This window comes from Microcoleus sp. AT8-B5 (assembly GCF_036705565.1).
Classification (GTDB): Bacteria; Cyanobacteriota; Cyanobacteriia; order Cyanobacteriales; family Microcoleaceae; genus Microcoleus.
This window is the reverse complement of sequence record NZ_JAUBUY010000036.1, coordinates 1-57,671: the sequence shown is the minus strand read 5'-3', so window position 1 is coordinate 57,671 and position 57,671 is coordinate 1. Positions and strand designations below refer to the sequence as shown.

The following is a 57,671-nucleotide window of genomic DNA, read 5'->3' as shown; positions in this document are numbered from 1 at the left end:
CTTGGACTTCTACGAAATCTTCCAAAATTAACCCATTGTCTCGCAGCGTGGCTGCGGGCTCGTTGAGTAGCCGATTATATAAAGCTTCGTCCAACCATGCTTGACCAATCAGTCGGGCTATTTGTGTTTCCCAACTTCTCCAATCCTGGGGAAAAGCCATAATTTTCTCCTAGCTCCCTTTTGCGGGAAATATAGATTTTGCTGTTATTGTATAGCAGATGCGTTCTCTACAGTTTCGATTGGCAACTATTGACCGCGCCCTGGCTTACTGTCGGCAAAGCCCAAGGCTTCAGAGTCGAGAAAACTGGCGATCGCCCTTTTTTGAGAAAGAGAAATAATATCATTTCCCTTTGACTGGGAATTGTATCATCCTAAAAGCTGTAGGGGCGGGTTCGCCAACCATAATCGCCAAAAACAAACAATCTCGAAAACCCGCCCCAGCCAACGAACAATCATCATCCACATTGTAATATTCGATGCAAATTTATGGTTAATGTCGGCGATTGGTGGGGTTGGGCGGGTTTATTTAGATTGTTGGTTATCGTTATATATTGTTGGCGAACCAGCCCCTACAGCTTTTTTATCGTGGTGCAAAATGTGAATTTTTACGGATTTTCTTGATGATACAGTGGTTTTCACTCCCGATAGGTTAATATCACTAACAAGTACAATACCAACTAGCGCACGGACTATGCTCGGACTTAACGGATATCGCATTGTACAAGAACTTCACAGCGGCGTAAAAAGTTTGGTTTATCGAGGCTACCGCGAAGCAGACCAGCAACCCGTTATCGTCAAACTCCTTAAATCCGAGTACCCCACTCTGGAAGAAGTCACCCGCCTCAGAAATGAATACAAAATTGCCCAACCCCTAGACAGTTCTAGTATCACCAAAGTCTATAGCCTAGAAAACTATCGCAATAGCTTTGCCCTAATCTTAGAAGATTTTGGCGGCTCCTCTCTCGACCAGTTACTTACTAACCAAACCTTACCTGTAACAGAAGTTCTGAGAATTGCCATTGTCTTAATAGATGCCTTAGATTATTTGCACCGCCATTCGATTATTCACAAAGATATTAAACCGGCTAATATTATTATTAACTCTACCACAGGCGAAGTCAAACTCACTGACTTTAGCATATCCTCCCGCCTGCAACAAGAAAATCAATCTGTTAGCAACCCCTCGGAACTAGCGGGTACTCTCGCCTATCTCTCCCCAGAACAAACGGGGCGAATGAACCGCTCCGTAGATTACCGAACCGACTATTATTCTTTAGGAGTGACTTTATACGAACTGCTGGCGGGTCAGTTACCTTTTGCCACGGTCGAGCCGATGGAATTAATACATTGTCACTTAGCTAAACAGCCTTTACCACTTTGTGAAATTAGAGAAATTCCCCAAGTTATTTCTGATATCGTCATGAAACTCTTAGCCAAAACCGCAGAAGAGAGATATCAAAGCGCAGCGGGATTAAAATTTGACTTAGAAAGTTGTTTAAATCAGTTGCTTGCTACGGGAACAATCGCACCTTTTGCCATTGCCACCCGCGACAAAGGTAGCCAACTCCTGATTCCACAAAAACTTTACGGCCGCGAACAGGAAGTAATAGAATTACTAGCCGCCTTTGAAAGAATTAGCCACTCGACTCTTACCCCGACATCTCTAACCCCCAACCCCCTTACTAAGGGGGCTTTAGAACCAGCAGAATCCCCTCTTACCCCAACACCTCTTACCCCCCCCTTAGCAAGGGGGGCCGGGGGGGTTCAAAACCATGCTTCAGAAGCAGAATCCTCCTCCACTCTTACTCCCCCCTTATCAAGGGGGGCCGGGGGGGATCAAACCGAGGAATCAACTCTTACCCCTTCCCCTTCCCCTTCCCCTTCCCCTTCCAGCAGCGAAATGATCCTAGTTTCCGGCTATTCCGGCATAGGCAAAACCGCCATTGTCAACGAAGTCCACAAACCCATAGTCCGCCAACGCGGTTACTTCATTTCCGGCAAATTCGACCAATTTAACCGCAACATTCCCTACTCAGCCATCATCACCGCTTTTCAAGCCTTAATTAACCAATTACTCACAGAAAATGCCGGACAAATTGCCAGTTGGAAACATCAACTCTTAGATGCCCTCACCCCCAACGCCCAAGTCATTATTGATGTCATCCCCGAAGTAGAATTTATTATCGGTTCGCAGCCAGAAGTGCCACAATTAGGGCCAACAGAATCACAAAACCGCTTCAATCGAGTTTTTCAACAATTCCTCAAAGTCTTTTGTCAGCCCCAACACCCCGTTGTCCTGTTTTTAGATGACTTACAGTGGGCAGATGCAGCCTCCCTGAAACTGATGCAACTGCTGATGAGTGACTCTGACAGCCAATTTTTGTTAATTATTGGAGCATATCGCGATAACGAAGTCAGCCCCACTCACCCCTTAGTTCAAACCTTAGAAAAAATCCGCGAATCCGGGGCAAATCTCAACAACATCACCGTTCAACCTTTAGCCATAAATCATGTTAGCCAACTGATTGCCGATACTCTCAATGAATCCGCAGCCACCAAACGCATTCAATCCTTTTCCCAACTCCTGTTTAGCAAAACCCAAGGCAACCCTTTCTTTTTAACCCAACTGCTGAAAACCCTCGCCTTGGAAAGCCTGCTGCATTATGAAGCCAGCAGCGACAGATGGCAATGGGATATCGAGGCAATCCAAGCCATTGGCATTACCGATTTAAACGTTGTCGAACTGATTGCCAGAAACATTCAAAAGCTACCAGAGGTTACTCAAAAAGCCTTAAAACTAGCCGCTTGCATTGGCAATACTTTTAACTTAGATATTTTAGCCATTGTCAACGAAGCATCAGAATTAGTGACGGGGGCGCAGTTGTGGCCGGCGCTTCAGGCGGGTTTGATTTTGCCCCTCTCCGAAGCCTACAAAATTCCCCTGGTATTTGTCGAGTCGGAATCTGCATCAGTGAGGCTGCAAGATGTGAAAGTAGATTACAAATTCTTGCACGACAGAGTGCAGCAATCTGCCTATTCTTTGATTCCCGAAACCGAAAAGAAATCAACTCACTTCCAAATCGGTCAGTTGCTGCTCCAAAATACCACAGCAGAAGAACGCAAAAACAATATTTTTGCCCTGGTTAATCAATTGAATTTTGGCATAGAGACAACCCCAGAGGAATTACCGCTACTGGCCGCACAGTCAGACAAAAACTTGTTAGCAGAACTTAACTTGATTGCCGGTCAAAAAGCTAAAGCATCCGCAGCCTTTGAAGCGGCTGTTAATTATTTTAATCTCGGTTTGGGACTGCTTGCTGCTGATAGTTGGCAAAGCGATTATGATTTGACGCTGCCTATCTATGTGGAAACCGTAGAAGCTGAATATTTAAACGGTAATTTTGAACAGGCGGAACAGCTTTTAGAAGTTGTGTTGCAAGAGGCGAAAACGCTTTTAGATATGGTGAAAGTTTATGAGGTTAAAATTCAGTCTTATATTTCTCAAGATAGGTTTTCAGAAGCAATAGAAACAGGACTGGAAGTGCTGGAAAAATTAGGTATATCGCTGTCTCAAATGTCGGAAGACCCCGGAATTTTGATTCATGCAATTGCTATAAAACTGGCAGAAGAAAACAAACAAATTGAGGATTTAGCAGCCATTTCCGAAATGACCGATCCTTATCAATTGGCCACAATTCGGATTATGTTAACAGTTTATTCTGCTGCTTATATTACGAATCCTGCATTAGGATCTCGACTTTTATTTGCAATGGTCGATCTCTGCTTAACTTACGGCAATCCTCCCTTAGTTGCTGCCATTTATGTTAATTATGGTATCTTTTTGACTACTGGGGGAAATATTGATTCAGGATATAGAGTTGGTCAGTTATCTTTAAGATTGCTCGAGCAATTTAATGCCAAAAAGATAAAAGTAATTGTTCTACACGCCTTTAACTCATATATTAGACACTGGAAAGACCATGTTAGGGAAACCATAGATTCTTTGCAAGAGGGCTTTAATAGTGGGCTAGAAACAGGAAACTTAGAGTATGCCTGCTATGCAATTCTAACCAATCATCTTCATGTATTCTTTGCGGGTAAAGACTTAGAGTTGCTTGAGGTTAAAACCAGAGAGTATGTATTTTTGATTGGCAAACTAAAGCAATCTTATTCTTTTGAATGTATTAAGCTCTATCGACAACTTTTCTTGAGTCTATTAGGTCAGTCAAACCGACCAACTGAGTTAACTGGCGCTCAATATAATGAAAAAGAGTCTCTTGAAGCTGCATTACAAATAAATAACTATTTTAACTTGTTTTTTATATATACTTTTAAAACCCTCCTTTCATATTTATTTAAAGAACGGGAAGCTGCCATTGAAAATGCTCGACAAGCAGATAAATATAAAGCCCCTGTTGGCGGCTTGATAGCTACAGCACAACTCAACTTTTACTATTCCCTCAGCCTCCTCGCTCAATATCCCCACGTCAGCGAAACCGAACAGAGAGAATATCTCGAACAAGTAGCCACCAATCAACAAACAATGAGACATTGGGCGAACAATTGCCCCGCCAACTACCAACACAAATACGACCTAATAGAAGCCGAAAAAGCCCGAATTTTAGGAAACTACCCCGCAGCCATCACCCTCTACGATGGTGCCATCACCGGGGCCAGAGAACAGCAATACACCCAAGAAGAAGCCCTCGCCAACGAACTCACCGGCGAATTTCACCTCACTCGCGGCCAAGAAAACATGGCCCGCTTCTTCCTACTAGAAGCATACTACTGCTACATCCGCTGGGGAGCCAAAGCCAAAGTCAAAGACTTAGAAACCCGATATCCGCAATTCTTCGCCAAAATCAACGCTCAAAAACCCGCAGAAACCAGTCTCACCTTAGCCACCATCATCACCAGTACCGGCAATTCAGAAGGATTTGACTTAGCCTCCGTCTTCAAAGCCGCCCAAGCCATCTCCAGTGAAATAGTCCTCAGTGAATTGCTAGCAAAACTAATCAAAATCGCCATAGAAAATGCCGGCGCACAAACCGGATATTTGCTGCTCAAACACTCAAACACATTCACCGTAGAAGCCGTCGGACAAGTCGAAGGCGACAACATCACCCTCTCACAAATCCCCCATCTGCCCCTCCCCGAAATCCTCCCCATGAGCGTCATCAACTATGTTGAAAGAACCAAAAAACCTGCCGTCTTAAACAATGCTACCACCGAGGCAATGTTTGCCGCAGACCCCTATATTGTTGCCCATCAAACCAAATCCATACTCTGTACTCCCATCATCAATCAAGGTCGCTTCATGGGCGTAGTTTACTTAGAAAACAACCTAGCAGAAAAAGTATTTACCCCAGCGCGAATAGAAGTTTTAAAACTCCTATCTTCCCAGGCATCTATCGCCTTAGAAAATGCCCAACTTTATCAAACCCTAGAACAAAAAGTAGAAGAACGCACCGCACAATTAGCCCAAGCTAATAAAGAAATATTGGTTTTGAACCAACGGCTAAAAGTAGAAAACCTTCGCATGAGTGCCGAACTAGACGTAACCCGCCGCCTGCAACAAATGATTTTGCCTCAACAGCAGGAATTAGAGTCAATTGCAGGGCTAGAAATTGCTGCATTCATGGAACCGGCTGATGAAGTTGGTGGCGACTACTACGACGTACTAAATCACGGCGGTAAAGCCACCATTGGGATCGGCGACGTGACAGGACACGGTTTAGAAAGCGGCGTGTTAATGATTATGGCGCAAACAGCAATTCGCACTTTGCTGGTTCACAAGGAAACCGACCCCGTTAAATTATTACAGACAGTCAACCAAACGCTTTTTGATAACGTAGAGCGCATGGATTCCGGTAAAAATATGAGCCTTTCTTTGCTAGAATATCGGGACAACACCCTGCATTTGAGCGGACAGCACGAAGAGGTGATTGTCGTTCGTGACGGCGGCGAAGTAGAGCGGATTGATACCATCGAGTTAGGGTTTCCCATCGCCTTGGAAGCAGATATTGCCGATTTCATTGCTTCTACTGAAATACAGTTGAATTCGGGGGATGTTGTCATACTCTACACAGATGGAATTACCGAAGCTTTTGATATGAAGAAAAATCAATACGGTATCGAGCCATTGATTGAAGTTGTTGTCCTTAACAGGGAACTGTCAGCAGCAGAAATCAAGCAAGCGGTTATTGACGACGTGCGACGATACATCGGGGAGCAAAAAGTATTTGATGACATTACTTTGGTAGTAATCAAACAGAAGTAATACTAATTCTCTAAAATCGTGCAACACTCTTCGACCCCCCCTAGCCCCCCGCTGCATTGCGGGGGGAAGAAGAATACTGTTGCATTCTTTTTTAAAATTGGTATTACAGCAGATTCCACGCTTATGAAGTACCCCCGCCTAGCGTCATATCTCCGTAGGGAAACGGCGAAAACCTTTGTCCCTACATTCCATAAACCTGGAATAGGCTGTATGTATTTTCCCACTCATCTACTTAGTTCCGATCAATTAATCAACTGCTTGAATGCGTCGTGTTCGCGAATCTTCTCCAAATCAGCTTCACTTTTTGCCAACTCTTTACACACATTGGGATTGAGATTGAGGGCGCGCTTTAAATTTTCAATGGCTAATTCAATTTTACCTTGTAGTGCATAACATCGGGCTTTGTTGTACCAAATTCTGTAAAAGTCAGGCCGGATTTTAGCCGCATTGTCGTAGGATGCGATCGCAGCTTCGTATTTTTGCAATTTGGAGAGTGCAACGCCTCGATTGTTCCAAGCGTCAGTATAATCATTTTTAATTTGTAGGGCTTGATTGTAAGAAATTACTGCTTGTTCGTACTCCTGCATTTTGGAAAACGCAACGCCTCGGTTGTTCCAAGCATCGGCATAATCGGGTTTGGCTTGAATTGCCTGTTCGTAACAGCCGATCGCCTCCTGGTACTTCTGCAACTCCAACAATACCACGCCTCGATTGTTCCAAGCATCGGGATAATTGGGGCGAATTGTAGTAGCTTGTTCGTAGGAGGCGATCGCCTCTGGATACCGCTGCATTCTTGTGAGCACTACTCCTCGGTTATTCCAAGTATCGGCTAAATCCGGCTGAATTTGCAGGGCCCGATCGTAAGCTGCGATCGCATCTTGATAACGGTTTTCAAAGAAACAAGCATCTCCCTGTTTAGCATAGTCGGCGGCCGTCAATAGCTGTTGGTAATTGCCATAGTTAACCGGAGCAAATTCTTGAATTTGGGCATCGGGGAATAAAAGGTCTGTTTCTGCCTCTGCCGAGTGATTTTGGTGTTGAATTTCGCCTAAGATAGTTTCAGCGTCGGAAATTAATAGTTTTAATTGAGAGATTGTATCGTAATGGAGACTTTCAATTTCTTGGCGGGCAATTGTTGTCTGCTTGGACAATTTGCTCAACAGAAACCAAACCCCGACTCCGGCTGCTGCCGGAAACAAAGTTAGGGCAATTACCAGCCCGTTAAGCAGTACCGCCGTGCGCCCGAAGGCAATGTCAACTTCTTCTTGAACTCGATCGCGAATTTCTTCTTTAAGTTGCTGCTGTGAGAATTGCTGCTGAACCAACAGTGCCGCCGTCGGTTCAGATGCAAAAACGGTATTGGCGCAGACTAGAATAGTCAAAAGGGCGATCGGGCTAATACTTTTTCTAAAGATACTTGACAAACGCATTGCCTTAGTGATACGCACCTGAGTTGCGATTTCCATGTGTCAAGAGATGCTGATAACGATGATCCCAGACTAGCCCATTTGTTCACCAAAAAATTGGGTTTGAAGCCCCGTCATAAGCTTGACGGCTTTAATTATAAAACTTTGTTAAAATATCTAATAAATCCTCAGCTAAAGTTTATAATTTAGACAGGCAAGTAAGAACAACCATCTACGTGTTGAAACGATTTCATAAGGTGAAACTCCTGGGTTGGATCGCTACTCGGCAATGCCGAGCCTGTCCAAACACGTAATAGTGAGTCGTTGAGCGTACCTAACTGGATTATTGATGGAATCAGAAAGCGATCTAAAAACAAAAGTAAGCGCAACAGCAATACTTCTCGTCCAAGTAGTTGTTTCGAGCGTGTAGATGCGATTTGACAGCGCGTTTAAGACTTAAGTCTTAAGAATCTCCGTGGCTTTAGCCCGGAGAGTGTCAAACGTTAGTAGCTTTGACACAGGATACTGTGATTTTGGAGTTTAAGGAAGGGCCTTACGACGTGGGGGCTGATAAAGACTTTTTGGCAAGTTTTCCTGCTGAGGGAACTGCGGCGGCGCGAGAATTAGTCCTGATTTGGGAAGCGGAATTTAACAGTTGACTGTTGAGAGTTGACAGTTGGCTTTTGACTGTTGACTGTTGACTGTTGACTGTTAAAAATCTAAAATCTAAAATCTAAAATCTAAAATCTAAAATCTAAAATCGATGGGCTGTTGACTGTTAAAAATCTAAAATCTAAAATCTAAAATCTAAAATCTAAAATCGATGGGCTGATTACTAATTACTGATAAATCTAATTGTCGTCATTCGATTGTATAAATCCGGGGCGGTGCGAATGATTTTTCTCAGGATCTCATCCGTCACCCAAAAGACGAGGGGAAAGGAAAATTTTTTGCTGAATTCGCTGCATAATAGGTTGGTAGAAACGAGCAATCGATCGATCGGCTCCACGGATTCCAAACCGAGGAGCATTAAAGCTGGAGGCTTTTCGCCATCTATTTCTGCTGCGATTGTCGTGTAGAGAGTTGTCGCCGATTTGGGCAAAAACAGTTGTCGCGGTTTCACGGGACAATTTGCTTGCAGCCGATCGACTATTTGCTGCCGCAAAGCTAGCGAGTTGCAGTTGACTAAAACGAAAGAAAAGTAACCTTGGGAAAGACGGAGCGCCCGAATTAAAGTTGAGAACGACCGCTCGTTATATTTAGCTGAGTCGTACTTAGCTGCATCGTCTTTAGCTGTATTTTCTGAGCTTTGCTCGACAAACATAAATTGCATATTTTTTATCTAGTTTTAGAGATTTTCTAGATTAAATGATGTTTCTAAAGAAAATGTGAAGATCGGAAATTTATTTTTTCCTTTAAAAACATTTGGGTCACTATACCACGGTTTTAAATTAATATCAATAGTCCGAGCGCAATATTCCGAGCGATAGATTTGGCTTGAAGCACTCAAAAAGAACCTGCGACGGCACAACACAAGTATAGCCACTGCAGAACGAAGAAGCATATTTGGCAATGGTTTCAGCAATTAATAACGTTCTAAATATTTGGCACAATTGCTAGATTAAATGTAATTTAAAATACCAAAAAATTACCTAAAATTCTCAGCCAGGGGCAAAGTAAACCAAAAACTTGCCCCAGCACCGGGAGTGCTAATTACCCCTATTTGGCCGCCGTGAGCACCAATAATTTGCCGACAAAGATATAGACCCAAACCCAAACCAACGGAGTGTCGGGATCGATCGCCCCTAACGTAAAGGTCAAAAAGATGTTCGCACTGTTCCGGCAATATTCCCGCCCCGTCATCTTTCACGGTACAGTAAATCATCCTACTTCCGGGATTGGGGATTGGGGATTGGGAATTGGTAATGGGGGATTGTGGATTAGTAATCGGTAATTTGTCGATGTTTTGTTTTGCTGTGCTTTGATTTATAGTTAATTTTTCCCCATTAATTACTTGAGCAGAAACAGTTAAATTCAGTCCCGGAAAATTGTGTTTCAAAGCATTAGCTATTAAATTAGAGAACACACGCCACAACTGAGTTTTGTCCGCATTCACGGCTGGCAAATCATCCGGCAATAAATTTTTAAAAGTAGCTTTACCCTCATTCATTAAAGGTTCCAAATCTGTCGCAGCAGCTTCAACTATCGCTTTCAAGTCAACCGATTCGCAGTGCAAAACCAAACCGCGCAATTCCCCGGCGTGAACTTCCAACAGCGAATTTATCAAGCGCAATTGCTGCTCGCTACCTTGAATCATCCGCTCCAAAATAGAACGGGGAATTGCGATCGAATCCCCGGTTTTCGTTTGCCAATTTTTCAGTACCATTAACATTCCCGCTACCGGGTTTCGCAAGTCGTGAGAAAGAGCGTGGATAAACAGCCGTAGCGATTCTTGTGCTTGTTTGCGCTGCGTGATATCCTCAATTAAACCCTCATAATAAAGCAGGGCGCCGCTGCTGTCTCGTACCGCCCGCGCCTTCTCGGAAATCCAGACAATACTGCCGTCACAGCGGTAAATTTTAGATTCAAAATCCGATACTGTGCCGCTTTCCTCGATCGATCGCAAAAACTCATTTCTGCGAGCCGGATCGACGTACAACTGCCGCTCAATATCAGTAAACTTTGTCGTCACTTCTTCCGGGGAATCGCAGCCGTAAATCCGCGCCAAAGCTGGATTGGCAGTAATATAACGACCATCGGGAGTGCTTTGAAAAATCCCCTCGCCCGCATTCTCAAAAATGCTGCGGTACTTCGCCTCCGCCGCCTCCAACTGCTGGTAAGCAGATTCCAACTCACGCCTGGTACTAAACTCTTTCCGTTGCAGACATTCGTACCAATAAACCGACAAATCGCAAATCAAACAAAACCAAAACAAATACAAGTACAACCCGGTCAACTTAAAAGCAGTATACTTAGCAAAACTTAGATTTAAAACCAAATTTATCCCGACGTGGCAAAACAAAACGCCGAGTTGAGAAATTAGGTGGAGGCGCCAGCGGACGGGCATCAGCGTAGCTTGGATCAGAAACGCTAAACTCCAGGTAAAAATTGGTAAGTCCCCGACTTGTGCGACAGCTAGCCCAATCTGTACAACCACCGTCAGCGACCACGAAAAACCCAAAAATAGCAAACCGGGATAGCGCTGTCCAAAGGAGGTTTTTTGCAATACAAAACAGGTCAACAAACCCAATTCTACAGCAGCGCTAGTGTACAAATAAACACTTTCAAACTCCTGGCGAGCTAAGAATCTTTCGCCCACAAAATAGACCGTTATTGTGAAGGCAAAAAAGATGGCAATTCCGACAGCAGGGCGCAGCCGATCTCGGAGGAAGCGATCGCGCCACACCTCGTAAACTGTTAATGCCTGAACTGATTTTGCCTTGCCCAAAGACTTCATATCATTTTAGATTTTAGATTTGAGATTTTAGATTGACAAAGATCGATCGTCCGAGTTGACAACAGGTAGCGAAAACCAGAAAGTCGAACCACCGCCGGGAGTGCTTTCGACGCCGATCGAGCCGCCGTGAGCTTTGATAATTTGCTTGGAGAGGTACAATCCCAAACCCAACCCTGTTAATTGTCGGCTATTAGGGTCTTGAACGTAAAGTTCAAACAAAGATTCCCGCTGTTTGGCGCTGATTCCCACTCCATTATCTGTTACAGTACAGCGAACCATTTTTACGGTGACACCCGGCAATTTGCTGCCGATATTGCCAATTTGGCCCTGATAGCGGGGCATTTTGCAACTGCCGTCGAGGTTGAATTTGGCCAGGGTTTCCTGATTTTTCTGGGTGGTTTCGCCCATCCTAGGACGATCGCCCGCAGCAGGTATCCGGTTAGCGATACAGCGGGCAATCTGAGTAGTTGGAGATGTTAAAGCCTGGGAATTTTCTTCATAACTTAGCGCTGTTTCAACTTCAATTACCTCGGCTTTAAAAGTTATATTGACTCCCGGAGGATTGTGTTTAATAGCATTAGTCAACAGATTTTCTAGCACCCGCTGCAAGTGTTGGCGATCGGCATTGACTTGTGGCAAATCCGCCGGAATTTCAAACGTCAAAGTTGCTTGATTTTTGGCCAGCATCGGTTCTAAATCGGCAACAATGGCTGAAGCTAAAGACGGCAAATGCAGCGGTACAGTATGGAGAACAATCCCTTTCACCTCGCTAGCGTGAGCGTCGAGCAGGGTATTAACCATAGTCAACTGGTGTTCGCTGGCCTGAACGATGCGCTGCAAAATCGATCGAGAAACCGGAACATCTTGTAGAGAGTCAGAGGGCGATTTGTTGAGCAAATTTTTCAGCAGTATTAACATTCCCATAACAGGAGTGCGGAGATTGTGAGAAACTGCGTGCAAAAATAGGTCTTTCAGGCGGTTGCTTTCTTGCAACTCGTGCATTTTTTGCTGTAGTTGGCGGGTGCGTTCCTCCACTTGAGATTCCAAGTTGGCATTGAGAGCTTTTACCTGCTGCAAAAGTTGGGCTTGCTGTAGGGCGATCGCCACTTGGGTAGCGAGTTTTTCCAACAAATCAATTTCAAATTCCTGCCACTGGCGGGGCCCGGAACACTGGTTGACGGCCAAGATCCCGAACAATTCATCCCCCAGGAAGATCGGCACATTTAACGTCGCTCTAATTTGATAATCGCTGTACAATTGGGCAATTGGAACGCTCTGTTGAACGCTAGCAGTATCGGAGATAGCTCGGACGCGGTTGTTAGCATAAAAAGTTTTCTGGTTTTCGAGCTGATTCTCGTCAGCGAGTACCCACCCCAAAAGAGAACGGCATTGGCCTCCCACAGACTCAGCCACAACCTTACCGTACACCGGGCTAGGAAGATTTACCCCGTCCGTGTCCACAATACCGATGAAAGCGCGGTCTGCCTTGAAAAATTGCCGGACTTCGGCAACAGTAGTATTGAGAATTTCTTCGAGGTCGAGGGAGTTGCGAATTCGCAGGGCGATTTCTGAGAGCAAGCGATCGCGATCGGAGGACGCCCGCAAAGCGGTTTCCGCGCGGTGGCGTTCGGTAACGTCTTGGACTGTGGCGGCGATCGCCCCTGACTCAATTGCCGACTGTTCGCAGACAGTGCGTTCGGAGCCATCTGGCAGCACAATTCGGTAGTTAATGCAATAGGCTTGGCGTTCCAACATAGCTTGGCGCTGCGATCGCGCCACCAATTCTCTGTCTTCTGGATGTACAGCTTGCAAAAAAACGGATGGTGTCGGTTTGACAGTTCCAGGAGCAAAACCCAAGAGGCGGTAAAGTTCGTTTGACCACCGCAATTCGATATGGGATATATGATGTTCTGCGGATTCTTGGCAGTTGTAAGTTGCTGTGAGGGCGGCGCAATTTAAATCCCAATTTCCCAACTGAGCGATGCGCTGAGCGTTGGCTAAACTAGCTTCGCGATCGCGCAGCCGGGCCGCCGTGCGGCGCACCTCAAAGAGCGCTTGCTGGCGTTCTGCTACGGCGGCGGCCAACATCAGAGCCACAAGGGCGATCGTACCGGTAAAAGCTTGTAAAAATAAAACCGCCTGTTTGAGATTATCGCTTTTGGCCAAAAACGGGCCGCCTCCCTGTACTGCTCCCCAAATCGCGATGTAAGAGACGATCGAATAAGCAAAAATCGCTCCTGCCGGTTGAAACCGCAGAGCGGCCCAAACTATCAGAGGAAAAGGCAGATACTCCAGCGGATACAGAGCGATAGCCGCTTGTGTTTTTGAGCAAAAAAACAGCCAGCTCACGCTCAGCAAGAGAGTCAGCCAGAGCGCGATTTCGGAATAATTAACAATTAAAAATAGAAGATTATAGCGGTTTGACTTTGCCGAAAATCTCCTGGAATAATTTGTAACTTGTGATGGGTAACTGTCCCAGTTAAAAAATGTTTTTAAACTTGAAATAATCCCAGGTTTTATCTCACATTTTACACCATTATCAAGGACAGGCAAGATGCCTGTTCCACAAGAAAATTCATCTCTTGTGGAACAGGCATCTTGCCTGTTCCTAAACAAGTAATTGAGAATAATGAAACATCTCAGTTTGAGTGGAAATTTAAAACTGTTAACCGCGTGGTTCAAAGTCAGGAGCACAGGCGTCACAATCAAAATTCCCATACCGTCTCCCAGCCACGTAGTCCACCAGTTGCGAGAGAAATTGCTCCACTGAGCCCAACCAAAAATGCACGTACCCAAGTTGCCGAGGATAGAGCCTAGTAAAGTAGACCCGATGACAGCCCCCGCTACTAAAGCCAGAACATCTCGCAGTCGATCGAGTTTAGTAGAAAATCCGCTCCAAGTCAGCAAAGCCTCTCCAGCCAGCGCTTGCAGGGTGACGCTAAAGGCCGATGTGGCAATGACAGCCGACGGTACACCGCCGGTAGAGTTTAACAGCACTGAACCGAGGACAATTCCCGGCCACATCCGTCGCCCTTGCAGTAGCAGTGCCGCTAGAGCAATACCGGCGGGCGGCCACACGGGGGAGGCTTCGGCTTTCACCAGTCCCAGCATCGACGCTGCGAGTTTTCCGGTAACAAAGTAGGCCAGCGCCAGGATGCCGGTGTACAGAAGCGTTCGAGTGCGGCGGTTGAGCAGTTTCATGTTTAGGTGCGATCGAATCCTCCATTCCTAGTTTTTAATTTAGGCGGCCGATCGGCGATCGAACTTCCTCCTGACGACTCACCTGACTGGGGGAGTTGACTGTTGACTGTTGACTGTTGACTGTTGACTGTTAACTTATGACAACTGCCTACAGCCTACTGCCTACTGACTACTGACAAATGACTGCTTAAAATCCAAAAGTCCGCTTACCATCCGGCTTAACAGTAAGCCAATTGGTCTTTGCCATTGCCAGTTGTTCGTCAGAAACTGTAGCGTTGGTAAGATTCGCCCCGCACAAATTTGCTCCCCGCAAATTCGCCTTAGTCAAATAAGCCCCCGTCAAGTCAGCACCTCGGAAATCCGCCCCTTCAAAATTGGCAGTGCTGCAATAAGCCTCAGTCAAATTAGCATCTCGCAAATTCGCCTGAATTAACCGGGCGTGACCCAAATTCGCCCCCGACAAATCCGCTGCTTGCAAATTTGCCTTCACCAACCTAGCCTGATAAAAATTACTTCCCGCTAACTGCAATTTTTGCAGTTGCAGGCCAGACAGTTCGCAGTCAGCAAAATCGCGCTTGCCTTTAAAATATGCCGCTCGCAAGCTGTTGGTGTCCCACTTAGGAGCAACTTTCGATACCTTTGACGCTGCTAAATTGTCGCTAGAATGTCCAACCGTTCCGAAAGTTCTGCCGGACTCAGCCAGAGTCCGGGAAACTCTGGGCTGCATCCCCGTGTTCCCAGATTGGCCCAAGGAAGTTCTACCAGCGCGGGTGTGGTTCGATCGTAAATCTTGATTAATTTTACTCCTCGGCGGTGACCACGAAGAACCCTCGTCATTAAATATTGTCGGTTCTTCAACAGTACGAGAAGAGCCGTTGAATTGAGTTGCCAAGCCATCGACAAGACTTGGGTCTTCAAATTCGCCAGAGAGAGCTCTGAGGACATCTGCTGCCGATTGGAAGCGGTGGCCAACCATCGGCTTTAGCATTTTTTCGAGAATCCGCGCAAAATATGCGCTGACCTGAACGTGGGGCTGCCAAACAATTTCGCCGGTTACTCCATCAAAATCTAAATCCTTGGGCGACTTTCCTGTCAACAAGTACAAGCAAGTCATCCCCACCGCGTAGATGTCGCTGGCAAATATCGGCCGCAGCGCCATTTGTTCCGGCGGAGCAAAACTAAATGTGCCGACTGAAAATTTCGTGTTGGCGCTTTGGTCGGCGGGGTCTAATAATATTGTTTGGCTAACTTGGTCTTTTACCGCTCCGAAATCAATCAGAACTAAGTGCCCGTCTTGAACTCGGCGAATAATATTTGCGGGTTTGATGTCTCGGTGAATTACTCCTTGGCTGTGGATATATTGCACTACTGGCAGAATTTCTAATAGAAAATTTTTAACGTCAGATTCGTTGAAACGGCCTGAGTGCTTGACTTCTTGTTTCAAAGTCGAGCCTCTAACATACTCTTGAACTAAGTAAAATTGCTGTTCGGTTTCAAAATAGTCTAGCAGCCTCGGTACTTGCGGGTGGTCGCCCAGTTGGCCGAGGGTTTTTGCCTCTCGCTTGAATAATTCCCGCGCCATTTCTAAAACTCGCGGCGACGAACTACTGGGTCGCAGTTGCTTGACTACACAACTCGGTTGACCGGGCAAAGAGATGTCTTTTGCCAGAAAAGTAGCTCCAAAACCTCCTTGTCCTAACGGTTCAATAACTCGGTAGCGAGCGCGCAGCAATAACCGCGCGCCGCAAGTCTGACACTGAAGAATAGAGTCAGCAGGGTTTTGAGGATGGGGACAGCCCGGATTTACGCAGTAGCTCATATTGATTGAGTTTGCCTATGTTGTTCTGATCTTGTCAGCGCCGCTCGACTGCACAAATAGCCTGTTCCTGCTTCTGGTAGACATACTAATCTATCAGGTTTCGGCAAGCCGTGCCTTCGATTGCGAATTGGAATTGCACCTAAGTCTTTTATGCCGATATCTTTTCCCTATTTTGATTATCTCGCTGCAGTGAGTTTTTTCGGTTGATTATCCTTGAAGATAGTTTAAAGACTTGCTAAAGTTGTGCTTTTTTGTGTAAAGTCTTTCTAAACTTAAGTGCTTTTTGCCTTGTTAGATGTATCTAGCATACCTCATTCTCGGAATGAGAATGCTACTCATCCCCCAGTAGACATCTACCTTTGGGCCGATCGCTCGTTTTTGCTTATGTATACCGCAAAACTATTGACAAATTTAAATTATTATGGTAGCAAAGGCTTTGCCGAATCAATTCTGTGACTGCACAGTCGAAGCCTGCCGGCGCAGACTAATGACTAATAACTACCGATCGCTGACAACTAACTACTGACTAAATTATGCGTATTTCTCTAAACTGGCTGCGGGAATTGGTGGATGTGTCGATATCCCCGGAAGAATTAGCCGAAACCCTGACAATGGCCGGGTTTGAAGTCGAAGATATCGAAGACCGCCGCCCGTGGGCAAGCGGTGTAGTTTTGGGCAAAATCATCGCCTGCGAACAGCATCCGAATGCAGACAAATTGAGAGTTTGTCAAGTGGATGTCGGCTCTGGTGAAGCTTTGAATATTGTTTGCGGCGCACCCAACGCTAGAGCAGACATTTACGTGCCTGTCGCTGTTGTCGGCACTTATTTATCGACTATTGATTTAAAGATTAAACCTGCTAAATTGCGGGGCGTTCCTTCCGAAGGAATGATTTGTTCCCTGGCAGAATTGGGACTATCTAAAGAGTCAGCCGGGATTCACATTTTTGAGTTAGAAAATCCCGAATTGGGCAGCGATATTCGCCCGCTTTTGGGTTTAGATGACGTGATTTTAGACTTGACAGCAACGGCCAACCGGGCTGACGCTTTGAGCATGGTGGGTGTAGCGCGGGAAGTGGCGGCGCTGACTGGGGCGAGTTTGAGAATTCCCGAAGCGAATGGTGTGGCGATTGAGGGCAAAGAAACTCCTGGTTTGGCAGTAGAAATATCCGAACCGCAAGGATGCCCGATTTACATCGGCACGGCAATTGAAGGTGTGAAAATTGCTGCTTCTCCAGCTTGGTTGCAGCAGCGGTTGCAGGCGGCGGGAGTGCGGCCAATTAATAATGTAGTTGACGTAACTAATTACATTTTGCTGGAATGGGGACAACCGCTGCACGCTTTCGATCGCGATCGCCTGCAATCTTTCACTGGTACTCAAGATATCAGCATCGGCGTCCGCTTTGCCAAAACAGGGGAATCCTTCAAAACCTTGGACGGACAAAACCGCAATTTGCAAGCACAAAATCTGTTAATTACGGCTAGCGACAAACCCGTTGCCTTAGCTGGAGTAATGGGTGGCGAAGATACGGAAGTTCACGAAGGAACGCAAAATTTAGTTTTGGAAGCAGCGATTTTTGACCAGGCAACGATTCGCCGTTCGGCGCGCGCTCAAGGCCTGCGGAGCGAGGCTTCGATCCGCTACGAACGGGGGGTGAATCAGGCGGCCTTGACGACGGCCTGCAACCGCGCTGTTGCCCTCATTTTGGAGTTGGCTGGAGGCGCTGCGACGGTGCAGAAAACGGCGAGTTCGGGCGAGGATTTGAGTTTTTCGCGATCGCTCGAATTGCGTTTAGACCGAGTAAATCTGGTTTTGGGGCAGTTGAAAAGAGGACAAACGGGCGGTTCTAAATATCTGGAACCGGAAGAGGTAAAAAATATTCTGACAGCCTTGGGATGCGAAGTTGTTCCAACGGAAAAAGAACGGGTGTTTGGGATAACTGTTCCTCCTTACCGTTACCGCGATTTAGAAAGGGAAATTGACTTAATTGAAGAAGTTGCCAGACTCCACGGTTATGACAATTTCTGCGATACTTTGCCCAGCAAAACGGAACCCGGTTATCTGTCACCGGAATACGCGGCAATTCGGAATGTGCGATCGGCTTTTCGGGCGGCCGGTTTGACGGAGTTGATGCACTATTCTTTAGTGAAAACTGAGGGAGACAATCAGGTGGTGCTGGCGAATCCGCTGTTTGTGGAGTATTCGGCTTTGCGGACTGAAATGCTGTCGGGTTTGATTGATGCTTTTCAGTACAATTTGGAACAGGGAAATGGGGCGCTAAACGGTTTTGAAGTCGGCCGCATTTTCTGGAAGGAAGAGGGCGGGCAGGATGCCCAACCCCTACTCCCCACAAAGAAGGAAGCCGATGCAGTTGCGGGGATTATTGGCGGCGATCCGACTGTGTGGAAATGGCAGCAGGGAGGGCGCGATCGACCTTTGACTTGGTTTGAGGCAAAAGGTATTTTGGAAAGCGCATTTCAAGAGTTGGGTTTGTCGGTGGAATATCAAAGCGATTCCTCTAATACACGCTTGCATCCTGGCCGCACGGCTGCGTTATCGTTAAACGGGAAACATTTAGGGGTTTTTGGACAGTTGCACCCGCAATTGCAGCAGGAAAAGGATTTGCCTGAGCAGGTTTACGTGTTTCAATTAGATTTAGCGGTGCTGTTGGGTGAATTAGGGCGATCGCACAACTTAACTCGCAAATTCGCGAATTATTCGAGTTTCCCCGCTTCTGACAGAGACATTGCGTTTTTCGCACCGATTGAAGTTCCGGTTGTTGAGATGCAGAGTGCGATGAAAAAGGCGGCGGGTAGTTTGCTGGATTCAGTGGAATTGTTCGACGAATATCGGGGCGACAACGTACCGGCGGGACAGCGCAGTTTGGCTTTTCGGTTAATTTACCGCGCGGGCGATCGAACTTTGAGCGAAACCGATGTCGAACCGGCCCAACAAAAAGTGCGCGATGTTTTAGTTGAGAAATTCGGCGTTAGTTTGAGAAGCTAAAATAAGCCGCTACTCACTAATAAACCGCCAGGGAATGAATTCCCTGGCTCAAAGCTAAAGTCCTCTTAAGAGGACTAATAAGATTTACGGATTACCAGGTAAATTTGCCATTTTGAGCAAAGCGAAGAATCTCAAATTATTGCAATAAAACCGTCTAAAGTGCATAATTGCTAACTAATGAACTCTTCAGTCCTCTTGAGAGGACTTCAGCTTTGAGGCGGGGGTTTCAACCCCTGCCGGACTCAGGGAAAAAGCGTTAAATTAACACCACTGGCCGCAACATCTCCTCAGCCATTAAAGTAATAAATTTCTCCTCTTATCTAACAATTCTCTCTCTTTTCCCTCTTCCTCTGCGCCCTCTGCGCCCTCTGCGGTTCATTAATCTTATTCTTAAAATTTTAGTTAAATCCTCTTACTCTTATTGTACAATAACTTTTAAACAAATTCATCTAAGGCTCAAAACCGTGACCAAATATGTAATGTGGGGAAGTTACTGCGAAGACGTTCTCGAAAAACGCGCTCCGTTTCGAGACGCTCATTTAGCCGGATTGGCTAAGCAGAAGGAATCGGGCGTGTTAAGTACGATCGGGCCTACAAAAGATTTAACAAAAGTTTTTGCAATTTACGAAGCAGAAGATGAGGCGGCCGTGCGAGAATTGGTGGAAGCCGATCCTTATTGGGTAAATGGGGTTTGGACTGAGTACGATGTGAAAGAGTGGATTCAAGCTTTTTAAAGGAGTTAACAGGGTGAACATCTTAAGATTGGATGCCAGCGATTTAGTGCCAGTAGACTATGGCGATTTGCTGGACAAGATTTTAGAAACATTGCAGACTAAAAACCCGTTTAGCGTATCAGAAGACAGCCGCCGCTTGCTAATTGATATTGACACCATTGCTGCGGATGTTTCCAACAAGCAAGTGCGGCAACCCTTGGGTTCTTTTGAACCCCAAGCAGATTCTGCCACTGTTAACTTACCGCCGGAAATTGAGGAGCGTTTTGGCAGTCAAGTTAGACAGATTCAACAGTGTTTGCGGCAGCAATTAGAATCTAAACTGCCTCAAAATACCTCGATTGAAAGGTTTGTCGCTAGTTTGATTAGTCCCTTAGACTCACCCTATTTTCGCGGAAACGGCCAAGAGTTAGGCTTTAAATACGATTTTGGCACCCGCCACACTTCTTTACAAAAAGAAAGGCTAACTTTGGAAAGCCGAGGTACTGGAAGCCATGCAGCTTTAAAATTGCATAAATTGACCGTTGCCGTCCGAAATACTGATATTTTTGAACAAGAACTCAAGCAGGGTTTGCAAAACTATATCAATGAAAATGCCGAGACTAGCAGTGAGAAAGAAGACCTTAACCACCGTCTTGATGAGATGGTTAAAAATCCTGACTCGGATTTTCACAAATTAATCCGACTGGTAGATAAAGAAACTTTGGGGAAAATTAACAAAGAAGCTAAGATTATTTATTTGGACTATCTGCTAGAACACATTCGCGATAGCAGTACAGATACTGTAGGAATCATCTACTTACAAGACTTGATTCGTCGCCTCAGATTGATAGAAGATTATATCAACGATCCAAGTAAATCTGATGGCGATCACGAGGTTAATTATGCTGGTATTAGAGTTAATTACAGAGAGATATTTGCGAGAGCGGAAGCCTTAGATTTTCTGCCAATTATTGCCATTGTAGAAGGTTACTTGGGAGAAAGCACGGACAATCATCGGAACGAACGTAAATTTATCTTTGGTCTCAAAATCAAATTTAACAACCCAGTTCAATCGCGCGGCGGAAAAGAAGCATTTGAATATTATCTGAATCTACTAAATCCCGATAGTGAGGAACACAAAGCAGAACTTACCGAAGATGCTAATACCGAAACCTTCGTCCGCAAAGTGTTAAAAATAGCATTGCTGTACTATTTTGTGTTTGCTTCTCGGAGCGACCCACTCGCACAAAATTACAACCCTGAATCTGAGCTGAATCATCACCCGATCGCCATATTTGAGCAAAGAGTATTGCCAGTCCTACAAGGTTCTGATGATGAGGCAAAAAGAGAGCTATTTCGCAACTTTATTAAAGGATTTAATCAGTTTAATATAAAGCACAAAATTACGCATCTGAGAAGAATGCTAAAAGGCTTTCTGGAGCGTCAAACAATTTTACCAACCCGAACAGAAACGCGACACGTAAACCTCAAAATTGGTCTGGTAGAGGATATTGACAATATTTTGACTACTGGTAAATTTTTTAATGAAATTATGGAGCGAAATTACAAGCAAACGCTCCATTATATTACCGTCAAAGATCCTAGTGTCGATGAAAGATCTATTTGTCAGCTACCAGTCAATATCACCATAGAAGATGTCCGCTATTTTCCTACTGATGAACGCCAAAATTTCAGCATGGAATACAATATCCAAGATGTCGATGTTTTGCCTGTAGCTTCAGTTCCCGAAAGTCGGATGAGTGCATATAACAATTTTTTCAAGCAGTATAAGTTGCTGTTATTCCGGTATAACAACAGACGACTAGACAGCGGTGATAAAGGTTTACAACCTGCCGCGATTTTTGTATATAAGTTTACCATGCTGCTGCTGTCCTATATCTGTCTGAGGATATTGCTTGAAAATACTGCGGGCAACTTATTTATTCCGATGGTGAGACTTCACGAAGGCGACGACAAAAACCCTTCGCCGTCAGAAAAATTTATGGCCAATCTTTCCAAAACGTTGTCTCATGTTTTGAGTCAAAAACAACGCTCAACTTCTCAAGGATTTCGGATTAGAAAAACGCCCAATGGTTTCACAATTCGTAACGGCTTGAGTTCCCTGTATTCAATCCTTCCTAAAAAGTTTCGCTTCGACGACAATGTTCAGCTAGCTTCCGAGTTAGACAAGTTAGCAATTATTGTTGTTTCCAGTCGAGATAGTGATGCGAAAAAAGGTAATCAAAACCGCTTCCAAAGACAAGCTAGTTTAATCGGAGAAGTTGTCGGTATCAATCGCCTAGACGATAGCACAATTCAAGTTGAAATGCTGAAAACACTTTCCGAAAATTACAGTGTCAGTCGTCTTTATTCTGAGCCGTTAATCCTTGAAGATGTCATGAGCCAGCTTTATCAGCAAGGATATCGAAATTTCGCATATATTTCCCAAGCACCTTACATGAGTAGGTTGCATATTACCAAGACTGAGGAAGATGAGGAATTGTCTTTCATGTCAAAAAAATTGCTCCGAACTTTGAAAGGAGAGCGCCGAGATATCAAAATTTATCCGATATTCTTTGACAAATACTATGTCCGCAGTTTCCTCGGCGATAAGGGAAAATCCTTTTATATTCAGGATGCAATGGAGCTTGAAAGCTTGTTTGCAGATACCAGTCAGCAAGCTGTGATGTTTTTCAACTTGTTTAACGGAATTAGAGTCAGGGAGGAAAAAAACTTTTATAACGGTGTGATTTCTTACTCGACTCTGTTGAATATCTATCAAGGTATCCTAGACGATCAAGATATTCGTGAAGGTTTGATTTATGATGGTGCAATCAAAAATACTTTGCTACATTATCTAACAATATTCCACTTTTCTCGGTATGAAGCTCGTCACAATATTAGTTTAAAACTTGACCCCTACGAGCGAATTATTGGCGATGAATCGGTTGGTGCTTTGTCTATATTTAGTCATGCTGGCGGTAGCACAGATTTTAATTCCCTGGCATTTTTGAATAAGGTAAGAGAAGTATTGAATGTCGGTGAGGGAGGTATTAATCATGATTGGTGAAGATTTTGGGCGGCTGTTTGAGGTGGGATTTAATATCGGGATTCTGGCATATATTCAGCGGGAAAATATAGCTCATAATTTTGGTGATTCCTATCGTCTAGATTTGCATAAACTCAAATTGCCAAAGATGATGGCGGAAATTACCAGAGAAGCTAATTTGCTCGGTAGTTTGGATGGTAAAATTGTTGAAAAATGGAGCTTATTTTTTGTTCAAAAAGGCTTTTTGGGTGGGTTAAATTTTTTCCGGGAGTACATCAAATCTACTGGCTGGAATTTAAAGTTGGTGAATATTTTGTACTGTCAGTGCAGTTTTAGCGATGCTAACAGTATCAGAACTTATAATAAGGATGCAAAAGCAGGATTTAAAGAGGTATTATCTCAGTTAAAAACTGCGAAACCCAATTTATCAGGCGATGAGATTAACTCCTACATCCGTCGCTACAAGGAAAAAGGCGAGTTTTTGCAAGCTGATACCCTGATTTTGTTACAGAATGGTAAGGATTTTAGAATTCTGTGCGTTGATTTATCTGTGTTTACTCCCCCGTTGACTTCGGAAAAAGTCGAGAATCTGAACGAAATAGAGGTGATGCGGAAGTCTTTGCTCAGAGAAATTAGCTATTTGCGATCGAAAAGTGTTTTTTCTAATCTGCGAATCGATACTAGCACTTTAGGTGTTGATTTCTCCGAGGATTTAAAACGCTATTTTACGGCTTTTAAGTATAAGGATAAGGAAAGCGCTAAGTTGATTCAGGCGGGTAGCTACGCTCACAGCTTCTACGGTTTTCTGCAAACAACTGGTATTATTCCTCATGATGCTGAGGTTTTGTTGAATGTTGTCGGTTATAGCGATCGCAATATTAGCGCTATTTCCCTACGCAAGGACAAAATTAAGTTATTAGCAACTTGTGCCCAAATTTACCAGAATGAAGCGAAAGGTAAAGAGATTAGCGATGCTCGCAGCGAAGTTTTGGATGTTGTTCAACTAAACGCGGCTCGCAGTTTTAAAGAAGGCAAAAATTTTGTTGATGCTCTGTTAGGAATTGGTAAAAATGTCACTGAACCTGTACCTCATACAGAGCGGATTGATAATTTTGCTAATTCCATAGATATTATATCAGATAAACTGGCAAATGATTTGCAAATCGATCGCGGATTACATCTGAGAAATGCTCATGCTCAATTGATTGTGAAAGCGCTTCAATCTGATGAAAGTTATATCTTTTTGACGGGGAATCCGGGAATTGGGAAAACAACTGCGATCGCCAATTTCCTAAGCAGCCATATCGACGACGGTTTCTTATTTCTGTACGTCAGTCCCCGCAAGCAAGTAAACTTGGATATTATCGAAAAATTCAAAGATAAAAATACTGGTTTGCTGTGCGACGATCGATTATTTTGTATCAACACTAACGCCGATATCATCAAAAGTAATTCAGGACACTGTACCGTCAAGTACGCATCGAATAGCTATCGCAAAGATTTCACCAAAAAAACTGTTCGCTACCTCAAGGATAATTCAGAAATTCAGAGGAAGGAATATCATCAATCAGAACTTGAAAAAAAGGGAGAAACAGTAATTAAACCCGTTAACCCCAAAGGAAATGGAGTGCTCAAGAGCATTTGCGAAGGTATATACGCGCTGATCAATGAGCAGGTATCTAGTAATATCGTAGCTACAGTTTCTATTCAATCGGTGAAGATGAAAGAAAACCGACAAAATACCCTAGAGCATTTAGAAAAAATATTTCAAGATACTTACAATCAAATCGCAAAAAAAGTTATTTCTGGAAAAATGCAAGAAATATCCAGTCGCATCAAACATATTTTTATTATGATAGATGAAATTACGGGAGATGATGGTGGCGTTGAGTTTTTAGCCGGAATTGGCAAGATTGTCAAAAAACATGAGTTACACAAGCTGGAACACGGCTTTAATACTAAAATTATTGTCGCAGATGCTTCGATTGTGGACTGCGATGTGATTAAACAACACCTTGATAACACGTCACCGGAACCGGACAAAATCTATTTTAAAAAGTTAGCGAAAGATTCTGAAGAAATTCAACCTTTACAAGTTATTCCTTTTAACTTTAACAATCTAGCTGCCAAGGTTATTAATGCGAATTCCTACCCGGCGCGCAGTTTAGATATCACTTACAAGGTATTTGTAGAAAGTGTGAAATATCAGGAAGATGCACCTTTAAAACAAAATAGTAATTTAGTAAAGCGGGTACAGTCTGAAATAATTGAGGATATCAATCAGCGATTAGCAATCCCTGGTGTCGAACAAATTATAGTATATATTCAAAACAAGCAAAGATTGGCAGAATTAATTGAAAAAATTAAAGCTAGTCGCGAAAAGTTTGAGCAGTTTACCGGTTATCTGGAAATTCACGCGAATATCTCGGAAGACGAGAAAGAAAAAATACAGAAATACAAAAATACAGCTAAAGTAATCTTTATGACTGCATCGGGAAGTCGCGGACTTTCTTTCCCGAAAACTAAGCATATTTTAGTTGATATTCCCCGCTTTCAGATTGAGAAAAATCTCATGGAAATCATACAGGTGATTTATCGGGGACGCGGAGAATATGACAACGGTAAAACCCTTGATGGTGAAGACAAAGAATTAGTTTTTTACCTATCTGATACCGCAGTTTATTACGCTGATGATGCGGAACTTTCCCTGCAAGAAAGCAAATTGAGTTTGTTGAATTTATTGCTAATTCTGAAGACGGCGGTGATGACGCGAATTTCGGGATACGGTTATTTAGGTAGGGAAAAGTTTTTGATGATTCCCATCGGCGGTAAGTCGGTTTCCGCAGTAGGGGATACATTTAGCAGCAAAATGGCGGCTCTAATTAAGACATTAAAGAGCGAGAGCCAGCGAGGAAATATGTTGTTTAAGGAGGTTTATACGAGTCTGGAACAGCTTTTGAGTCGCGGGGATTATGTTTTGAAAAATTCTGATAAGTCTCGTCAAAAGGGCGATTTTTATCTGGAAATGCGGGACGATTTTAATCGTAAGTTTTTGGAAAAGTGCAATCCTCTTGATGGTTTGTTGAGCTATGATAATTTAGAAATCGGTCATGTTTGCGGTAGTTTGTTGCTCGTACCTCTAGCTAAGCAAAATTTGGTAGAAACATACCAGATGCGGCTGCATCGAGAAATTAAGGAATGTCTAGAGAAGAAGTTGCTGCACAAAATGTGTCTAATTAGGGATAGCGATTCGTCCCCGGAGAATGTAATATCGGCTATAAGAGGAGGTGCGATCGAGCTTTTGCAATTTCTCAACAGCGAAGTCGAGAAAACTCAGTATTTTGAAGAGCAGAGTCAGCAGTTCGATCGCTATTATGCCATACCGCTGTTTGCTTTTGTCAGCGGGGAGGAGATGCAGGAGTATTTTGCTGACAGCCAACTGGAAGAACCGGAAGATAGGCGGTTTCGGGATATTTTGTCGGCTTATGTGCGATCGATCTACCCTATAGACAGTGTAATGCCGATCGGACACAAGTATCGAGATTTCCCATTTATCGTGTTTAGAAGCTACAGTTTAGAGCAAAGTCGAGAAAAGATTTTTACAGATAAATATCTTTTAAGTTCCAACGAATTGAACGTGCTCAATTTAATTTTGTCGAAGCAGGTAAACTGAAAATTGTAGGTGCGTCAGACTATTTTAGATTTTAGATTTTAGATTTTAGATTGGGAATCAAGGATGACCGAAAGCATCAGGATACAAGCCCCCGGATTCATCCGTCCAGAAATAGAAAACCTGTATCCGATAAACACGCCCCCCAATTTATCCGTGGGGTCAAGGCTTCAATCTAAAATCTAAAATCTAAAATCTAAAATCGATTGACGCACCCTACTTGCTACTTGCTAACTTCAAACGGCGTGTATTTCCCCCCCAAAGCTTCGACGATGGCGCGAGTATTAGCCGACATCATTTTCACATAAGAATCACCCTCGCTTCCGGGGGTTCCAATCGAATCGGAATAAAGTTGCTGCGCCGCCAATTTCACCCCCGCTTCCTCCGCCACTGTTCTAATCAGTTGCGGGTTAATTGTAGTTTCGGCAAAAATAGCAGGAACTCCCGCAGCTTTCACCGATTCTACTAACTTTTGCACCGTTTGAGCGCTCGGCTGTTCCTCGGTACTAATCCCGATCAAACTGTTAGCCTCTCCCAATCCGTAGGCGCGGCTGTAATATTGAAAAGCATCGTGACTTGTGACTAATTTGCGCTGATTTTCGGGAATAGTTTTAATCTGTTGTTCTATCCAACTATCCAAGCGTTTTAACTCTTCAGTAAGTTTCACAGCATTCTGCGTAAACTTCTCCCGATCTTCCGGCGACAGTTCGATTAGCGCATCCCGAATCGCTTCCACCATTTGAACGGCATTTTCCACATTTCCCCAAACGTGCGGATCGGGTACAGTATTGCCTTCTTTATTCAGTAGCAAAGGCTTGACAACTTCCCCCACTGCTAATTTCCTCGCCTTAATTCCGGCGGCATTCATCATCCTAATTAATCCCGGTTCCAAATTGTAACCGTTATACAAAATTAAGTTAGCTTGTTCTAAAGCTTGAGAATCTTTTGGCACCGGTTCGTAAACGTGAGGATCGGTTCCCGGCTGCAAAATTCCTGTTAACTGAATTTCGTCGCCCGCTACTCGATCGGTCAAATCCTCAATAATTGTGCTGGTAGCAACTACCTTGGGTTTAGCATCTGCCTGTGGAGAGAGGCGATCGCCCTGGGTTTGAGCGCAACTAAATAAACCCACAGTCAAAATGCCGCAAGCAATAGTTCTAATCCAAAATGCCTTGGACTTGTCCCATCCAGGGGCGGCGGTTTCAATCCCCGACTCACGGCTAAACTCCCCTTTATCGGATTGCTTCACAATCGCCGTCGGTTTTAACTCACATCTTGCACCATTCTCAATAACTTGTTTAGGAACAGGCAAGATGCCTGTTCCACAGGAAAACTCACTCTTTGTGGAACGGGCATCTTGCCCGTTCTGGGCGGGCAGGATGCCCACCCCACAAGAAAACTCACTCTTTGTGGAACGGGCATCTTGCCCGTTCTTGACGGGCAGGATGCCCACCCCACCAGAAAACTCACTCTTTGTGGAACGGGCATCTTGCCCGTTCTTGAGAAGGGTGGAAGATATCAGTTTTAACCGACTTGAGATTTTCGCCGCCAAACCTATGGTTTGAGGGGTTTCGAGCTTGCACTGTCCCATTATCTACCTCTCGTGCGTTCCAGATTATTCCTATTTACCGATGATTTCATATTCTTTTCATTTTTACAGTAAACTTAATAAAAAGGAGATAGACTCACCGCCATGAATACCGCCGCCTTGCCCAACGAGAATCCTTGGTCTAAAATGGTTTGCCACCTCAAAGACAGCGCTACGGACACTGAAATTATCGCTGTTAAGCACTTAGCAGTAAACTACCGCACGGTAGAGGCACTCAGAGATATCAATCTTTCCGTCAAACCGGGAAGGCTGACGGGTATTATTGGCCCCAACGGTGCCGGCAAAAGCACCCTAATCAAAGCAATGTTGGGCTTAATTCCCGCCGATCGCGGCACTGTTACCTGGGGCGAAGAAGCGATCGCCGATCGACTCGAAACAGTAGCCTACGTGCCCCAGCGATCGCAAATTGACTGGAACTATCCCGCCACCGTTTGGGATGTCGTGATGATGGGAAGAGTCAGAAAAGCCGGATGGTTTCGCCGCTTCTCGGCAGCTAGCCGCCGCACCGCTGCCGATGCCTTAGAAAGAGTAGGCATGAGTGCTTACAAAGACAGACCGATCGGACAACTTTCTGGCGGACAGCAACAGCGAGTATTTCTAGCGAGAGCATTAGCCCAAGAAGCCGCTATTTTCTGCTTTGATGAGCCGTTTGTCGGCGTTGACCAAAAAACTCAAAATATTATTTTTGACATCTTCCACGAGCTAGCAAATGCCGGAAAAATAGTCTTAGTAGTCAACCACGACTTAGGCGAATCAATCACCAATTTTGACGATTTAATTTTGCTCAATACAGAATTGATTGCCGCTGGTTCCCGCCAAGAAGTCCTAACAAAAGAAAACCTTTACCGCGCCTACGGCGGACAAGTAATGTTCTTTGCCGGACAAGCAGCTTAATTAGCCAGCCCTCAATCGATTTTAGATTTTAGATTTTAGATTTTAGATTGACCCCGCGGATAAATGCGGGGGCTTGAGGATTTTCGATTTTCGATTTGGGATTCCACGGATAAATCACGTGGCGGGTACCACCTTTGAAATTATTGGTCATTAATCTAGGATTTACACTCTTGAACCAGGTTTTTTTGATAATCTTGAATTGGGCAACGATAAATCTCGGATCAAACTCACATCTTGCATCATTCTCAAGAACAGGCTTTTCGGCCTGTTCCACAAGAAAATTCACTCTTTGTGGAACAGGCCGAAAAGCCTGTTCCTAAAAAGCTTATTGAGAATGGTGCAACATCTCAGATCAAACCGGGTTAGTTTGGTTTTTAGTCATTAATTAACTGTGATTTTATAATTTTATGATACAAACCTTAATTGAGCCGTTACAGTACGGATTCATGCAGCGATCGCTCCTAATTGCCATTCTCGTCGGCATCGTCTGCGCGATCGTCGGCAGCTACCTAATGGTACAGCGGCTGGCCTTGCTCGGAGACGCCATCAGCCACTCGGTTTTGCCCGGATTGGCGATCGCATTTATCCTCGGAGCAAATATTTTTATCGGCGCATTCATTGCCGGAGTTTTGAGTACAGTAATCATAGCTTGGATCAAAGCTCGATCGACAATCAAAGAAGACGCCGCGATGGGCATCGTATTTTCGGCATTCTTCGCCCTCGGCATCACCCTAATTACGATCGTCCAAAAAGACAACAAAATCGACCTCAACCACTTTCTTTTCGGCAACATCCTCGGCGTTACCGCCCAAGATGCGATCGACACAGCCGTCATAGTCGCCGTAGTCTTATTAGTTGTAGTATTCTTTTACAAAGAACTGCTATTTTACACATTCGATCCATTAGGAGCGCAAGCAACAGGTTTACCAGTAAACCTGCTCAACTTCGGACTGATGGTACTCATCGCCCTCACAATAGTTGCCAGCCTCAAAGCCGTTGGCGTCGTGCTAGTCTTGTCCCTATTAATTACACCTGCAAGTACCGCCTATCTCCTAGTCACTCGTCTGCACCAAGTAATGATTTTAGGCGCAATAATCGGAGTTATTTCCAGCATTAGCGGAATGTATCTCAGCTACTTTTATAACTTACCATCCGGGCCCGCAATAGTTTTAGTTGCATCGGGGTTATTTGTGCTATCATTGCTGTTCAGTCCTACTCAAGGAATCCTCACCCAGCCCCGCACACACTCCGGTCAAATTCCTCCAATCTGGCGGGAATTGAAAAATTTAACCAAAGGCAGATAACAAATAACTTTGTAGTAACTCACATCTTGCACCATTCTCAAGAACAGGCTTTTCGGCCTGTTCCACAAGAAAATTCACTCTTTGTGGAACAGGCCGAAAAGCCTGTTCCTAAAAAGCTTATTGAGAATGGTGCAACATCTCAGATACTCCCGAATCGGGCGATCGCAACTGCGAACTATTGCTCAAAAAAACAGTACAATAACAAAAGTTAAAATTTCACGCCAACAAATCTACTAAGTTAAAAAAACATGAGCGTCAAAGTAGGAGACACCGCACCCGATTTTACCTTACCATCTCAAACTGGCACATCAGTCAGCCTCAAAGATTTTAAAGGTAAAAAAAACGTCATAGTCTACTTTTACCCCAAAGACGACACACCCGGATGCACGACTCAAGCTTGCGCTTTTCGAGATAGCTACGAAGTCTTCAAAGACGCAGGCGCAGAAGTCATAGGAATTAGCGAAGATTCGCAACAATCGCACCAGCAATTTTCTGCCAAATATCAGCTACCCTTTACACTGCTGAGCGATACTGGCAACAAAGTTCGGCAATTATACGGAGTTCCAGCTACCCTGTGGATTATGCCCGGTAGAGTAACTTATGTCATTGACAAAGAAGGCATTGTCAAGCATATTTTTGACTCGATGTTAGACTTCAAAGCACACGTTGCAGAAGCACTCAAAACTTTGGAAGCTATTAAAAGTTAGGTGGCGCGCGGGTGGCCAGAAACCGGGTTTTTTTACGAAAATGATTTGCTATCTAGCAGATTAGCTAAAAAACCCGGTTTCTTCGATATTGGCGCGAAAATCGCAGTGCAGGCCGCGCGTTTCCATTCAATTAGTTTCGCCAGCGAGTGGGGAGTTGGGCCAACAAATTTGGTGCGACCATTGCGCCGATGCAGGTCAGTTTCCATTCAATTAGTTTCCCCAGCCAGTGGGGATCACCAACACAGATTATCAAACTTGACCCCAGAGTTAACAAACTTTCCATTCAATTAGTTTCCCCAGCGAGTGGGGAGTGTCACGTTGTTCAATCGATTGGGCTAATCTTAAGCCGGAGTTTACCATTCGCCTCAATTTCTATATCTACATGATGCCTTCCGCTTGATGTCGCAACAGCAACAGTTCCAGCTAAGGCTCCGATACCAGCGCCAACTGCTGCTCCAACAGGGCCACCAACTATAAATCCAAGAATAGCACCTGCACCTGCACCAGCAAAAATATAGAGGGCAGAGTAGTTAATTGTAGTAACTCCAGCAGAAGAAGGGATGAATGCGCCTGTAGCTATATTTACCCACTCTCCCGATTTGTTCTTGTGTAACTCAAAAATGGTTTTTAACTTCTCTGGAAGGTCTGAATATCGCTCGTAGTCTGTAATAACTTCAACTTGCTCACTTTGCTCCAAGGCTGTCTTTAGCTCACGATAAAACATTTCTGTATCTGAGAAAACTAACTTCCGCATACATTCCATTCAATTAGTTTCACCTCCATTCTACACCCCAGACAGCGCAAGGAGTCTAGAGGGATATCTGCGACACCCGCGACAAAAAATTAAGGAACGGCCCAGGGACAGTTTTGGCAAGCTGCTGTATGTTAATTATCAGATAGATTTGCCCGATCGCTCAGAGAACGAATTCAGTCTGTGGGTGCAAAGATATATGGATAGCCCCCAAGTGCTTTCCCCGCCGAGTTTGGTAGAAAAACACCGACAAGCAGCGAAAGATTTAGTCGCGAGATACAGCTAGCTGGTAAAGACAGATTTTACCACTTGTTCGTAGTCAGCACCTCAGTCATGATTCTCTAAAAAACCAAGAAAGGACTAAAGTCCTTACTAAAAACTCGTGGTTCGTAGTAAGGACTTTAGTCCTTTTTTGCTAACGACTTGCAGCCATTAACAATTAGCACTCAGCAATTATCTAGCTTTTTGCAACACTCGATTTTTCAGATGTAGCGCTTTCGGCAGTTTTGCCATTTTTGCTATTACCGTTACCGTTGCTGTGCCGGGGTTGGATAACTCCATAGCCACCGTGAGTCTTGCGTTCGTAGAGTACGTTAATTTCGTCTGTTTCCGCATTACGGAACATATAGAAATCGTGATCGATAATCTGCAATTGTTCCAAAGCTTGTTGCACAGTCATTGGAGGCATAGCAAAATACTTAGTCCGTACCACCTCAGCAGGAAGTTCGGGAGTTCGATCGCCAATTAGATCCGCTACTACAGGATGTTCTTCAACTGCCGTAACCGTTTTAACACTACTCTGGATTTTGTTGTCGTGGCGTTTTTCCTTAAATTTCCGCAGTTGACGAGCTATCTTGTCGGCAACCAAATCTATGCTGGCATACAGGCTTTCCGTGCTTTCTTCAGCCCGAATAACGCTGCCGTTAGCATAAATTGTCACCTCAGCAGTCTGCTTAGGATTGATCCTGGGATTACGAGCCACCGATAGATGTATGTCCACTTCTGTAGTCAAATTTTGAAAATGGCTAACTGCCTTTTCCACCTTTTGATTGACGTACTCGCGAATCGCATCGGTGATTTCTATATTTTTACCCTGGATAACAAGCTTCATAGAGCTCCCTCCCTTCTGTAACTTCGGTATATTTTATACAGTAGCACTATGTATTCTCGAAAACACTTATCTTCCAAATCTTTTATTATATGTTGACAATTCTTGATTTAAACTGCGCCAATATTCCGTAATAACACTATTGACTTTTTTGCATGATTTCTCCTCTCATCCCTCAACAGTTAAATGCACAACCCTGTTTGCTCCTCGATTGGGGACAAGTTCCCTACTCCCAAGCTTGGGAAATTCAGCAAAAACTCGTGCAAGAACGCCGCGACAAGCCTGATTTGCCAGATGTCCTGATTTTGCTGGAACATCCGCCGGTTTACACTTTGGGAATGGGAGCAAAGCTGGAATTTCTGAAATTTGACCCAAGCCAAACTGGGGCGGAACTTCACCGAGTTGAGCGGGGCGGCGAGGTGACTTACCACTGTCCGGGCCAATTGGTGGGGTATCCGATTTTAAATTTGCGCCGTCACCAGCCTGATTTGCACTGGTATTTGCGGCAGTTGGAGGAAGTGCTGCTGGGGGTGCTGGAAGTTTTGGGGTTGAAGGGTTCGCGGGTTCCCGGTATGACTGGGGTTTGGGTGGATGGGTGCAAGCTAGGGGCGATCGGCATTAAAGTCAGCCGCTGGATTACGATGCACGGTTTTGCTTTAAATGTTTGTCCGGATCTCGCAGGCTTTGGGCAAATTGTACCTTGCGGGATTCCCGATCGACCTGTTGGCAGTTTAGAGCAGTTTATCCCCGGAATTGAGGTCGATCGAGTGCGATCGATCCTTGTCGCTGAGTTTGCTCGCGTTTTTGCAGTGGAAATTGTGCGATTCCCTACGGGATAGCTTCGCTTCACGAATGTGTAGGGTGCGTCGCTGTCAACCCTACTCCTAACCGCAGTCGGTTTTTTAAGTGCGATCGGGATCGTCTTCCTCATACACCATTAAATCGCCCGGTTGGCAGTTTAGCGCTTTGCACAGAGCATTGAGAGTGGATTCGTCAATTCTCGTGAGGCGACGGCGGGTTTTGAGTCTCGAAAACGAAGTTGGGTGCATTCCCACCAAAGCAGCCAACTCTTTGTTGCTGATATTACGCTCGGCCATTACAACTGCCAATTTCCAACGGATGACCACTGTTGATGCTCAATTAATAGCCTGGAGTTTGCAAGCTGATGTTACCATCCCGCAACCTTCACTATCCTTTAATTAACCGCTACGGTAAATTATTTGAGTTTGTCAGTTTACTAGAATCAGAAAATGAACTATGCTGAGGATGTACAAACGGAAAAGCGATCGCCCCTTGGCCTCGAAAACTCAAGGGCGATCGCTCTCCGACTATTTTGTAGTTAAAAATCATGATATCACAGCCAAAGTCAGTTCCCGAAATCCTGCGCGAAGAAATTCCCGACGCACCCACCGGCAAGCAACCGATCCGATTGTTGATTTGCGGGATTCCCAAAGGAGTCGAAAGCCTCATCAATCTGCTGCACGTTTTGGGTTTTGCAGAAGTTGGTGAATGGAGCCCGCCTTTACCGTCCCCGATCGCAGGCGAAGTAATGCGGATTTTAACCCGTTACTGGAAAGAATAATTTTTCAGGGCGATCGCCCTTTCTTGAGCAAAGTGCGATCGTTCTTAAATTATCAAAAACATCAGGCTTAATTCTCGACCCAATCACTTAGGAATGATAATTAAATAACTTCCACTCTTGAAAGTGGGATGGGCGTCCCGCCCGTCCACTCATGACGGGCGGGACGCCCATCCCACAATAACAATTAAAATTGTAAGTTATTTAATTCGCGCTCCTTAAAAACTCCAGAGTAAGGATGCTAAATATCGAATCGAATTAGCGCGGCGGTGTTTGCGAGACTTGGGGGTATAATGCGCGATCGCGGGCTTCTCTAACCTCAGACAGAAGCAAGACAGATGCAGAAATACGTCCTAAGAGTTTTGCGATCGCCCCTAGCATCAGGTAAGCTTCTTGTTAATTATTGCGCTCTGTTCAGGAGAAAAAATTTATGCCAGATATGTCCGGTCAAGACCCCTCGGAAATTAAAATGGCGACGGTTGATGAAGAAGAAAAAGGCGCAACGTTTAGCGGTACGGTCATCCTTGCTATCGATGTCGATGGTCCTGGGGAAGTCCTTTTCTTCAGAGACTTTTTGATTGAAGATTATAAAGGCGAACTTAACGCTTATCTGGCAACAGATGGCAATATAACGAAAAGCATTGATTTAGGCGAAGTTAAGCATAAGACCAGCAGCTTTAAGCTGCCAATTCCGGTGGGGACGGATACATCACCCTACAATACCGTCGTGCTGCGCGACGAAAAAAGCAAGAAAAAAGTTGTGACGATCAAGCTGTAAAATTTGCAATTTAGCTCGTAGTTGGGCCAAATTTGTTAGCGCAGCCCTCGAAGAGGATCGCCCTTTTTTTCCTGAAGTGCGATCGCTCTTAAATTAAGGTGCGTCACTTTCGCTCCAACAGTCCAGTTGTAAAGTGAGGCACCCTAATTTTTAAAATGGAATCGGATCGTAATCGGGATTTTCCGGTTCGTTAGACGAACTCGAAGATCGATCGGACTCAGAATTTGAAGACTGATGCGAGTTCCAATCCGAACTAGAGGTGCGGTTAGGGCCGCTTGGAGCGCTGTTTGAACTGCGGTTCCGCGATCCTAAAGGTACTACATTGCTCGGCACATTAGCCGGGGCGGTGTCGCGAATTTGAGCCGGTTCGGGGGCGGTTCTAGTTGGAGGAGCCGAACTCATGGCATCGGCGCCTACACTGTAAATCCTTTGAGCTGTCAGTTCAGCGCGCTTTTCTTTGATACCATCTATTTCGATCGTATTCATTCCCAGCCGACCTTCAATAATCACGCGATCGCCCTCGCGATATTTATCGTGAATTTCTTGAGCCAAATTGCCCCATCCTATCACCTTCAAACGTTCGGGCGGATCTTCAGGTTTTGGGCCGGGAAACTGCACCAGCATTTCAGCGATTGGAACTTGATTTTCAGGAGTATAACGGAGTTGCGGTTGTTGAGTTATTTCCGCCATCAAAATGCAGCTATTCATAAGAAAAATGGGTGTGAAACCCCGTCCTTCTAGGACGGCTTTACAATTAATTTGCAATGCGCCACGAGTTGTAAGACAAAAACTTACAATCCGCAGACAACGCATTTTGACACAACCGTTTGCCAGTACCTAAGCTGTGCAAACTAATTGTTTTCCGAGTTGGGTCTTTCTTCGTAGGCGACTCTTGCCAGCCACCTACGTAGCAAAACCCATACTTTCGGTGTTTGACGATTGAACCGCGTTTGAATCCCGCACTCAAAGTGCCGCCATACCTCGAACGGATGTGACCCGGAGCGTGTTGCAATCGGTGTAACTGGCGTCTGTGAAACTCAAGAGGAATTACTTCTATCAATGCAGTGTTATCGGGTTTAAAATGCCCCCCAACGCACCAGTTAGCTAGCACCCAAGAATCAACGCAGTGTGCCTCAAATTTGTTTGATAGCTTCTGCTTTGACTTAAGGAGTTCACTCAATTGACGTAATTCATAAGTATCCTTGCCCGTCTTAGTTTCAACACGAGCGATTTTCTCAAGCTCTGCATAGAACCATTGCTTGCCTACTCCTAGCGGACTAAACGATACATTCCACTTGCGTGCGTTTTTCCAGGTTCGGGCTTTGATATCTTCTACAACGAAAGTTGATATTGGGAACATCAAAGTCAGCCATTTAGTTATCCTTAATTTCCACTGCCACCTCGCCTTAGTTGATGGAGGCAGTCGATATTTGTTGACCAGTCGGTTGGCTCGGTTTTTGCGGCATGGCGTGTTGCGAAAACGCCTGGCGCGCCGCATATTTCGCCTGATCTCAACATGGTCTTTCACCCAATCAACAGCATGGGTTTGAATGTTGAGATAAGTATGCGCTTTGGATTTAACCGTAAACGCTTCTCGCTTCGATCCGGGATCGATACCAACTGCAATTGGTTGGCGGTGCGTGTTGGATGGTTCTATGTTGAGTCGAACGCAAAACACTCCTTTTTTCCAAAATGGTGTCGCCTTGCCAGACTTAATCCAACGCTTTGCCCTGCTTGGAGTTGTCGGCATTAAGGGTCTGTTTTCGCTATCTAAGACTGGAACAAACATTTACGGTAAGTCCTATTTCTAGGTTTGTATTTCCCTTCGCCACTGGCACATCCGAGCGGTTAAAAACTAGGGAGGTATTCTTAACGTCAGTTGGGATACCACTCCCAGATGGCTCAGTTTGTCTTGAAGACGCAGGCTAGACACTGTTTTAGTCTTGAATTAAGAAGCGGGTGTTGCTCCCTCTTTCAAGCCCCATCCCTTTTAGGGTGGGGTTAGTGACCTGTTATCTGTACGTAATTGGGCATCGGGAATTGGGCATCGGGAATTGGGAATTGGCCCGCGCAGGGACTTCGGGATTGGGAATTGGGCATGAACTTTCAAGTAAAAAGGTAAAACTTAAAATAACGCATTTTATTTTTTTACTTTTGCATTACCAATTTCCCATTGCCAATGCCCTGTTTGGCCAATGCCCAATTCCCGATTACACGTTACCAAATTTATCTTGGAGAACTGCCGCCTCGGCTTGACTGACAAAATCGTGAACGAGGGCGCGGTACTCCTTCAACGTTTCAGATACCCAATCTCGATCCTCACTGTTGGCGAAGATATGAACGGTCGGTTCACTGGCATCGGGTAAAACTAATACCCAATTGTCGTCGCTGTAGTTAAAAATCTTCACTCCATCTAATAATTCTAAACGATCGGGCGAATGAGTTTCTACTAAATGTCGCATTAGCGAACCCTTGATAGTCCAAGGACAGCGGACGCTGTAACTGCGGTGGGTGATGCGGGGAAGTTCCGCCTTGATCTGTCCGAGCGATCGCTCCTGAATCGTCATCATTTCTATCACTTTAGCAATGCAGAACATCCCGTCAAATCCGGGATGCAACTGCGGGAAAATAAAACCCATAAGGCCGCTGCCGCCCAAAACCACATTCGGGTTCCTGTTAGCGGCTTCCATCAAAGCAGTTGGGTTCGCCTTCGTGCGGATTACCTTGCTTTGATAGCGTCGGGCGATCGCCTCCACCGCAGAAGACGCATGAACCGGCACTACTACTGTACCTTTGGGATGAGAAGTCAGCATCAAATTTACCATCAACGCCGTCAGCATTTCCCCGCGAATCGCTATCCCAGACTCATCTACCAAAATGAGCTGTTCGCCGTTAGCCGATACCTGCACTCCAAAATTAGCGCTGAGTGCTTTCACCACCCGGCCGAGTTGGTCGAGCAAATATTCCCGTTCCCCGTTGCTTAGAGAAGTCTGTTTGAGACTGGCATTGAGAACCACCGCATCGCAGCCGAACTTGGCAAGCATTTGGGGCAGAATTGCTCCAGAAACCGCGTAAACGTAATCGATTACCACCTTAGAATTGCTGTAGCGTATTGCCTCAACATTCATCTGCCGCTCAAAAATGCGGTTGTAAACATCGAGAGCTTGGTTAAAGTACGTCATCTCTCCAATTTCGGGAATTAGAGCTCGCCGCAAATCTTCCTTAAAATAAGCCCCCTCGATTTTTTTCTCAGCTCCTTTAGTAATATTGATGCCTTTGATATCGAAGAATTCAATTAAAATGTGGTCGGAGCGATCGGGCGAAATGCGAACATGAATGCCGCCAGCAATTGATATCGTAGACGAAACCGTGCGCGCGATCGGAATTGCCGTCGATTCCAAATTGATCACATTAATTCCCACCGACATCAAACCCGCAATCAAAGACCTCGAAACCATCCGCGAAATGCTCCGCTGGTCACGAGAAACCGATACCGCAGTCCCCGGTTTCAAAGTCGAGCCATAAGCCGCGCCCAATTTCACTGCAAATTCCGGGGTAACATCCACATTTGCCAGTCCTTGAACGCCACGCTGACCGAACAAATTCCGCTTAGCTTGTTCTCCCCAAATTAAATTTTGATTTAACAGAGCGCCGGATTCAATATTTTTGCTCGGCCAGACGCGCACGCTCGGCCCCACTTGTGCTTCTTCTCCCACGATGGACATTGAACCGACGACAGCACCTTCGAGGACGTGAGCGCGCCTGTCTACGCGGGTACTCCGGCAAATCACGCAGGCCCTAAGATGAGCGTCTTCACCGACAATTGCTCCGTTCCAGACGATGGGACGTTTGAGATTAGCGTCGGCCCCCACAGTCACGTTATCTCCGATCACAGTACCTGCATCGATTTTAACTCTGGCTCCAATTCGGCAATTGTTGCCGATCATCGCCGGTACTTCGACGATCGCGCTATCGTCAATAAAAGTATTTTGACCTACCCAAAGTCCCGATCGAACTTCGTTGTAGTAGCTCAAATCCAGTTTGACCTTTCCCCGCAGCGCGTCGTACTGAGATTCCCGGTAAACATCTAGCTGACCGACATCGCACCAGTAACCCTCGGCGATGTAGCCGTACATCGGCTCATTTTTTTCCAGTAGCAGGGGAAACAAGTCTTTCGAGAAGTCGCACTCCTGATTTACCGGCAGGTAATCCAAGACTTCGGGTTCTAAAATATAAATGCCGGTATTGATAGTATCGGAGAAAATTTCGCTGCTAGAAGGCTTTTCCAGAAAGCGACTGATGCGGTAATTTTCCTCGGTAATCACGACCCCGAATTCCATCGGGTTGGGAACCCGAGTTAAAATTAACGTGGCTTTGGATTGCTGGCTACGGTGAAATTTGATCGCTGCCGTCAAGTCGAAGTCTGTGATGCTGTCGCCGCTGATGACCAGAAAAGTTCGATCGAGCAGTTCAGCAATATTTTTGACGCAACCAGCCGTACCCAGCGGTTGGTCTTCCTCCACAGCGTAAGTCATTTGAACGCCAAACTCTGCCCCGTCAGTAAAATATTCGCGCATGACATCGGGAAGGTAGTGCAGCGTCGCAATAATTTCCGTAATCTGATGCCTTTTTAGCAAATTAATAATGTGTTCTGCGATCGGGCGATTCAGAATCGGCACCATCGGTTTGGGCAAATCGCACGTCAGGGGTCTGAGCCTAGTTCCCGATCCCCCAGCCATCAGCACTGCACGCATAAAATCCTCCTTGCTTAAAAAGCTCTCTACCGCTATTGTCCGCTAGAAAAAGTTTGCCTGCTGTAATTCGTCGGCCGCGAGCTATCAGTTCTTAGTTAATTATCTTCGAGTAGTGACACGTCTGGTAAATCCCGTTCGGCCAGGCCGTCCCCCAACAGCAACCGATTTCAACCGAATTAGAACTTGCGGCATCGCACCACTCCCCCGGTCGAACTCGGATTTGTAGGGGATCTTGGGTGATACCAGTTAAAAAAAAGAATGCAACTGTAGGCCCGTACTCGAAACCCTTATCTCATCATTCCTTCCCAATTCTTTAATTCTTCACTTATTCAATCTTATAAGTCCTCAGAACGATCGACTTTTACCAGAAGTCCCTTCTTGCTTGCTCGGTGAAAGCTATTTCGGGGGTGTTATTTTTAAGTTTGTGGCCAGCGGGGATTTTGCAGTCTCTTTCGGAAGGTGGAATTACTACAGCTATCGGTGTGCCTTGGCGTCTGATAAATGATAGATTAAGGGTAGCGCTTTGACTAGCTGACCCAAAATCCTATCCATTGCTTAGGGGTTTTTTAAATGAGTACGTTAATTAGCTTGGCATTGCTGATCGCTTACGGTGGCGGTATTTGGAAATTTTGGAATGGGTTCGATCGCACTAACTTCGATCGAAGTTTTGCAAATCGCCTTAAGCTCTCGCTGCTCTGGCCCGCGTTAATTTTTAATAAGCCTTACCGCCAAAACTTTACAAAAGCTCTCAAAGCTTCTAAAAGGTAATTCAAGAATGTCTAAAAAGTCCGAACGCCCAGCAAGTACAAGCGAGCAAACTTGGTTTGCCAAAGGCAAATCAGATAGCTGGCAAGTTTTACTATCGCAGGTTGCTGCCCGGTTCGATCGCGAATACCGAGGAGAAGCTTTCGCCTTACCCGAAGAAGTCGAAGCAATGCCGATTTTCCTGGAATCAGTCGCAGGAACTCTCCAAGCAAAAACAGTTTCTCCCTTCTGGAAAATTGCCAAACCTCAAAAAAATCAGCGCTGTTTAGACATTGGCTGCGGAGTCAGCTTTCTCATCTACCCTTGGCGGGATTGGGAAGCCTATTTTTATGGTCAAGAAATCAGCAGCGCAGCGCGAGACGCCTTAAACGCTCGCGGCCCTCAGCTCAATTCTAAGCTGTTCAAAGGCGTAGAATGGGCCCCCGCTCACCAGTTAAATTACGAAGAGGCTCAGTTCGATTTATGCCTCGCTACAGGCTTTAGCTGTTACTATCCCATAGACTATTGGAATATTGTCATGGGAGAAGTAAAGCGGGTACTAAAACCGGGCGGTCATTTTGTTTTTGATGTCCTCAACCCCAATGCTCCTTTAGCAGAAGATTGGGCAATTTTGGAAACTTATCGAGCCGGCGAAGTATTTTTAGAGACAATAGAAGATTGGGAAAAAATGATTAAAGCTGCAGGCGCTAAGGTAGTAAAAAAGCAAAGTGGTGACTTATTTCAAATGTATAAAGTTCAATACAATTGAGAGATTAAGGGGAATAGGTAATTAGCTTTGTAGTCAAAAGTTCAATCGTCCCCAGCCTGGTCAGGCGGACGAAAAACAACTTCGTTCTTAGTTGATAAAGTAGGGTGCGTCAGCAAGTAGAAATTCGTTTGAGAAGCTACAAATATTCAAGCTGACGCACCCTACTAACTACTAACTACTATTGTTTATAATTGCTTATAAACTCAACGAAGTTTTACAATACCGATTGCCAATTAGCGATGCCCAATTAATTTTCGGTAGCCGCAGGAGATGGCGCTGCTTCCGGCGATGGTGACGGCGACACTTCGGCAGCAGGAGATGGCGCTGCTTCCGGCGACGGTGACGGCGACACTTCCGGGACCGGAGATGGCGTTGCTTCCGGCTGCGGAGACTCTTCGGCGGCAGGAGATGGTGCGGCTTCCGGCTGCGGAGACTCTTCGGCGGCAGGAGATGGTGCGGCTTCCGGCTGCGGAGACTCTTCGGCGGCAGGAGATGGTGCAGCTTCGGGCTGCGGGGACTCTTCGGCGGGTTGCGGTTGAGGAGAAGGCGACTGTTCCGCGGCTGGTTTCGGTTCAGGCGAGGGCGACGGTTGAGCCCCTGGCTTGGGTGCGGGCGGCGACGGTTGGGCCCCTGGCTGCGGTTTGTTTGAGGGGGCAGGCGGCTTCTCGAACTGCGGTTTCACTTCAGTAGGCGCTGGGGATGGCGGCTGGCCTGTTGGTCTGCTGGGCGCTGTCGGCGCGGGCGCGGGCTGCTGCTGGCCTGGTGGGTTGGGCCTGGTTGGGGTGACAGGAATGCCACTACAAACTTTTTCGTCGTACTTAAACTCGACATCCAGTTGGTAAAGCTTGTGCGTGCTGGCTGCTGAAAATGTTAGAGAAGGGCTAATAATCGCAATTTTAGCCGCATTATCGAGAATAGCGTAACCCGTGGGGACGATCGGCTGTGGCTCGGCCTTGAGCAAGCCTTGAGGGCTGACAACTGCTCCAAAAACTGCTCTTCCTTGGAGTTTTTGTGAGCAAGCTGTTACGGGATAAGGCACAGGCACAGGAGTCGGGCCTGTCATTTCCAAGTCAGGATAAGCCTTTTTGAATTTCTCAAACAAAGCAACATAGGTCTCTCCAGCCGCCAGCAGTGTCTCTCTGTCGGTGGGTAAGTTTGAACCCGGTTGACCGGACTGAGTTTCTGCGATGAGAGTCCTTTTATTGGGATCTTTTTGAGTCAATTTTGGTACTCCATCGGGTCCCACATTCCTGCCAATTGGGAATTCCGGGGTAAAGACTGGAGCTCCGTCTGGAAATAGTGGCAGTCCGCCTCTACTGGCTATAATCCTTTTGAGCGCTTCTGCTTCATCTTCCGAGCCGCCGCCGGGAATCTGGGGCGCTTCATTCAGCGATGGTGGTGGCGGGATATTGCGATCGAAATTACCAGGTAAAGGTGGGAAAAGGAAACCGCTAGGAGGTACGGGTGGGACGAAAGTGGGTATTGGCTGGGAGGGGGCTCTGACTATTGGGGATGGAGTTGTGGGAGGTGGCGGGGCTGTTGGGGCCGTGAAGGGCGGGAGAGGGGAAGGAGGGAGAGGGGAAAAGAATCCAGGAGGGGGCATTCCCGGCGGCATGGCGGGCAAGTTGATGGTATCAGGTGCGGGGGGCAAGGGTGGGGCTAACTTGGGCGCTGGTGGAAGGGGAACTGGTGCGATCGTAAATGGCGTAAATCGCGTATTAGACGGTTTCGGTGGTATGGTTTGTGGCAGGCGGCTGACTTCTGCGGGAGTTAGTTCTACTAAGCCGACAGAACCGGGGATATTTTTTGAGGAATTTCCACCATAAAGTATGTTTGAGAGCGTCGGGGCGGTTGCTCCGAGGACTCCGTGCAGGCCCACAGAAGCTAGGGCTGCCCACCAAAAAGGCTGGCGCAGCGGTTCGGAAAGGGTGTTGGCTAGGGAGGAAGAGTCAGTCATTTAAATTTTAGATTTTAGATTTTAGATTTTAGATTGGGGGATTGTTCGATTTTAGATTTTAGATTTTAGATTGGGGGATTGTTCGATTTTAGATTTTAGATTTTAGATTGGGGGATTGGGGGATTGTTCGATTTTAGATTTTAGATTGGGGGATTGGGGGATTGGGGGATTGGGGGATTGGGGGATTGGGGGATTGGGGGATTGGGAGATTGGGGGATTGGGAAATTGAGTGATTGGGGGATTGGGGGATTGGGGGATTGGGAGATTGAGTGATTGGGCGATGGGTAATTTATATTGTTGTGGTTGTGATTGAGTGTGAATTCGTTTTAATTTTTAATGAGGAGAGGTTGGGAATTCAAAGGTATAATTGTAGCACTGTCGGTATCGAAATTGCCCGATCGACTTTTATTGAGATTTCGCGACCCTCACATCAAGCACTCAAGCCTAGAAACCGGGTTTTTGGGCTGGTTCCACGCTGGTATAACAACCGCCAATCGGGTGAGGACGTTGTTAATCGCTGAAACCATTGTTTTTCTTGCCTAATGCCTTTGACCCAATCCTCTACGCGGTTTCTCAGGTATTGTTGAGAATGGTCAGCAGGCGTCAGGCGGGCGGGACTGGGGCGATGGAAAAAACAGACTGCACCGCTGCTATACCGTCTTTTTTCGGGTTCTGGAGCGCCACTAATTTATTAAACACGATCGATCCGTTCGATCGACCCCTGTTTCCAATTCGGTTACACAACCGGATTCATCCGTGGAAGTAATTATTCAATCCAAAATCCCAAATCCCAAATCCAAAATCTATGGATTCACCAGCGATAGCGGTAATTTTTAAAAGGAGCTCCCTCGATGGTGAGCAAGTCGATGGGATAAATTGGAGCGCCGCTTGCCATATATTGAAACATTTCCCGAACTTCCTCTCCCCGCAACGACAACTGGTCTAATTCCTTGAGAGAATACCAGCCCGCGCACAAAGTATGCTCATCCGGCTTACTCTTGGGCGGCGTCTTATCTTGTGGACGAGCCACAAAAATGACTCGGAGGCGCACATTGCCCCTAGGCATCACTGTGTGCTCTACCCGGAGAATTCCCTCAACGATGATGGAAATGCCCGCTTCCTCAAAGGTATTACGCATAGCAGCTTCGAGCAAAGTTTCCCCTTTTTCCACTCGCCCTGCTGGGAGATACCACTGCTGCTCGTACTTGCGCTCTTGTACCAGTAGAAAACGGTCTTCTAAGTGAACGACAACTAGGGTAAAATACCATGTTTGAATCGGCTCGCGAGCCATAGAAGTAGATATTCCCTAAGCAAAAGGTTTAACGAGTGGCAGATGTTAGCAATCCAAAGGATGCTTCGGCAAGTGTCTTTTAACTTGAAAAACAGATCGTAGCACTCCGACCGCAAAATCTAAAATCTAAAATCTAAAATTGACCATGCCATTACCAACCGTGATTTTACCAGGATATTTTGCTGCTGCTTCCGACTATCGGGAATTAGAAAAGTCTCTGGTCGATCGAGGTTTCCCAACAGTAACAGTGCCTCTGGGCAAGGGAGATTGGTTGCCGACTTTTGGCGGGCGGTCGATGGTGCCAATTTTGCGACAGCTCGATCGCACGGTCAAACAAATGTTACAGCAATACGGCGTTCCGCAGATCAATCTCGTCGGTCATTCGATTTTAGATTTTAGATTTTAGATTTTAGATTGACCCCACGGATCAATTCGGGGGCTTGAGGATTTGAGATTTGAGATTTTGGATTGATTCCACGGATCGATCGCGTGGCGGGTACCATCAAGAAATTCTTGGTCATTCCGCTGGCGGCTGGATTTCTCGCATCTATTTGGGCGAAAAGCCTTACACCATTCACGGCGACGTGCTTGAGGACGCGGGTTTGTGGGAAGCTCACCCCTGTGTGAATACTTTAATCACTTTAGGCACGCCGCACGTCTCTCAAGAGCGCTGGACGCGCAAAAATCTAGATTTTGTCAAAATTCACTATCCAGGGGCTTTTCACCCGCAGGTGCGCTACGTGTGCGCTGCTGGGAAGGCTGTTTTTGGCAAGCGCGGTTTTGGGACTTGGCTGGCTTACAAAAGTTATGAGTTGACTGTGGGGAAGGGCGAAACTTGGGGAGATGGAATTACGCCGGTGGAAGCTGCTGTTTTGGACGGGGCCGAAAATCTGGTGTTGGAGGGGGTTTGGCATTCGCCTCGTTCTCCGGGGAAGTGGTACGGTTCGCCGGAGGTTTTGCCGGCTTGGATTGGGTATTTGTGTTAGAAATGAACCGCGAAGACGCGAAGGAAGAAGCAGAAGGTTTAAGGGGCGGATTTAGTTATAATTTGATATTAGGAGCGAGTTTAGTGCGGCAAAGCTCGCCCCCCGATCCTATGTTTGCTTGAATTTTTATCGCTAACTGAATAGATTGAAAAAATATTTTATGTGGCCTTATCGGTAAGATTCAGAAGTCACGGCGAACCACACAATCAAATTAGAGGTTGGCTGGGGTGGAATTGGGCGAGAATGCTACTGTGCGCTTGGACGCAGATAACGAATTTCAGCCGGATGCTTTGTGGAGAATTGATGCGGGAGGTCGATCGCACATTAGGGATGATGATTATGTGCGATCACTAGCTGTACAATCATCGCAGTGTTTGGTATTTGGTGCGAGGGGCGATCGCACTTTTTTCACTCAAGCATCGCTTTCCGTCTAATCCTCGCATTATCATAGTAGAAATAGAATAAGATTGGGAAAAGTCAGCAAATGGCACAAATTACCACGACTGAATTACCTCAAACCCTCCAGACTCTACTTATAGAGGTCGAACGTACCAAAACCCCCCTCACCATCATCCATGAAGGGAAACCATTAGTGATTATCTATCCTGCCACTACCCAAACCCCACGCCCCGTGTTTGGCACAATGAAAGGAAGCGGTGAAATATTAGGAGATTTAATTGCTCCTGTCGCCGAACTATGGGAAGTTTTAGAATGAAACTTTTACTCGATACCCACATTTGGCTTTGGTATTTACTCGGCGATCAACGCCTATCGCTTCAACTTCAAACGGCGATCGCCGATCCTAATACTGAACTTTGGCTGAGTCCAATTAGCATTTGGGAGACGCTCATCCTTGCAGAAAAAGGAAGGATATCTTTACAGCCAGATCCGGTTACATGGGTTAACTTAGCTTTAAAAACTCTGGAAACTCGTGAAGCCCAAATGAATCACTCCATTGCCATTTTAAGTCGCGAGATTGCACTACCCCATCAAGACCCCGGAGACCGATTTATTGCGGCCACAGCTATTTATTATGGGTTAATATTAGCTACAGTTGATGCCAACCTTACAGGTAATTCGGTGCTACAAACACTCAGTTAGGCAATATTTTATATTTTTGTAGGCGAGATCCCTTTTTTTTGCTGGGGCGATTCCCTACTGGATAGCTACGCTTCACGCCCTGTGTGCAAACATCGCACTTTAAAATTGTGGAAATGGATAAGATTGTAAGTGGAAAAAGAAGTTGGGTAACACGAGGGTTAATAGAATATGCTTGGTGGGGCGATCGGACTAAGTTATGCTGCGACTACTTCGACAGGCCTGAACATTATATCCATTCAACCTTTGATGCCAAATCTATCATAAAGCATCTTTCTTAACCTATTGCTACCGCGTTTCACGAAGTCATCTTCAGATTCCTGCTCCAAAGGTTCACCAATTTGATTGCTCAAGTCAGATAAAAAAGATTCATTCTGAATTAAGCTCGACACCTCTTCTGAGAATTTTTGCTTTTCATTATTGGAAAATGAGAATGGCGTCAACATAAGGAAAGTTCCTGCTGTTAAAGCCCTTTGAAGGGATGGAAGAGTTAAATCAGATTCTGGCAGTGATTGAGTAGGTGATTGCTGAATCTCATCCATAAATTGCTTAAAATTACTCATCACTGATTGAGTAGGTGATTGCTCAATCTCATCCATAACTTCCTTAAAATTACTCATCACTTATTCTCACTTGGTATGCCGATTTTTCCACGAACCATAAAAAGAACGAAGCAGCTTTTCAAATGACTTGACAACTTCCTCTATAATTTTACCTTTCGTTTTATCATCCAACCGATTCCATAGTCTGAAAAACCAATTAAATAGTTCAGATAGCCAACCAAACATCCGTATACTCCAAAGCTACGAAACAGAACCTATAACCCAACGCTGTAATATTGGCTGCATATAGATAGCCAAGCTTACCTTTTCAATCGCTGGCAGTTTTCTGATATTTGCTGCGAGGTGCGAGGAAATACTAAAGCCAGACTAAACGCTGATGAAGGTTGGGTTGCAACAGGAAACCCAACCTACCAATTCAAACTGAACTAACTATCTTTACCCTTTACCTCCAAACAGTTTATATATTCCGTATCCAACAGCAGCCGCCGCAGCAACAGGTGCAGCCGCAACTATGGCAGTACCAGCAATTGCGCCTCCCCCGACAACGCCACCGATACCAGCAAGGGTGCCCATAATTGCAGCACCAGAAGCACCGCCAGCTACCGTTACAGCACCAGCACCAACTAGACCAGCAGCAGCCCCAATGTTTGTAGCTGTTCTTGCCGCTGCACGAGCATCATTCTCTTCCTCAGACAAGTTCGATTGCTCTTTGAACAAAGTTTCATTCATTATTTTTGCCCCAAGATAAGCTGGGCCTGCTGCTAATACCGCAGGAGCCGCCGCCATACCACCACCAACCACACCACCTGCTGCAGCTAAACCCGAAGTAATTCCTGCTCCTGAAGTTGCTGCAACAGTCAACCCTGTAGCAGCACTGGCAGCCGCACCTACCGCAGCACCAGTTTCTGCAACCGCTTTGACTGTTTTGACTGTATTTCCATTAATTCCCAGAGTTTTTTCTACAACATTTTCTACAACTTCTTCACCTGCTTTGCTGGCAAAATTTTCCCAATTCATAAATCAATTTATCCTTTTAATACTTGTTCCATTATCCTTAATAAATTCAAGGTTTGTCTAGCCCAAAAATGTTCTATTTTGCCGCCAATTCTCCCTCGCTTTTACTTTAACTTTAATCTAAGTTTGTACAACAATGTACGAAAATGTACGAAAATGTTGGCAGTTATGAGCTACAATAATACATAAAACTCTCGCATCTCCCTGCCAGATGAATCTTAAAGAAATGTTAAATGTCGCCGATCGCATAGTTTTTGAGAAAACAGGTCAGCACCTTGACGATTTACAAGCAGCCGTACTGCGGGGAACTCTACAACGCGAGACATACAAAGAAATAGCAAAAGATTTTAACTGTTCTGAAAGTCGCATCAGGGAAATCGGATCGGAATTATGGCAGATACTTTCAGAAGAGTTGGGAGAAGATGTTAATAAAACAAATTTTAGATCGGCAATGGAGAGGTTGGAAGTTTCAATATATTCAAACGTTGCACAAGAAGAATCGGTGCAAATTAACAGCGTTAACATCTGTGGAGAAGCTAGACACCCGCCAAAGATCCCAAACTCAAACCCACCAAATCAGGAAACATCTAACCCAAAACAAACCAAAACTCTACATCAAGATTTAAGCGAAATGCCAGAGTTAGGTGATTTCTTCGATCGCACCCCCGAACTCCACACCCTCACCACATGGATTCTACAACAACGCTGTCGCCTCATCACCCTCACCGGCATCAGCGGTATCGGCAAAACCACCCTAGCAGTACAACTCGTACAACAAATTAAAAACGAGTTTGAGTACGCAGTTTGGTACACACTAGACGAATTCCCCACCATAGATAAATTTCAATCTAACCTAATACAGCTTTTTTCCCATTCCGAAAAACAAGATTTATCCCCAACAAACCAAAAACGCTTACCACTGATTAAGTATTTACAAAACCATCGCTGTTTAATCGTCTTAGATGACGTTCACAACCTTTTCTGTAGCGGCGAATTGGCAGGAAAATATCAACCACAAGCCGAAGAATATCGCTCCTTATTCAAACAAATAGAAAAATTATCCCATCAAAGCTGCTTGATGTTAATCGGTTGGGAACAACCGAGAGAAGTGACTCAAGTTAAAAACCAAAATACTTCCATTCGCACCTTACAAATCCAAGGTCTAGGCATCGCCGCCGGACGGGAAATACTCAGAGATTATGGGTTAGAAGAAAGCGACAACAGTGAAGCACTCATTCATCGTTACCAAGGCAACCCCCTATGGTTAAAAAGCGTGGCGAATCTGATTCAAGACTTGGGTGGAGGCGTGACAGAGTTATTACCAAATGATACGATATTGTTGCCAGAAGATTTGAAAGATGTTTTACAGCAGCAGTTCGATCGCCTATCGGAACTGGAAAAACAAGTAATCTCCTTGTTAGCCAAAGAAAGCCAGCCAATCAACCGGGCAAAATTGCTAGAAAATGAGATAATTCCGGCTTCAGATTTACCAAATGCGCTGCAATCTCTATCGCGGCGCTGCTTGATTGAACAACAAGCAAATTTTTACACGATTTCACCTGTACTGAGGCAATATGCGATCGCCCGTGCAGTGTAATTTAGGTACATAGTGGTAGGGTGCGGATACATCGAAAATCCCTAAATAAAGCTCGACAATCTTATAGATCGCCACATGACGCTTCCTAATTCATAAAAAACATCCCAAAATTCTGTAGGGGCGGGTTCGCCAACCATTCACGCTCAAAATGAATAATATTATAAACCCGCCCCCGCCCACCAACAATAAAAATGTACGATTAATTTATTGGTAAAATGTTGATGTAAACAATGGCGGATGAGGGCGGGTTTATGAGGTTGTTTGTGGGTTTCATAAATGGTTGGTGAACCCGCCCCTACAAATTGGGGTTTATTATAAAAATATAACCTGTCCTAACACGGGCAGTTGCTATATTAAAGGCTTGGAGGCATTATTTTCGTCCATCAAACCAAGGTGATGACCACCCGTGCGATCGCGGACTGAATAGAATAAATTCGATAGAATAATCAGTAATCGCAATTCCATTGTTTGTCATGACGCTGAAAGAATTAGAGCCTCAACTGCTGGCACTCTCTGACGACGAAAAAGCTCAAGTCGTTCAACTCCTCACTCAAGGTAAAATCACTCCTTGGCGCGGTATTGAAAAAACGCCTGATGTTTGTGGCGGGAGTGCCTGCATTGCTGGCACTCGCATCACCGTTTGGGGACTTGTAGAAGCTCGTCGCATTGGCTACAGCGAAGCTGATTTACTCACAAGCTATCGATCGCTATCTGCTACTGATATTGCTAACGCTTGGGCCTATGCTGAAGCCTTTCCCGATGAAATTGAAACAGAAATTCGGGAAAACAATGAAGTGATAGACGAGGATTTGTAGCCGATGGCACGTCTCTATGCCGATGAGCAATACCCCTATCCTGTTGTAGAATTACTGAGAGCTTTAGGACATGATGTTTTGACTGTCCAAGAAGCAGGCAGAGCGAATCATATCATGTCCGGTCGAGCGATCGCGATTTTTGTAGGGGCGGGTTCACCAACAATAGCGGCAAATAATTGACCATCTCAAAAACCCGCCCCGACCGGGATATTATGGTTAATTGATCGGACATGATATCAGAAAATTCCTAACCCGGATGTTTTAGCTTTTGCTACTAGCGAAAAACCGGTCGTCATTACCGAAAACCGTAAATATTTCTTTCGGCTGCACCGCATACACCCCCTTCATGCTGGCATTATCGCCTGTACGAACGATCGCAATTAAGAAGCACTGGCTAACCGAATCCACACCGCGATCGTAGCCGCAGAACCTTTGGAAGGTAAACTGATTCGCGTTGTGCGCCCTGCTTTGTCACCGTAATACCCCGTTGATTCTTTAGTCTCTGAGAGAGGGACGAAAGTTTGTGTAGGATCTGTTTCAACCGCCGATCGAGGGAATAATCAACTACTGCTATACATAAAATCGCACAAACAAAAACCGGGCAACTTCAAAGCTACCCGGCAATCCTAACTTTAGACTTCAGACAAAACTAAAATCTAAAACCTAAAATTCTTAAACAGCTACAGTCTTCTTAGCAGAGGAACTCAATTCGCCCTTAGCATACTTAGCTGCAAAGTCGTCCAAAGATACTTGCTTAATCTTTGTACCGTGACCGGCGCAACCGAAAGAATTATAGCGATCGCTACAAACCTTCTGCATATACTTGATCGACGGCTTCAAGAAGTGGCGGGGGTCAAACTCATCGGGCTTCGCAAACAAAGCTTCGCGCACCGCAGCGGTAATCGCCAAACGGTTGTCAGTATCGATATTGATCTTGCGAACGCCGCACTTGATACCCTTTTGGATTTCTTCCACAGGTACGCCGTAGGTTTCGCGGATTTTGCCGCCGTTGCTGTTGATGATTTCCAACAATTCTTGGGGCACAGAAGAAGAACCGTGCATTACCAAGTGAGTATTCGGCAAGCGGCGGTGAATTTCTTCAATGCGGCTGATTGCCAAAATTTCGCCAGTCGGCTTGCGAGTGAACTTGTAAGCGCCGTGAGAAGTGCCGATAGCGACTGCTAGAGCATCCACGCCGGTTTGCTCGACGAAATCAACAGCTTGTTCGGGATCTGTCAGCAACTGATCGTGAGAAAGCGCACCTTCAAAGCCGTGGCCGTCTTCTGCTTCGCCCATTCCTGTTTCCAGAGAACCCAAACAACCCAGTTCGCCTTCAACGCTAACGCCGATCGAATGAGCAACATTCACCACATCGCGAGTAACTTGAACATTGTACTCGTAGCTAGCGGGAGTCTTAGCATCCGCTTCCAGAGAACCGTCCATCATCACGCTGGTGAAACCTTGGCGCATGGCAGAATAGCAAGTGCCGGGGGCATTGCCGTGGTCTTGGTGCATGGAAATGGGAATGTGAGGATAGGTTTCAACTGCTGCCAAAATCAAGTGGCGCAGGAAATTTTCGCCAGCGTAGGAGCGAGCGCCGCGAGAAGCTTGCAGAATCACAGGGCTGTTGGTTTCGTCAGCAGCGCGCATGATCGCTTGGATTTGCTCCATGTTGTTGACGTTGTAAGCCGGTAGGCCGTAACCATTTTCAGCCGCGTGGTCGAGCAGCAATCGCATAGGTACAAGCGCCATAGATATTCCTCCTAATTATTTGTGATTTTTGGGCAGTGAATTTTGAACAAGCTCAATTCTTACGATAATCTTAAGACAATTTGCCACCGATCGCGCACTATCTTTCCAGATTTACTAAAAAGTTCAACAAACAAAATTTTGAGTTCCGAGCATTCAGCTCAAAACTCAAAATTCTTAACTCACAAATTTTTATGGGTCGCCCGGGATTTGAACCCGAGACCAATCGGTTAAAAGCCGAATGCTCTACCGCTGAGCTAGCGACCCGCGAAAACATTGTTACCGCACACAATTTCTAATAGTAGCACCCCTCATTTGAAATAGCAAGTCTTTTTTAAATAAAATTTGCAGTCATGCGAACCAGCATCTCGCAAGTCGCGCCGGGGGGCAAATAAATCAAGTGTTCGCCAGTGTTGAGGGCATTTCGAGGAGCAGTCCAAGGTTCCAAACAGTAAAAATCCTTGCCCTTCACCATCCAGAAAACCAACTTCCCATAGCTGGAGTTGTAACTGACGGTCAGCCGCAAGCCGCTCGCCGCGTCAGTGACAGTAGCAGCAAGGCCAGTGAGTTCGTCAAAGGAAACATCAATTTCATCCAGCGTCGGGTCAAAAACCCCAGTGAAGTAACCCTTGGTGTGGGTGTTCTGATCTCTGTACTGCATCCCCGGAATCTCAAAGCGGAGCTGAGATTTGTCCGTCGCCAAAAAGTAGGGGTGCAAACCACTAGAAAACGGCATGGGTTCGTCAGACAGATTGGTGTATCGCTGAAAAATTTCCAAAGAATTGCCTTTAATCTGATAAGTGAAGGCTAGTTGGAAATCAAACGGATAAACAGCCAGCGTCTTGTCGCTGCTGTCGAGAATCAGCGTCAGAGCGGCGCAACCCTCCGTAACTTGTTCGCCTATTGTCCAAGGCAAGTCTCGAGCAAAGCCGTGCTGTTTGAGCTTACGCTCCACTCCCTTGTGCGTGTAAGTATTGTCGGGGAGATTGCTGCAGATGGGAAACAGGATGGGAATCCCGCCACGTACAGTTAGATCGGGATTGGCGAACCGTTCCGCGTCCAAATAGAAGATTTCTTTGCCTTCAACCAGCCAGCTAGTGGCAATACCGCCCCGTTCCGGCACAACTTCTAGAGTAGAGTTAGCGGTTTCGTCGGAGAGGATATAGGTTTTGTACTGCTTTTGCTTGAGCGCGATCGCAAACACATTTCTCATCGGTAGTAGGTCATTGATCATTGGTTGTCAGTAAATCGATCGTTAATAATTGGTCGCTATTATCTTGATGTTCACCCATTACCGCCCCTATCCTCCCCCTGCATCCTCGCTCCGGCCCCCACCGGCTAACCAATGCTCCTAGCTATAGGAGGCAGGGCGATCCGCTGCTTGGAGCCGTTGCTGGTGGTAGCTGGAACGATCGCGGAGGCCGAGTGCCCTTTGAGTGCGACTTCAAAAGATACAGCCCGAGTCGGGGGAAGATAGCTTTGGGGACTCAGCACCGATCCTTGATTGGGAGATGGGGGCGAAATAAACGGTTCTTTGATGAATGGCTCTTTTGTAAACGGCTCTGGTTCCCGGCTGGGATTTTGAGGTTGAGTAGGGTAGATGCGGGGCGGCAAATTTTGATTCGGAGGCGGATTTGACTCAATTGCAGGCCCTGTCCCGTTCGGGAAAAATGAGGAGTTGTCCGGCTGTTGGGGCGCAGCCGGCAAAGCCGGCAAAATCAAAGTAGGTTTGGGTTGTCCGGGGCCTTGCTGATTGCTTTCACCGTCGCTGGCCCCGGAACCTCGCCCCGGCTGGTATGTACCGCTCTTTACTGCTCCTGGCAAGGTCGAATTTGGAGTTTTTGATGCCGCTCCTGGCTGGAGTAGGGCTTCGAGAACTACAGAAGATCGCATCGGTCGATCGAAAATACTAGAAATTTGCTCAATGCGTTTGAGGATGCGATCGGCTGAGGCTCCCTTGACCACCTTCGGCTGAAAATTTTTCACCTCCACAGGCAGAAACTCTACCTTCATATTCCTGTCTTTGAGCGATACTTTCAGGACTGCGGTATCGTAATCCCTGCGAGCATTCGGGCCGAATATAAAATTACCCAGCGAGTAAACTATCGGGCGGCCATTGTAAATTTCTGCACCTTGCAGTACCTGGGGATGGTGTCCCACTACCAAATCAGCTCCTTGGTCGATCGTGAACCGAGCCAAATCAATCTGCCCGTCCCCCGGATAATCTGCCAATTCGACTCCCCAGTGGTAATTAACAATAATCCAGTCTACCTGACTCCTAAGAGCTCGAATATCCTCCGCCACGCGATTGTTGCGGCGGGGGTTAATGCCCGCTTTCCCTTGGTCAGCGACGTTCAGCTCGGCATCGTAATAACCGAGGTAGGCAATCCGCTGACCCTTAACTTCAATAATATCTGGACGCCTGGCTTCTTTAATATCTCTGCCGGCTCCCAGGTGTTGAATCCCACTATTATCTAGAGTATTCATTGTCTCCACCAGCCCCGGTTCCTCGTAATCCATAGCGCGGCTATTTGCCAGATTGACAATATCCACTCCTCCGGCTGTTAATACTTTCACCGATTCTGGATCGGCTTTAAAATTTAATTGTTTTTTAGCAGAGCCCAATGTAGAGCGAGTCAGGGAGTTTTCTAGGTTAACCATCGCCACATCTGCTTGCCGATACTCGTCCATATTGGCGAAAGCCCATTGGTGATCGTTGGCTGCAGATGATCCGAGCGCATCCGATAGATTCACATTTCCTCCGAACATCAGCGTTACTGTTGGATCGTAAGGATTAGCAACTTGCTTTTGCTGAACTACTGGTACCACTTCTAAGGCTGCTTGCACCGTATCCGCACGTTTTGGAGGCGGCCCCGAAATTACCGCACCTTGCTGGTAGCCGGATACTGAAGAGCCTAACTGCAGGGCCACAGCCTCGTGGTAGCTGACCCAACACCCTAAAATAAATGAGGCAAGTGCCGATCCCACTAGCAGCAGAGAACGATACGTTTTAAATTTAACCCAATCGACGATCGGTAGGGAACGGTAACGCCGTCGCTGGCGGTTTGCCGGAGTGACAATTCGCACTGACTGTTTCCAGAGAATGTCTGCATCCCCCGCCAAGCGCGCCTGAATTCGCACTCCTTCTACTGCTGGCGAGTTGAGTCTCCAGAGTTGGTGGCAAATAAATTTGACTAAGCCTTCCCGGATAGTGCTCCCCAGTAAGGTAGTATCTGGCGCAAATTCGCGCTGGAATTCTACGAGGATTTGGACGCAGCCGGCCTGAGCCTGTTCGACGCGGGCATAAATCCCTTCGGGGCGCAGCAAGCTGTCAATCCAGTAATTCAGGGCTTGAAAGTTGCCCGATCGCGCTAGCTCTAAGATAGACGGCTGCGACCAATTTTCTGCGTACACCATCAATTAGCCTCCTTAATACGCACGAGCGATGACTCCAATTTGTGTTGAACCGAACCGCAATTCTTTTAGCTTAACCGCCACAGGTTCCGCTGCCCGTTTTGAAGCTAGTTGTTGGCCGCCACCATTTTCTACATTTAGGGGCTGCCTGCTGTCAGTGATTTTTATCACACTCCAGTCAATCGATTTTAGATTTTAGATTTTAGATTTTAGATTTTAGGTTTTAGGTTTTAGATTGAGGAAAGAGGGGGTACTGGGGGCTAGAAATCACCTCCAAACACTCTTGTTTCTGGGGGAGTTGAGGCCAAAGAGAGCGAGAAATCTGAGGCAGAGTCTGTTTTTATTGTCGCTGTTTGAGTGTCGCTTTAGAGCTTTCGCTTCGAGATTTGAGATTTGAGATTGAGCCTTGACGGCGTTAGTGGGCGATCGAACAATCGATTTGAGATTTTAGATTTGAGATTTTAGATTGAGTTCATAGGGGGTACTGGGGGCTAGAAATAACTTCCAAACACTCTTGTTTCTGGGGGACTTGAGACATAAGAGAGCGAGATATCTGAGGCAGAGTCTGTTTTTATTGTCGCTGTTTGAGTGTCACTTTAGAGCTTTCCCTTCGAGATTTGAGATTTGAGATTGAGCCTTGACGGCGTTAGCGGGCGATCGAACAAACGTCGAAACAATAGCTTTCTGGGGGACTTGAGGCAAAACAGAGCGAGATTTTAGAGGCAGAGTCTGTTGTTATTGTCGCTGTTAATCGCGATCGCCCGAGTCAAGTCCTAATGCTCGGATCTATGCTGGCAAATGCCTCTCACGAGAGATGCCACTGGCTGCACAACCTGTAATTGGATAAATGGCGTACTGGATAGATTTGGTGGTAAAATCGAATTTGGTAACTCCCATCGGTACCAAAGTTGCGGAAAACGTGAAACTGGCTAGTCCATACGGCTGTGCCTTCCGATGTAAAACCCAAAGTACGTTACGGTAAACAGACCATATTTTAAGCAAGTTACACTGCGCAGGAGAACTGACAAATGCTACAGCGCAAAATCTATCAACTCTGTTGTGATGGTCGTGAGGTTTCTATTTTTCTTCGAGATCAGCAACGTTGGATAGAGCGCGCTCGTATCCTAGATATTGAAGGGGATCTAGTCACGCTGCGCTACGAAACCGACGAAGAAGACGAAATCAGCTCCTGGGAAGAAATGGTGCGTCTTGAAAGTATTGGAGCTGTATCCCAGAAGTTGGCTTCGGTATCCCGAACTAACTGCGAACCCCTAGTTTCTGACGATTGTCCCGAAGCCGAACAAATTCGCAATCACTACCCGGACTCGAATTTGGAATAGTTTTGAGCTCGCGCTTGAGGCACAAGGAAAACTTGGGGGAAAAGAAAACGGCTTTTCTCCCTTTTTTGTGGAGAAATTATGCAAAAAACCCAGTTTAGGCCAAAAATATTCTGGGTTGTTACCCCATAAGCTATTTTGCCTTTAAATTTAAGCTTGATGGCGGGAGTTCCTGCTCAACCCCTACTCCCCACAACAGCGTAAGGAATGAGAATTAAATAACTTCCACTCTTGAAAGTGGGATGGGCGTCCC

Annotated in this window: 44 protein-coding genes, 1 tRNA gene and 2 pseudogenes (1 of these 47 running past the window's edge); 24 read left to right on the top strand and 23 right to left on the bottom strand. The window is 45.8% G+C overall.

The features are described from left to right. Positions 1–160 carry the start of a hypothetical protein gene (locus QUB39_RS21735; RefSeq protein ID WP_333053888.1) on the bottom strand. The gene continues 173 nt to the left of window position 1, outside the view, so only the first 160 of its 333 coding nucleotides appear in the window; its start codon is at positions 158–160; the stop codon falls past the left edge of the window. Between the two features lie 531 nt (positions 161–691). On the opposite strand from QUB39_RS21735, the gene QUB39_RS21730 reads away from it, so the two are divergent. After that, complete coding sequence (locus QUB39_RS21730; protein WP_333210876.1) at positions 692–6,280, top strand: protein kinase domain-containing protein; 5,589 nt, start codon at positions 692–694, stop codon at positions 6,278–6,280. A 242-nt stretch (positions 6,281–6,522) separates the two neighbouring features. Here the strand turns inward: QUB39_RS21730 and QUB39_RS21725 are convergent, their stop codons facing one another. Continuing rightward, positions 6,523–7,746 carry a tetratricopeptide repeat protein gene (locus QUB39_RS21725; RefSeq protein WP_333053891.1) on the bottom strand — a complete coding sequence of 408 codons (1,224 nt, stop codon included), beginning with the start codon at positions 7,744–7,746 and terminating at the stop codon, positions 6,523–6,525. 452 nt (positions 7,747–8,198) lie between these two features. On the opposite strand from QUB39_RS21725, the gene QUB39_RS21720 reads away from it, so the two are divergent. Next, the gene (locus QUB39_RS21720; RefSeq protein ID WP_333053892.1) at positions 8,199–8,345 is read left to right on the top strand and encodes a hypothetical protein; all 147 of its coding nucleotides are present in this window, start codon (positions 8,199–8,201) and stop codon (positions 8,343–8,345) included. Positions 8,346–8,521: 176 nt separating this feature from the next. On the opposite strand, the gene QUB39_RS21715 is transcribed toward QUB39_RS21720, so the two are convergent. From QUB39_RS21715 to QUB39_RS21700, 4 genes are all read right to left on the bottom strand, one after another. Continuing rightward, positions 8,522–9,019: a hypothetical protein gene (locus QUB39_RS21715; protein WP_333210879.1), complete on the bottom strand. Its 498-nt coding sequence runs from the start codon at positions 9,017–9,019 to the stop codon at positions 8,522–8,524. A 315-nt stretch (positions 9,020–9,334) separates the two neighbouring features. Beyond that, the gene (locus QUB39_RS21710; RefSeq protein ID WP_333053894.1) at positions 9,335–11,143 is read right to left on the bottom strand and encodes a PAS domain-containing sensor histidine kinase; all 1,809 of its coding nucleotides are present in this window, start codon (positions 11,141–11,143) and stop codon (positions 9,335–9,337) included. A 27-nt stretch (positions 11,144–11,170) separates the two neighbouring features. Next, positions 11,171–14,344, bottom strand: coding sequence for an MASE1 domain-containing protein (locus QUB39_RS21705; RefSeq protein WP_333053895.1), 3,174 nt, complete (start codon positions 14,342–14,344; stop codon positions 11,171–11,173). Positions 14,345–14,531: 187 nt separating this feature from the next. Continuing rightward, positions 14,532–16,163: a serine/threonine-protein kinase gene (locus QUB39_RS21700; RefSeq protein WP_333053896.1), complete on the bottom strand. Its 1,632-nt coding sequence runs from the start codon at positions 16,161–16,163 to the stop codon at positions 14,532–14,534. A 533-nt stretch (positions 16,164–16,696) separates the two neighbouring features. Here QUB39_RS21700 and pheT point away from each other — a divergent pair. The 4 genes from pheT (at position 16,697) to QUB39_RS21680 (ending at position 26,603) form a co-directional block, all read left to right on the top strand. Then, positions 16,697–19,168 carry a phenylalanine--tRNA ligase subunit beta gene (pheT, locus tag QUB39_RS21695; RefSeq protein ID WP_333210881.1) on the top strand — a complete coding sequence of 824 codons (2,472 nt, stop codon included), beginning with the start codon at positions 16,697–16,699 and terminating at the stop codon, positions 19,166–19,168. A 464-nt stretch (positions 19,169–19,632) separates the two neighbouring features. Next, a complete protein-coding gene (locus tag QUB39_RS21690; RefSeq protein WP_333210883.1) occupies positions 19,633–19,902 on the top strand; it encodes a YciI family protein in 270 nt (89 codons plus the stop codon). 13 nt (positions 19,903–19,915) lie between these two features. Then, complete coding sequence (locus QUB39_RS21685; protein ID WP_333210885.1) at positions 19,916–22,951, top strand: hypothetical protein; 3,036 nt, start codon at positions 19,916–19,918, stop codon at positions 22,949–22,951. Continuing rightward, positions 22,941–26,603 carry a helicase-related protein gene (locus tag QUB39_RS21680; protein WP_333210887.1) on the top strand — a complete coding sequence of 1,221 codons (3,663 nt, stop codon included), beginning with the start codon at positions 22,941–22,943 and terminating at the stop codon, positions 26,601–26,603. The genes QUB39_RS21685 and QUB39_RS21680 overlap by 11 nt, the downstream gene beginning before the upstream one ends. 220 nt (positions 26,604–26,823) lie before the next feature. Here QUB39_RS21680 and QUB39_RS21675 read toward each other — a convergent pair whose 3' ends face one another. Next, entirely contained in the window at positions 26,824–28,191 is a 1,368-nt protein-coding gene (locus QUB39_RS21675) for a metal ABC transporter substrate-binding protein (RefSeq protein ID WP_445243064.1), read from the bottom strand. 102 nt (positions 28,192–28,293) lie between these two features. On the opposite strand from QUB39_RS21675, the gene QUB39_RS21670 reads away from it, so the two are divergent. Further along, complete coding sequence (locus tag QUB39_RS21670; RefSeq protein ID WP_333210889.1) at positions 28,294–29,103, top strand: metal ABC transporter ATP-binding protein; 810 nt, start codon at positions 28,294–28,296, stop codon at positions 29,101–29,103. A gap of 28 nt (positions 29,104–29,131) precedes the next feature. Here the strand turns inward: QUB39_RS21670 and QUB39_RS21665 are convergent, their stop codons facing one another. After that, positions 29,132–29,377, bottom strand: coding sequence for a hypothetical protein (locus QUB39_RS21665; protein WP_333210891.1), 246 nt, complete (start codon positions 29,375–29,377; stop codon positions 29,132–29,134). Positions 29,378–29,510: 133 nt separating this feature from the next. Between QUB39_RS21665 and QUB39_RS21660 the strand changes: the two genes are divergently transcribed. Next, positions 29,511–30,407, top strand: a complete 897-nt coding sequence (locus QUB39_RS21660; RefSeq protein WP_333210893.1) for a metal ABC transporter permease — start codon at positions 29,511–29,513, stop codon at positions 30,405–30,407. A 248-nt stretch (positions 30,408–30,655) separates the two neighbouring features. After that, positions 30,656–31,114 carry a peroxiredoxin gene (locus tag QUB39_RS21655; protein ID WP_333210896.1) on the top strand — a complete coding sequence of 153 codons (459 nt, stop codon included), beginning with the start codon at positions 30,656–30,658 and terminating at the stop codon, positions 31,112–31,114. 322 nt (positions 31,115–31,436) lie between these two features. On the opposite strand, the gene QUB39_RS21650 is transcribed toward QUB39_RS21655, so the two are convergent. Further along, the gene (locus QUB39_RS21650; RefSeq protein ID WP_333210898.1) at positions 31,437–31,877 is read right to left on the bottom strand and encodes a hypothetical protein; all 441 of its coding nucleotides are present in this window, start codon (positions 31,875–31,877) and stop codon (positions 31,437–31,439) included. A gap of 445 nt (positions 31,878–32,322) precedes the next feature. Further along, positions 32,323–32,976 carry a ribosome hibernation-promoting factor, HPF/YfiA family gene (gene hpf / locus QUB39_RS21645; protein WP_333053915.1) on the bottom strand — a complete coding sequence of 218 codons (654 nt, stop codon included), beginning with the start codon at positions 32,974–32,976 and terminating at the stop codon, positions 32,323–32,325. A 152-nt stretch (positions 32,977–33,128) separates the two neighbouring features. Here hpf and lipB point away from each other — a divergent pair, with 152 nt between their 5' ends. Next, positions 33,129–33,812: a lipoyl(octanoyl) transferase LipB gene (gene lipB / locus QUB39_RS21640; RefSeq protein WP_333210900.1), complete on the top strand. Its 684-nt coding sequence runs from the start codon at positions 33,129–33,131 to the stop codon at positions 33,810–33,812. A gap of 63 nt (positions 33,813–33,875) precedes the next feature. Here lipB and QUB39_RS21635 read toward each other — a convergent pair whose 3' ends face one another. After that, positions 33,876–34,100 (bottom strand): helix-turn-helix domain-containing protein, encoded by a 225-nt coding sequence (locus QUB39_RS21635; RefSeq protein ID WP_333210902.1) that lies wholly within the window; start codon positions 34,098–34,100, stop codon positions 33,876–33,878. Between the two features lie 221 nt (positions 34,101–34,321). Between QUB39_RS21635 and QUB39_RS21630 the strand changes: the two genes are divergently transcribed. Beyond that, complete coding sequence (locus QUB39_RS21630; protein ID WP_333210904.1) at positions 34,322–34,555, top strand: hypothetical protein; 234 nt, start codon at positions 34,322–34,324, stop codon at positions 34,553–34,555. A gap of 427 nt (positions 34,556–34,982) precedes the next feature. Continuing rightward, entirely contained in the window at positions 34,983–35,330 is a 348-nt protein-coding gene (locus QUB39_RS21625; RefSeq protein WP_333210906.1) for a hypothetical protein, read from the top strand. Positions 35,331–35,480: 150 nt separating this feature from the next. Here QUB39_RS21625 and QUB39_RS21620 read toward each other — a convergent pair whose 3' ends face one another. The 3 genes from QUB39_RS21620 to QUB39_RS21610 all read right to left on the bottom strand — a co-directional run bounded on the left by QUB39_RS21620 (position 35,481) and on the right by QUB39_RS21610 (position 40,084). Next, complete coding sequence (locus tag QUB39_RS21620) at positions 35,481–36,038, bottom strand: single-stranded DNA-binding protein (protein WP_333210908.1); 558 nt, start codon at positions 36,036–36,038, stop codon at positions 35,481–35,483. A gap of 46 nt (positions 36,039–36,084) precedes the next feature. Next, positions 36,085–37,119 carry an RRXRR domain-containing protein gene (locus QUB39_RS21615; protein WP_333210910.1) on the bottom strand — a complete coding sequence of 345 codons (1,035 nt, stop codon included), beginning with the start codon at positions 37,117–37,119 and terminating at the stop codon, positions 36,085–36,087. 421 nt (positions 37,120–37,540) lie between these two features. Continuing rightward, complete coding sequence (locus QUB39_RS21610; protein ID WP_333210913.1) at positions 37,541–40,084, bottom strand: mannose-1-phosphate guanyltransferase; 2,544 nt, start codon at positions 40,082–40,084, stop codon at positions 37,541–37,543. 570 nt (positions 40,085–40,654) lie between these two features. Between QUB39_RS21610 and QUB39_RS21605 the strand changes: the two genes are divergently transcribed. Both QUB39_RS21605 and QUB39_RS21600 read left to right on the top strand, forming a co-directional pair. Then, positions 40,655–40,852 (top strand): hypothetical protein, encoded by a 198-nt coding sequence (locus QUB39_RS21605; RefSeq protein ID WP_333030091.1) that lies wholly within the window; start codon positions 40,655–40,657, stop codon positions 40,850–40,852. Positions 40,853–40,859: 7 nt separating this feature from the next. After that, positions 40,860–41,597 carry a class I SAM-dependent methyltransferase gene (locus QUB39_RS21600; RefSeq protein WP_333053930.1) on the top strand — a complete coding sequence of 246 codons (738 nt, stop codon included), beginning with the start codon at positions 40,860–40,862 and terminating at the stop codon, positions 41,595–41,597. 247 nt (positions 41,598–41,844) lie between these two features. Here the strand turns inward: QUB39_RS21600 and QUB39_RS21595 are convergent, their stop codons facing one another. Beyond that, entirely contained in the window at positions 41,845–43,554 is a 1,710-nt protein-coding gene (locus QUB39_RS21595; RefSeq protein ID WP_333210915.1) for a hypothetical protein, read from the bottom strand. Positions 43,555–44,089: 535 nt separating this feature from the next. Here QUB39_RS21595 and QUB39_RS21590 point away from each other — a divergent pair. Beyond that, positions 44,090–44,320, top strand: coding sequence for a hypothetical protein (locus tag QUB39_RS21590; RefSeq protein ID WP_333274738.1), 231 nt, complete (start codon positions 44,090–44,092; stop codon positions 44,318–44,320). Positions 44,321–44,365: 45 nt separating this feature from the next. On the opposite strand, the gene QUB39_RS21585 is transcribed toward QUB39_RS21590, so the two are convergent. Continuing rightward, the gene (locus tag QUB39_RS21585; protein WP_333053933.1) at positions 44,366–44,845 is read right to left on the bottom strand and encodes an NUDIX domain-containing protein; all 480 of its coding nucleotides are present in this window, start codon (positions 44,843–44,845) and stop codon (positions 44,366–44,368) included. Positions 44,846–44,990: 145 nt separating this feature from the next. On the opposite strand from QUB39_RS21585, the pseudogene QUB39_RS30660 reads away from it, so the two are divergent. The 5 genes and pseudogenes from QUB39_RS30660 (at position 44,991) to QUB39_RS21555 (ending at position 46,932) form a co-directional block, all read left to right on the top strand. Further along, positions 44,991–45,831, top strand: a pseudogene (locus tag QUB39_RS30660) (esterase/lipase family protein). Beyond that, positions 45,825–45,953, top strand: coding sequence for a hypothetical protein (locus QUB39_RS21570; protein ID WP_333485159.1), 129 nt, complete (start codon positions 45,825–45,827; stop codon positions 45,951–45,953). The pseudogene QUB39_RS30660 and the gene QUB39_RS21570 overlap by 7 nt, the downstream one beginning before the upstream one ends. Positions 45,954–46,058: 105 nt before the next feature. Beyond that, positions 46,059–46,265 carry a hypothetical protein gene (locus QUB39_RS21565; protein WP_333210919.1) on the top strand — a complete coding sequence of 69 codons (207 nt, stop codon included), beginning with the start codon at positions 46,059–46,061 and terminating at the stop codon, positions 46,263–46,265. A gap of 50 nt (positions 46,266–46,315) precedes the next feature. Continuing rightward, a complete protein-coding gene (locus QUB39_RS21560) occupies positions 46,316–46,546 on the top strand; it encodes a type II toxin-antitoxin system Phd/YefM family antitoxin (protein WP_333053935.1) in 231 nt (76 codons plus the stop codon). Next, entirely contained in the window at positions 46,543–46,932 is a 390-nt protein-coding gene (locus tag QUB39_RS21555; protein ID WP_333053938.1) for a PIN domain-containing protein, read from the top strand. The genes QUB39_RS21560 and QUB39_RS21555 overlap by 4 nt, the downstream gene beginning before the upstream one ends. 236 nt (positions 46,933–47,168) lie before the next feature. Here the strand turns inward: QUB39_RS21555 and QUB39_RS21550 are convergent, their stop codons facing one another. Next, a complete protein-coding gene (locus tag QUB39_RS21550) occupies positions 47,169–47,549 on the bottom strand; it encodes a hypothetical protein (RefSeq protein ID WP_333210921.1) in 381 nt (126 codons plus the stop codon). A gap of 378 nt (positions 47,550–47,927) precedes the next feature. Further along, positions 47,928–48,509, bottom strand: coding sequence for an RNA polymerase subunit sigma-24 (locus tag QUB39_RS21545; protein WP_333210922.1), 582 nt, complete (start codon positions 48,507–48,509; stop codon positions 47,928–47,930). 208 nt (positions 48,510–48,717) lie between these two features. On the opposite strand from QUB39_RS21545, the gene QUB39_RS21540 reads away from it, so the two are divergent. The 3 genes and pseudogenes from QUB39_RS21540 to QUB39_RS21530 all read left to right on the top strand — a co-directional run bounded on the left by QUB39_RS21540 (position 48,718) and on the right by QUB39_RS21530 (position 51,302). Continuing rightward, positions 48,718–50,103, top strand: a complete 1,386-nt coding sequence (locus tag QUB39_RS21540; RefSeq protein ID WP_333210924.1) for an NB-ARC domain-containing protein — start codon at positions 48,718–48,720, stop codon at positions 50,101–50,103. 473 nt (positions 50,104–50,576) lie between these two features. Continuing rightward, a complete protein-coding gene (locus QUB39_RS21535) occupies positions 50,577–50,918 on the top strand; it encodes a DUF433 domain-containing protein (RefSeq protein WP_333210926.1) in 342 nt (113 codons plus the stop codon). Positions 50,919–50,921: 3 nt separating this feature from the next. Further along, positions 50,922–51,302 (top strand): annotated as a pseudogene (locus tag QUB39_RS21530) (DUF5615 family PIN-like protein). Between the two features lie 288 nt (positions 51,303–51,590). On the opposite strand, the gene fba reads toward QUB39_RS21530, so the two are convergent. The 5 genes from fba to QUB39_RS21505 all read right to left on the bottom strand — a co-directional run bounded on the left by fba (position 51,591) and on the right by QUB39_RS21505 (position 56,252). Further along, a complete protein-coding gene (gene fba / locus QUB39_RS21525) occupies positions 51,591–52,670 on the bottom strand; it encodes a class II fructose-bisphosphate aldolase (protein WP_006633469.1) in 1,080 nt (359 codons plus the stop codon). Positions 52,671–52,862: 192 nt separating this feature from the next. Further along, a tRNA-Lys gene (locus tag QUB39_RS21520) sits at positions 52,863–52,934 on the bottom strand. 67 nt (positions 52,935–53,001) lie between these two features. Beyond that, entirely contained in the window at positions 53,002–53,871 is an 870-nt protein-coding gene (locus tag QUB39_RS21515) for an aldose epimerase family protein (protein ID WP_445243102.1), read from the bottom strand. Positions 53,872–54,005: 134 nt separating this feature from the next. Next, positions 54,006–56,084, bottom strand: coding sequence for a CapA family protein (locus tag QUB39_RS21510; RefSeq protein WP_333053955.1), 2,079 nt, complete (start codon positions 56,082–56,084; stop codon positions 54,006–54,008). 12 nt (positions 56,085–56,096) lie between these two features. After that, entirely contained in the window at positions 56,097–56,252 is a 156-nt protein-coding gene (locus QUB39_RS21505) for a hypothetical protein (RefSeq protein WP_333053957.1), read from the bottom strand. Between the two features lie 857 nt (positions 56,253–57,109). Between QUB39_RS21505 and QUB39_RS21500 the strand changes: the two genes are divergently transcribed. After that, entirely contained in the window at positions 57,110–57,421 is a 312-nt protein-coding gene (locus QUB39_RS21500; protein WP_006633466.1) for a DUF6679 family protein, read from the top strand. Positions 57,422–57,671: the final 250 nt, after the last annotated feature.

Bases quoted from the DNA above. Each gene is read 5' to 3' on its own strand.
- QUB39_RS21730 (WP_333210876.1), top strand. From the start codon at position 692: ATGCTCGGACTTAACGGATATCGCATTGTACAAGAACTTCACAGCGGC.
- QUB39_RS21725 (WP_333053891.1), bottom strand. From the start codon at position 7,746: ATGGAAATCGCAACTCAGGTGCGTATCACTAAGGCAATGCGTTTGTCA.
- QUB39_RS21715 (WP_333210879.1), bottom strand. From the start codon at position 9,019: ATGCAATTTATGTTTGTCGAGCAAAGCTCAGAAAATACAGCTAAAGAC.
- QUB39_RS21710 (WP_333053894.1), bottom strand. From the start codon at position 11,143: ATGAAGTCTTTGGGCAAGGCAAAATCAGTTCAGGCATTAACAGTTTAC.
- QUB39_RS21705 (WP_333053895.1), bottom strand. From the start codon at position 14,344: ATGAAACTGCTCAACCGCCGCACTCGAACGCTTCTGTACACCGGCATC.
- QUB39_RS21700 (WP_333053896.1), bottom strand. From the start codon at position 16,163: ATGAGCTACTGCGTAAATCCGGGCTGTCCCCATCCTCAAAACCCTGCT.
- pheT (WP_333210881.1), top strand. From the start codon at position 16,697: ATGCGTATTTCTCTAAACTGGCTGCGGGAATTGGTGGATGTGTCGATA.
- QUB39_RS21680 (WP_333210887.1), top strand. From the start codon at position 22,941: ATGATTGGTGAAGATTTTGGGCGGCTGTTTGAGGTGGGATTTAATATC.
- QUB39_RS21675 (WP_445243064.1), bottom strand. From the start codon at position 28,191: ATGGGACAGTGCAAGCTCGAAACCCCTCAAACCATAGGTTTGGCGGCG.
- QUB39_RS21670 (WP_333210889.1), top strand. From the start codon at position 28,294: ATGAATACCGCCGCCTTGCCCAACGAGAATCCTTGGTCTAAAATGGTT.
- QUB39_RS21660 (WP_333210893.1), top strand. From the start codon at position 29,511: ATGATACAAACCTTAATTGAGCCGTTACAGTACGGATTCATGCAGCGA.
- QUB39_RS21655 (WP_333210896.1), top strand. From the start codon at position 30,656: ATGAGCGTCAAAGTAGGAGACACCGCACCCGATTTTACCTTACCATCT.
- QUB39_RS21650 (WP_333210898.1), bottom strand. From the start codon at position 31,877: ATGGAATGTATGCGGAAGTTAGTTTTCTCAGATACAGAAATGTTTTAT.
- hpf (WP_333053915.1), bottom strand. From the start codon at position 32,976: ATGAAGCTTGTTATCCAGGGTAAAAATATAGAAATCACCGATGCGATT.
- lipB (WP_333210900.1), top strand. From the start codon at position 33,129: ATGATTTCTCCTCTCATCCCTCAACAGTTAAATGCACAACCCTGTTTG.
- QUB39_RS21630 (WP_333210904.1), top strand. From the start codon at position 34,322: ATGATATCACAGCCAAAGTCAGTTCCCGAAATCCTGCGCGAAGAAATT.
- QUB39_RS21625 (WP_333210906.1), top strand. From the start codon at position 34,983: ATGCCAGATATGTCCGGTCAAGACCCCTCGGAAATTAAAATGGCGACG.
- QUB39_RS21620 (WP_333210908.1), bottom strand. From the start codon at position 36,038: ATGAATAGCTGCATTTTGATGGCGGAAATAACTCAACAACCGCAACTC.
- QUB39_RS21615 (WP_333210910.1), bottom strand. From the start codon at position 37,119: ATGTTTGTTCCAGTCTTAGATAGCGAAAACAGACCCTTAATGCCGACA.
- QUB39_RS21610 (WP_333210913.1), bottom strand. From the start codon at position 40,084: ATGCGTGCAGTGCTGATGGCTGGGGGATCGGGAACTAGGCTCAGACCC.
- QUB39_RS21605 (WP_333030091.1), top strand. From the start codon at position 40,655: ATGAGTACGTTAATTAGCTTGGCATTGCTGATCGCTTACGGTGGCGGT.
- QUB39_RS21600 (WP_333053930.1), top strand. From the start codon at position 40,860: ATGTCTAAAAAGTCCGAACGCCCAGCAAGTACAAGCGAGCAAACTTGG.
- QUB39_RS21595 (WP_333210915.1), bottom strand. From the start codon at position 43,554: ATGACTGACTCTTCCTCCCTAGCCAACACCCTTTCCGAACCGCTGCGC.
- QUB39_RS21585 (WP_333053933.1), bottom strand. From the start codon at position 44,845: ATGGCTCGCGAGCCGATTCAAACATGGTATTTTACCCTAGTTGTCGTT.
- QUB39_RS21560 (WP_333053935.1), top strand. From the start codon at position 46,316: ATGGCACAAATTACCACGACTGAATTACCTCAAACCCTCCAGACTCTA.
- QUB39_RS21555 (WP_333053938.1), top strand. From the start codon at position 46,543: ATGAAACTTTTACTCGATACCCACATTTGGCTTTGGTATTTACTCGGC.
- QUB39_RS21550 (WP_333210921.1), bottom strand. From the start codon at position 47,549: ATGAGTAATTTTAAGGAAGTTATGGATGAGATTGAGCAATCACCTACT.
- QUB39_RS21545 (WP_333210922.1), bottom strand. From the start codon at position 48,509: ATGAATTGGGAAAATTTTGCCAGCAAAGCAGGTGAAGAAGTTGTAGAA.
- QUB39_RS21540 (WP_333210924.1), top strand. From the start codon at position 48,718: ATGAATCTTAAAGAAATGTTAAATGTCGCCGATCGCATAGTTTTTGAG.
- QUB39_RS21535 (WP_333210926.1), top strand. From the start codon at position 50,577: ATGACGCTGAAAGAATTAGAGCCTCAACTGCTGGCACTCTCTGACGAC.
- fba (WP_006633469.1), bottom strand. From the start codon at position 52,670: ATGGCGCTTGTACCTATGCGATTGCTGCTCGACCACGCGGCTGAAAAT.
- QUB39_RS21510 (WP_333053955.1), bottom strand. From the start codon at position 56,084: ATGGTGTACGCAGAAAATTGGTCGCAGCCGTCTATCTTAGAGCTAGCG.
- QUB39_RS21500 (WP_006633466.1), top strand. From the start codon at position 57,110: ATGCTACAGCGCAAAATCTATCAACTCTGTTGTGATGGTCGTGAGGTT.